This window comes from Candidatus Symbiopectobacterium sp. NZEC135 (genome assembly GCF_025962695.1).
On sequence record NZ_JAGFPF010000035.1, the window covers coordinates 1 to 45,401 of the forward strand.

Below are 45,401 nucleotides of genomic sequence, written 5' to 3' on the forward strand. Positions count from 1 at the left end.
CACGGCAGTTGCGGCTACAGCGGCGTGCCCCGCTTGAAGCAACTGTGTTACACGCTGGAAACCGCACTGCGTAAGGGGGCGGATTTTCTTGAACTGGAGCCGGAGTGGCTGGAACTGCTCGATGAAATCGCCAATGTACGGCGGGCAGCGCAGGCGCATTTGCAGTAGTCATAACAGCCTTTCACGTTATCTATAGGACTTATCGCTGGCTAGACTTTTTTTACGCCAGTGACAAGTCCTGTAGTGTCTACCTGCGCTTTATCCTGCGGCTCTACTCTGTATATCACTTAATAATTCTATGACGCTATTTTTTAAAGGGGATTTGAGATATTCAAAGATTGGCAAGGCTTTCTGATACATTGCTTCAGCGCGCTGAAATTCACCTCTGGCCTTATACAGATTCCCCAGGTTACCGTACTGATTTGCCATCCCTTCTTTGAAGCCTTGTGACACGTTGATGGCTAAGGATTTCTGATACATCTCTTCAGCACGATCAAACTCACCTCTGGTCATGTACAGCGTCCCGAGATTACCATATTGTTTTGCCATGCCCTCTTTTCGTTCTAGAGCCTCATTGATAACCAAGGCTTTCTGATACATCTTTTCAGCATGCTCAAGTTCGCCTCTGGCCTTATACACATTTCCAAGATTGCCATAGTTGCTTGCCATACCATCGTTAAGACCTAGAGCCTCAAAAATCACCAAAGATTTCTGGAACATCTCTTCGGCAAGATCGAAATCACCTCGTCGTCGATAAAGAACACCGAGGTTACCGTATTGATTGGCCATGCCCTTTTTTCGATTCAGTGCCACATTGATAGCCAAGGATTTCCGATACATCTCTTCCGCGCGATCAAGTTCACCTCTGATCTTATAGAGGACACCCAGGTTACCATATTGACTTGCCATACCCGCTTTGTGACCTAGTGCCTCATTGATAGCTAATGATTTTTGGTACATGTCTTCCGCACGTTCAAGCTCTCCTCTCGTCTTATAGAGGACGCCAAGGTTGCCATAAACCATAGCTGTACCCTGTGAGTGTTCATCTGGTCCACTGATATCTAGCAACTTTTTCAAGACCAAAAAAGCAGAATCTAAATCACCAGTACGCTTATAAAATTCATAACCAAGCAGCAAAACACGGAGATTCATTGTTTCTACAACAAGCTGTGCAAACTTTTGCCGCGCGTATTCAATTCGCCCCTCGAGAGATAACTGCGCTGCATCTTCAGCCATTTGAAGTTGCATGGCCTCAACCTTCAGAAGGGCTTCTCTTTTTGCATCACGCGCATCCTCTGCTTCTTTCATTTTGGTGATAGCGAGATTTTTTGCCTTCTCAACCTCGTTCAATGCAGAGAGAGGGAGCACATTCATATCGCGTTGTTTATCCGATTTTGGTAACTCATCTTTTGCAAAGGCTCGAAGATGTCGATCCACTTCAGAGACAAATGATTTTTCATCGTCAAAATAGTGATAAAGCACTTGCCTTGTTTCTTCTAATTGTTTTCTAAACTCCATCACTTTTTTAAGCTGAGGGCCGGCATCTGCCTCTGATTCAGGATCTACGCGTTTAAAAAAGACAAATATTTCAGGCTTCTCTTCTTTTTTCCACCGTTCGAGAGCGCGATGAAATTCTTCCTCAGTATAAGAAGAAAAGGGTTGTGCATCAGGTGCTGGCTGCCCCCAGCGCCTATTCATTACCAAGATAAATACGTCACATCGGTCAATATCTTCGTTGATAACAGATTGATTTCTTCGGCCCGTTGAAGCCAACGTGTCTTCCCAACCCAATGCGTTAAATTCAAGATCGGCACCATCACCGAAACCGACATTAAGTTGATTAATTGCTTTTCTAAAGTACTCCCGCTCATTTGAAAGATCACCGGGCGAAGCGATGAATACAGATATTTGTCTTTTCATATTGTTGATACCGGCACCTAAACTAAATTCAGCATTGTTTTAGACACAACACTTGCTTGATCAAAGCGACTGGTTCTTGAACATAAACCAGCCACCATTTATCAAATGGATACACACAACAATATGCGGATTAATATAAGTTTTCAACAACTTATCATTGCGCGTCGCCCCCGGCACCAGCGCGGGGACGACGAAGAAAGGAGCCGCCAGAAACAGTCGGCAAAGAAAGCATTATTGGAGCGTTTGCGCCAGCTTGATGGTTGCGGCGACGTTACGTGCCGTCATGCGCACGTTGGCTGCCGCGTTGTCCAACGCTTCCTCCAAAGAACAGATGTTGTAAAGCACGCTGAATACCGCATCCAGGCCGTGTTCGTGCACCACGCCCACATCCGCTGTCAGGCTTCCCGCAATCCCGACCACCGGTTTATTGTAACGCTTCGCCACGCGCGCCACGCCAATCGGCACTTTACCGTGCACCGTCTGGCTATCGATACGCCCTTCACCCGTGATCACCAGCGACGCGTCCCGCACCAGTTCATCCAGTCCCAGCGCTTCGGTGACAATCTCAATACCCTGACGCAGTTCCGCGCCGCAGAAGGCCAATAACGCAGCACCCATACCACCGGCTGCCCCGGAGCCCGGCACCTGATCCACATCGATATCCAGGCTGTGACGGATCACCTCGGCGTACTGCTTGAGCGCATTATCTAACTGCACGATCATCGCCGGCGTCGCCCCTTTTTGCGGCCCGAACACTGCAGAGGCACCCAGCCTGCCGGTCAGCGGGTTGGTGACATCGCATGCCACTTCAAAGCGGCAGCGTTTAATACGTTGATCCAGTTCGCTGACATCAACACGTTTCAGTGCATCCAGTGCGCCGCCGCCAAAACCGATCGATTCGCCCTGCGCATCCAGCAGTTTTGCCCCTAACGCCTGCGCCATGCCCGCGCCGCCGTCATTGGTGGCGCTGCCGCCGATACCGATAATGCAGTGTTTTACCCCGTGGTCCAGCGCGCTGCGAATCAGCTCTCCCGTACCATAGCTGGTGGTCAGCAGCGGATTACGCTGCGCAGGAGGTACCCGCTCCAACCCGCTGGCCGCCGCCATTTCGATAAAAGCGGTTTTCTCATCACCCGACAGACCGAAAAAGGCGTCGATCTTGTCTCCCAACGGACCGGTAACCTGAACCTCGACAATTCGCCCTTGCGTTGCCGCCACCATGGCTTCAACCGTACCTTCGCCGCCATCCGCCACGGGCAGCTTGACGTAGCTGGCATCAGGAAAAATTTCCCGAAAACCGGCTTCAATCTGTGTAGCAACTTCCTGTGCTGACAAGCTTTCTTTATAAGAATCCGGTGCGATAACTATTTTCATAAACGATCCGATTTCATAAACGATCCACCAGTATCAACGGGCGCGGAGTCGTTACGGGTCAGTATGTCAGGTCGGTATCGAATCGTCGTCGTACCGACCTGTTGCCTTAGCGCGTCACTTCAACTTTGGCCAGCTTTTCGTAGTACCGTGCTAATGCACAGTGATCGGCCGTTCCCAGCTCGTCCGCTTTCAGCGCCTGCATCATTTCCATCACCGCCGCTGTTAACGGCAACTGCGCACCAACGCCGTGTGAGGTATCCAACGCGTTCGCCAGATCCTTGATGTGCAGATCGATACGGAAGCCCGGTTTGAAATTGCGATCCATCACCATCGGCGCTTTGGCATCCAGCACCGTGCTGCCCGCAAGCCCACCGCGAATGGCCTGATAGACCAGATCCGGGTTTACGCCCGCTTTGGTCGCCAGCACCAGCGCTTCAGACATGGCGGCGATATTCAACGCCACGATCACCTGGTTAGCCAGTTTGGTCACGTTGCCCGCACCGATGTCGCCGGTGTGCACCACCGAACCCGCCATCGCTTTCATCACGTCGTAGCAGCGATCGAATATCGCCTTGTCACCACCCACCATCACGGAAAGGGTGCCGTCGATGGCTTTCGGCTCACCGCCGCTGACCGGTGCATCCAGCATCGCGATGCCTTTTTCGGCCAGTGCGGCAGCAATTTCACGGCTAGCCAGCGGCGCAATGGAGCTCATATCAATCACGATGCTGCCTTCGCGCGCACCGTCGATCACGCCGTTTTCACCCAGCACCACGTCTTTCACGTGCGGAGAATTGGGCAGCATGGTGATGATGATATCGCTCTGCTCAGCGACCGCTTTGGCGGTGTCAGCGGCGGTGGCGCCCGCGGCAACCACTTCAGCGACCACAGCGCTGTTTCTGTCGGAAACCACCAATGAGTAACCTGCTTTGATCAGGTTTTTACTCATCGGTTTACCCATAATGCCCAGTCCAATAAAACCAATTTTCATTACGTTAACCCCGTAGTCCGATCGTTAAATGCGGTAATGGCCTGACTGGCCCGGATTTATTCAAATGACTTTTTGAATTTGTCACACAGTGCCGCAGTGGCACCCCGGAACACGCCCAGATCGCTGCCGACGGCAACAAAGCTGGCACCCCACTCCAGGTAACGGCGCGCATCTGCTTCAACCGGTGCCAAAATGCCGCTCGGTTTGCCGTGCGCTGCTGCACGCTCAAAAATATGGCGGATGACTTTCTGCACTTCCGGGTGATTTGGCTGCCCCAGATAGCCCAGTGCCGCAGAGAGATCGCCCGGTCCGACGAAAATACCGTCCACACCGTCAACCGCCGCAATGGCATCCAGGTTATCGACACCTTCCTGGGTTTCGATCTGCACCAACACCGTGATGTTGTCGTTGATGGTGGCGAAATAGTTAGGTTCGGTGCCGAACGCATTGCTGCGATGACCGACAGAGACACCGCGAATACCAGCAGGGGGATAACGTGTAGACGCCACCGCGCGTACCGCTTCTTCTTCGGTTTCCACAAACGGGATCAGGAAGTTATAGAAACCGATATCCAGCAGACGTTTGATGATGACGGGTTCATTGCAGGGCGGGCGCACCACCGGCGCGCTGTGGCTGCCTTTGAGCGCCATCAGCTGAGGAATAAAGGTGCTGATGTCATTCGGCGCATGCTCTCCATCCAGCACCAACCAGTCAAACCCGGCCAGTCCCAGCACTTCGGTAGAAATGGGATTAGCCAACGCGCACCAGCAACCGATCAGGGTTTTTCCCTCAGTCAACTCCTGGCGAAACCGATTTGGCAACAATGGCGTCTTCATGTTTTATCCTTACTCTTTATCGCACCGCCCCGGATGAGGCGGCGTACAGCGTGAATTAACGAACCAGGCAGGGGCGTTTGTTATCGAACGTCCAGCCAGGAATGAGATACTGCATGCCAACCGCATCGTCACGTGCGCCTAGCCCCATGTTTTTGTACAGCTCGTGCGCTTTCATCACCTGATCCATATCAAGCTCAATGCCCAGACCCGGTTTCTTCGGCACTTCAATCATACCGCCGACAATTTTCAGCGGCTCTTTGGTGATGCGTTGGTTGCCTTCTTGCCAAATCCAGTGCGTATCGAGCGCGGCGATTTTGCCCGGTGCAGCAGCACCGACGTGGGTGAACATGGCGAGCGACACGTCAAAATGGTTATTGGAGTGTGAGCCCCAGGTCAAGCCCCACTCGTGGCACATCTGCGCGACGCGTACCGAGCCTTGCATGGTCCAGAAGTGCGGGTCCGCCAGCGGGATATCGACCGATTGCAGAGAGATGGTGTGGCCCATCTGACGCCAGTCAGTGGCGATCATGTTGGTGGCCGTCGGCAAGCCGGTCGCACGGCGGAACTCAGCCATCACTTCGCGGCCAGAGAAACCCTGCTCTGCACCGCACGGATCTTCTGCATACGCCAGCACACCGCGCAGTTGTTTACCAAGGCGAATGGCCTCTTCCAGTGACCAGGCACCGTTGGGGTCAAGCGTAATGCGCGCCTGCGGGAAACGTTTGGAGAGCGCAGTGACCGCTTCCGCCTCTTCGCTGCCTGCCAGCACGCCGCCTTTCAGTTTGAAATCGTTGAAACCGTATTTTTCATAGGCTGCTTCGGCCAAACGGACTATCGATTCCGGCGTCAGCGCTTCTTCATGACGCAGGCGGTACCAGTCGCATTTTTCATCCGGCTGGCTCTGATACGGCAGGTCCGTTTTGTTACGATCGCCGACATAGAACAGATAACCGAGCATTTCCACGGCGTCACGCTGTTGACCATCACCCAGCAGGGCGGCAACCGGCACGTTGAGGAACTGGCCCAGCAGATCCAGCATCGCGGCTTCGATCCCCGTTACTACGTGGATGGTGGTACGCAGATCGAAGGTTTGCAGTCCGCGCCCGGAAGCATCGCGATCGGCAAACTGGTTACGCACGGCATTCATGACATTCTTATATTCGCCCAGCGTTTTACCGATCACCAAAACCGATGCATCTTCCAGCGTTTGGCGAATTTTCTCGCCGCCGGGAATTTCACCCACACCGGTATGACCTGAGTTATCTTTCAGAATCACGATATTACGCGTGAAATAAGGCGCATGCGCACCGCTCAGGTTCAGCAACATGCTGTCATGTCCCGCAACGGGAATGACTTGCATGTGGGTAATAACCGGTGTGGATTGTTGTAGGGTCATGTTGTTATCCTTTTAGTCTGTCTTTCGGTAGCTGTCGTTATGAAGCGTGCTTTACTCAAGCGTTTACCTGCCCGTTGCGCAGGCCCGTTTACTAACGGCCGAAAACGGGGCGCTTACGATCAAATGTCCAGCCGGGAATAAGGTACTGCATGGCCGCAGCGTCATTACGCGCGCCGCTCGGCAGCTTTTTGTGTAACTCATGGGCTTTCATGACTTGCGCCATGTCCAGCTCAACACCCAGCCCTGGACGATCGGGTACGGCAATTTTACCGTTGACGATCTGTAGCGGCTCTTTGGTCAGATGCTGCCCTTCCTGCCAAATCCAGTGGGTATCAATCGCAGTAGGATTACCCGGTGCCGCTGCGCCAACGTGGGTAAACATGGCCAATGACACATCAAAGTGGTTATTAGAGTGGCAACCCCAGGTCAGGCCCCAGTCGTTACACAGTTGCGCGACGCGCACTGCGCCGTGCATGGTCCAGAAATGCGGATCTGCCAGCGGGATATCCACCGCTTGCAACATCACGGCGTGGTTCATTTCACGCCAGTTGGTGGCGATCATATTGGTTGCCACCGGTAGGCCAGTCGCGCGACGGAACTCAGCCATGACCTCACGGCCCGAGAAACCTTGTTCTGCCCCACAGGGATCTTCGGCATAGGTCAGAATGCCGTTCATGCCTTTGCACAAACGGATGGCCTCATCCAGTAGCCAGGCCCCGTTGGGATCGACGGTGATACGGGCATCCGGGAAACGTTTCTTCAACGCCTTCACCGACTCAATCTCTTGTTCGCCCGGCAGTACCCCACCTTTCAGTTTGAAATCTTTGAAACCGTAACGATCGGCGGAAGCCTCGGCCAACCGCACAATGGCGTCGCTGTTCATTGCAGCCTGATGGCGCAGGTGATACCACTCGTGCTTGCCGGTTTCTCCCGGCAGATAAGGCAGATCCGTTTTGGTGCGATCGCCGATGTAGAACAGGTAGCCCAACACCGTGACTTCATCACGCTGTTTGCCCGGCCCAAGCAGCTCGGCAACCGGCACGCCAAGGAACTGGCCTTGTAAATCCAGCAGCGCAGCTTCCAGCGCCGCCACGGCGTTGACCCGCAGTTCAAACGTCCAGGCCCCTTTGCCGAAGGCGTCAAAATCGGAGGATTGGTTACCGGTATGCACGTCATGCACCAGACGATTCATACGCGCAATCTGTTCACCCTTCACGCGGGGGATCGCATCGACCAGCGTGCGATAAATCACCTCACCGCCCGGCGCTTCACCCACGCCGGTGTGACCCGCACTGTCGGTCAACACCACCAGGTTGCGCGTGAAGTAGGCGCCGTGTGCGCCGCCAATGTTCAACAGCATGCTGTCATAGCCGGCAACCGGGATAACCTTCATGTCGGTAATGACCGGAGTACTCTGGGTATTATTTATCATCGTGTGTTCCAGCCGAGGTCGGTGTCAGCGCGGAAGAGACAAATTCTCACTACAGGGCAACGTATCTCCGCGCACCGTCGTTGCTCTACTGCATCAAATTATAATGACTGACATGCGCCGGCTCATTGGGCGAGTGCACAACATTTTGTCTCAGGATAATGATTAAATGGTAACTCGGCACAATGCATTGCGAAGTCATTCACGAAATTAGCGTTTATGTGAAGTGGACGTGAAAAATGGCACACAGCCAATAATTGCTGCTCGAGAAAAATAACGCTTAAGAATATTTTAATGACCGCCCTCATTATTATTTCATTTTTTATAAAACAAAAAACAGCGAAAACAGAGGGAACAAAAGAGAGGCGTAAAATAACAAGCGAAAAGCGGAAGGATACGTGATGCAGATAAGCACGCAAGCGGTGCTGATAACACGGGGAACGGGCATGGAGCCTGAAATGGCACAGGTCAGGCGTTATCCGCCTGACCTGTTGAATCGATTACCCTTTGAAAAGTTTCAATTCGATACGCTTGATATCCTGCACAATAAACAGGTAGCTGATAATAGCCACTGCCGCGTGGACACCCACATAAATCAAACCACCGTTAAAGGAGCCGGTCATGCCAATAATATAACCAATAGCAATCGGGGTAACGATACCGGAAATATTACCAAACATATTAAACAGACCGCCGCTCAACCCGCTGATCTCTTTCGGTGCCGTATCCGCCATCACCGCCCAACCCAGCGCGCCAATGCCTTTACCGAAGAACGCCAACGCCATCACGGCGATAACCACCCACTCCGTCGACACGTAGTTACAGATAACCATCGACATGGAGAGCAACATCCCCAGTACGATAGGCGTTTTGCGCGCCAGCGTCAGGTTTTGAGTACGACGCATCAGGTAGTCGGAGATCACCCCGCCCAATACCCCGCCAATAAAACCGCAAATGGCAGGCACGGAGGCAACGAAACCGGCCTTGAGAATGGACATGCCTCTGGCCTGTACCAGATACACCGGGAACCAGGTGATAAAGAAGTAGGTCAATGCGTTAATGCAGTACTGGCCGAGATAGACCCCCATCATCATACGCGAGGTCAGCAATTGTTTAATCTGGAACCACTTCTCTTTACCCGGTACTTTGGCCTTGTTGGCCGCCGCATCCATATTGATCAGTGCACCACCCGCTTCGATATAATCCAGTTCCGCCTGGTTCATGCCGGGGTGATCTTTCGGATCGTGGATCATTTTCAGCCACAGGAAGCTTATCAGAATACCGAAACCGCCCATGAACCAGAACACGTGTGCCCAGCCCACCGCGTGCACCAGCCAGCCCATAATGGGGGCGAAGATCACGGTCGCAAAGTACTGCGCAGAGTTGAAGATCGCCACGGCAGTGCCACGCTCTTGCGCCGGGAACCAAGCAGCAACGATACGACTGTTACCGGGGAAAGAGGGCGATTCGCACAGGCCAACCATAAAGCGCAGTGCAAACAAGGACACCACGATGGCCGAGCCCTGGAACAGGTCAACAAAGCCTTGCAGCAAGGTGAACAGTGACCAGGTGAAAATACTCCAAAAGTAAACGCGTTTGGAACCAAAACGGTCAAGCAGCCAACCGCCCGGAATTTGGCCGATCACATAGGCCCAAGAGAATGCAGAGAAAATATACCCCATCCCCACGGCGTCCAGGCCAATTTCCTTTGACATGGCGGAGCCAGCAATCGAGATGGTGGCGCGGTCGCCATAGTTAAATGACGTGACTATAAATAACATCACGACAATCCAGTAGCGGGCGTTTGTTCTCTTTTGTATAGCGCCAGCTGCTGAGCTTACTGTATTCATGATGAACTCCTGCTGTCGATCACGGTTAGTTCATTCATTCTCAATAACGCATTCATGGAAACAGAATGCCGTAGGGTTATCAGAATGAAAGTGTGGTAAATCACTAATTATTTAGCCTTTGAGCTTTATATTGCGAACGCTTCAGTGTTGTCACTTTGAAATAGTTAACCGAATCATTCACTCGCCAGAAGATTATAAATTCCGTCAATTGCTGGCTCACTAGCGAAAGGCACAACATTGAAAATCATTTTTTAAATATGTTGGTGCAGTTGCCCTATCGACTGGGAGGTATTTCACGAAAATCGACGATTCGCGCGGTACGTCACATTGCTGATAATCCCCTCTCGCCCCCGAAGAATCCACACGGGGCGATGTGTGATAGCACTCACCTCTTGTTGTCCTAACGCCACAGAAAAAACGGGATTAACGGCAAAAAATAGGTCACTTGCATAATGCACCCCCAGAGTCTGGGCTTTATACTCGTCCACGAGCAATGAAGAATTAGCCGACAGCGATAGTAACGAACGTTATTTTACAGACCGAGAATAAAGGCTTACATCATGTCAGAAAAAAAAGTGACAGATTCCGCACTGGAAAAACCGCTTTATATTAAAGTCCACGAATCCGATAATGTTGCTATTGTCGTCAATAATAATGGATTACGTGCTGGTACCCGTTTTTCGGACGGGCTTGAATTAATTGAACATGTCCCTCAAGGGCATAAAGTTGCGCTGAGTGACATTAATGCCACAGAGGCCATTATTCGTTACGGCGAAATTATTGGTTATGCCGTAAGGCCGATTGCACGTGGCAGTTGGATTGATGAATCTCTGGTTGAATTACCGGATGCGCCACCGCTGGAAACACTGCCGCTGGCGACAAAAGTGCCTGCACCGTTACCGCCGCTGGAAGGCTATACCTTCGAGGGCTATCGCAATCCAGATGGCAGCGTGGGCAGCAAAAACCTGCTTGGCATCACCACCAGCGTGCACTGCGTCGCTGGCGTGGTTGACTACGTGGTGAAACTGATCGAACGCGATCTGCTGCCCCGCTATCCGAATGTTGATGGCGTCGTGGCGTTGAACCATCTCTACGGCTGTGGTGTTGCCATTAACGCGCCAGCTGCCGTGGTTCCCATTCGTACCATTCACAATCTGGCGTTGAACCCCAATTTTGGCGGAGAAGTCCTGGTTGTCGGTCTGGGTTGTGAAAAACTGCAACCGGAACGTCTGCTGGAAGGCACCCCCGATGTACACGCCATTTCGCTGGATGACACCAGTATTGTGCGTTTGCAAGATGAGCACCATGTGGGGTTCCAGTCTATGGTCGATGACATTCTCACCATGGCGGATCGCCACCTGCAACGTCTTAATCTGCGCCGTCGCGAAACGTGCCCGGCTTCTGAGTTGGTGGTGGGGATGCAGTGCGGGGGCAGCGATGCCTTCTCCGGCGTGACGGCCAACCCGGCAGTGGGTTATGCCTCCGATTTGCTGGTGCGCTGCGGCGCGACCGTGATGTTCTCTGAGGTCACCGAAGTGCGCGATGCGATCCACCTTCTCACACCGCGCGCCGCGACCGAAGAAGTGGGCCGCCGTCTGCTTGAAGAGATGGCCTGGTATGACAACTACCTGGATACCGGAAAAACCGATCGCAGTGCCAACCCGTCCCCCGGCAATAAAAAGGGTGGGCTGGCGAACGTGGTAGAAAAGGCGCTTGGCTCAATTGCCAAATCAGGTCAAAGCGCCATTTCCGAAGTGCTCTCTCCAGGGCAGCGCCCAACCAAACGCGGGTTGATTTATGCGGCAACGCCTGCCAGCGATTTTGTCTGTGGCACCCAGCAGTTAGCCTCAGGCATTACCGTGCAGGTTTTCACCACAGGTCGTGGCACACCGTATGGCCTGTTGGCCGTGCCCGTGATCAAAATGGCGACCCGCACCGCATTAGCGGAAAGATGGCATGATTTGATGGACATCAATGCAGGCACAATTGCCACTGGTGATGCCACCATTGAGCAGGTAGGTTGGGAGCTGTTCCATTTTATCCTTGATATTGCCAGCGGAAGGAAGAAAACCTGGTCAGATCAATGGGGCCTACATAACGCACTGGCGGTATTCAACCCCGCGCCTGTAACTTGATAAATAAACCTTTTTTATATTTCGCCGGCCCACTTATCGTTGGCCGGCGTTTATTTTTTTATTCTATCGCTGATTAATTCTTTCTGTTTATCCTGTAACCCTTTGGAGGGATTATAAGATTTTTCCCACAAATAACGCCCCTCATTTTATTTACAAATTTGAACAAATTTGCAAACCAAAGTAACAATTAAGCGTTCTATTCATCCTGAAATTTCACATGAAATTATTATAGCTGCATGCTTTAACTCATTATATTAACTGGGTTTTATATTTAAAAAAGTGCTATTTGAAAATGAATGAATTGACAGCATCCTCAGCAACATCATAAATTTACACGTTCTGATGTTTGCGTGTTCAAATTTGAACGCGGGATTGTCGCACCCCGTGCCCACAGTGACGTGGCAAACGTCATCAGTGTGAAGTTATTACATTTTTATGATCATTAGAGCAGTGACATAAATTAATAACCTTTAATTTTGCATGCCTTTAACTGGGCATGAATTTATTAACACAGCACCATAATTGCACCAGGGGTTACAAATGAGGGTCAATACGCCTGTTACGCAACAGGAGTATCTGTTGGACGTGGACACAACATTGATGTCCACCACCGATACTCAAAGTTACATTACCTACGCCAACTCCGCTTTCATCCGCGTCAGCGGTTATGCCGAAGATGAACTTATCACACAGCCCCACAACGTGGTGCGCCACCCGGATATGCCCGTCGAAGCGTTTGGAGATATGTGGTACACCCTGCAACAAGGCGATAGCTGGACAGGGCTGGTAAAAAACCGACGTAAAAACGGCGACCATTACTGGGTTCGCGCCAACGTCACGCCGGTTTATCATAACAATCAGTTGAGTGGCTATATTTCCGTGCGCAACACGCCGAGCGCGGAAGAGATCAAATTTGTAGAACCCCTGTACGAAGCCGTACAGCAAAAGCGGGCAGGCAGTCGCGCTTTCTATAAAGGATTGGTGGTTCGCACCGGGTTATTTGCACCGCTCTCCGTGCTGCAAAAAATCTCCGTGCGTTGGCGCATCCGTTGCCCGCTGTTTATCGCTGCGCTGGCCCCCGTTCTGCTCACCTATTTCGGCCTCGATCCCATCTGGTCAGCGCTGGCAGCAGTCATCCTGTTTCTGTTGTTGGATGCCTTTTTGCAAAGCCAAATCAGTCGCCCGCTGAAAACCATGCAAAAACAAGCCCAGAGCGTGGTTTCCGGACGCAAAACGTCACACGTTCACTTTAACCGCGTGGATGAGATAGGCTTGTTAATGCGCTCCATTAACCAGTTTGGCCTCAATCTGCACTCTCTGGTGGATGACGTTGGCACTCAGGTGCAAGGCATGACCGACGTAAGCCAGCGCCTGACAGAAAACAATACGTCACTCAATGCCCGTACCGAAGAAACCTCTGCTAACCTGCAACAAACCGCCGCTGCCATCGAAGAAATTACCGTTGCGGTACAGCAAAGCGCTGAAACGGCAATACAAGCCACCAGCATGGCGGAAGCCGCCAGCCAGACGGCGCAAAAAGGTGGGGATATCATGGGGGAAACCATCGGTATGATGGAGTCCATCTCCAAGGCGAGCGATAAGATCGTCGATATTATCGGCGTGATCGACAGCATTGCGTTTCAAACCAACATTCTGGCACTTAACGCCGCGGTAGAAGCCGCCAGAGCCGGTGTGCAAGGTCGTGGTTTTGCCGTGGTAGCAGCTGAAGTTCGCAACCTGGCCCAACATTCTGCCTCTGCCGCCAAAGAGATCAAAACGCTGATCGATGCTAACGTCGCAAGCGTGGAGTCAGGCGGTAAAATGGTGGAAAATGCGGGTAAGCACATTTCTGATATCGTCAGTGAAGTGCTGCAAGTCTCTACCATGATCAAAGAGATCAGCAACGCCACGCAAGAACAGACGCAGGCATTAGGGCTGATTAACCAATCCATTGCCCAAATCGAAATCATGACCCAAAGCAATACTGAAATGGTGGTGCACTCAACCGATACGGCAGAAAGTTTAAACCGTCAGGCTCAGCGACTCACCAGCGCCATCAACGTGTATGGCAGTTGATTAACCCCCTTTACAACGCACGATACGGCTGGGAATAAGGATAATTCCCTCGCCGTGCGTCCCACGCAATGCCGATAGTCCCCTCCTGTTTTTCTCTGCACAGACACATGACACACATTGTTACATTTGCTGTAAAAAACCTGATTCTATCGTTCTGTATTCCAACAAAATCCCTGTCAAGCTAGAGGGAATAAACGTCGATACTCTATAAGCACAACCAGTGCCGTAATGACAAGGAGAAAAAATGACCAGCATCAGCGCAGTGACGTCTGCCTCTGGCAGCAGCGCGAGCTCAGGGACCAGCAATGAGCAACAAATTGCTCGTCTTAATCAGCAGATTAAAACGCTAACGCAGCAGGCCAAATCGCTCGCTACCTCTCTCGAGAAAGCCAGCACGGATGAAGAAAAGGCCAGTATTCAGGAGCAGCAGCAGTTGATTCAGGCGCAGATTCAAGCGCTTCAGGCCCAAATCGCCCGGTTGCAGAATGAGTCATCGGAGAGTAAACAGCAGCAGGCGGCATCCACGTCTACGGCTCAAGAAGAAGGCGTTAACAAGCCGACTGAAGAGAACAAAATCAACATCTACGTGTAGCCGTTGAGTCACACGTGCAGCACCGCAAGCGCGGTGCTGCTTCTAACGCGGCTTAAGCGGCGTCACCAACCCTTGCAGCCCTTCAATCTTGATGGTCAGCGTCAGTTGCATCAAATCCCCCAATCGCCCTTTGGGAAACACATCCTTGCGGGCAAACCACAGCAAATACTCCTCGGGCAAATCGATCAGAACTCGGCCCTGATACTTGCCAAACGGCATCTGCTGGGTGGCGATAGCGATCAAATCCTCTTTTTCCATCGGTTAGGCTCCGAGCAGGCGGATCATCTCAGCCTCATCAATCACCGGGATGTTCAGTTCTTGTGCTTTGGCCAGCTTGGAGCCCGCCGCTTCCCCGGCAATCACCATATCGGTTTTCTTGGACACGCTGCCGCTCACTTTCGCGCCCAGCGCCGTCAGACGATCCTTGGCTTCATCACGGGATAGCACGCTCAGCGATCCCGTCAGCACAATGGTCTTGCCAGCAAACGGGTTATCGAGCGTCGCAACATCCACCCTTTCGATTTCCGGCCAATGGATGTTGATCCCCTCAGGATTGATAAGCTCGCGAATCACTTGCTGATTGTGCGCTTCTTGCAGGAAATGGCGCACATGCTTCGCTACGATCGGCCCCACATCCGCCACCTCCAGCAGCGCGTCTTCATCCGCTGCCAGCAGGTTATCCAACGTAGCAAAATGCTGTGCCAGATTGCCTGCGGTCGCTTCACCCACATCACGGATACCCAACGCAAACAGGAAACGAGCAAAGGTGGTGGACTTGGCTTTTTCCAGCGCATTGACCAGATTCTGCGCCGATTTCGGCCCCATACGATCCAGTCCAGTCAGGATACCTGCAGTAAGCATGAACAGGTCGGCAGGCGTTTTGACGTACTCTTTTTCCACCAATTGATCGATGACCTTGTCGCCCATACCTTCAACGTCCAGCGCACGGCGGGAGACAAAGTGCTTTAACGCTTCCTTACGCTGTGCGCCGCAGATCAACCCGCCCGTACAGCGCGTCACCGCCTCACCCTCAATGCGCTCTACCTCGGAGCCGCACACCGGACATTGCTCAGGAAAATCGATAGCACGCGCATCCGCAGGGCGCTCTGCTTCCACCACCCCAACAATCTGCGGAATGACATCACCAGCGCGACGCACAATAACGCGATCGCCAATCTGTATGCCGAGACGTTCAATCTCATCGCGGTTGTGTAAGGTGGCATTGCTCACCATCACACCCGCGACAGCAACCGGCTCAAGGCGTGCCACCGGCGTAATGGCACCGGTGCGCCCAACCTGAAAATCAACGCCGTGCAGCCAGGTCAATTGCTCCTGTGCCGGGAATTTAAAGGCCACCGCCCAGCGCGGCGCACGCGCCACAAATCCTAGCCGTTCCTGCAAAGCGAGGTCATCGACTTTGACCACCACGCCATCAATATCGAAGCCGAGCGTCGCGCGCTCTTGCTCCACCTGACGATAAAACGCCAGTACGTCTGCACTGCCAGTGCACAAACGAATACGATCGCTGACCGGCAATCCCCAGGCTTTAAATTGCTTCAGGCGTGCCAGATGGCTGGTCGGCAAGGTGCCGCCTTCCAACAGACCCACGCCATAGCAGAAGAAGGTCAGGGGGCGTTTGGCCGTAATACGCGGATCGAGCTGACGCAATGACCCCGCCGCCGCATTACGCGGATTGGCAAAAATCTTGGCACCGGTACGCCGCGCTTCATCATTCATCTTTTCAAAGCCACGGTGTTTCATAAACACTTCACCGCGCACTTCCACGCGCGTGGGGATGTTATCACCGTGTAGCCGCAGCGGAATGGCACCGATGGTACGGATATTGGCGGTAATGTTTTCCCCTGTCGTACCATCGCCGCGCGTGGCGGCCTGCACCAGCAGGCCATTTTCATACAGCAGGCTTACCGCCAAACCATCGAGTTTCAGCTCACAGCAGAAGGTCAGTTCCTCACCGCTTTTCAAGCGATCCTGCACGCGTTTGTAAAACGCCAGATAGCTTTCATCATCGAATACGTTGTCCAACGACAGCATCGGCACCTCATGACGCACGGACTCGAACGCCGACAGGGGGGCCGCACCAACGCGCTGCGTGGGCGAATCTGGCGTAATCAGTTCAGGATGCTCCGCTTCGATCGCCTTGAGCGCATTCATCAGGCGGTCATATTCCACGTCAGGAATTTCCGGCGCATCTTCAACGTGATATTTATATTCGTGGTGGCGCAATTGCGCGTGCAGCTCAGCCACACGCGATGTCAGATGTTCAACTGTCACTGGATGGTTACCCGTACTCTTTTGGTTTATCGCGGCGTATTGGCTTTGATGGTATTAATAATGTTAGTGGTAGAACAGCCATCTTCAAAGTTCAGCACCTGTACGTCACCACCATTAGCCCATACTTCTTTACTGCCTGCGATATCTTCCGGCTTGTAGTCACCGCCTTTGACCAGAATATCCGGCAGGATGCCAGCAATCAGGCGCTGCGGGGTATCTTCTTCAAACGGCACCACCCAGTCCACCGCACCGAGGGCACTTAACACCGCCATACGTTGCGCCAGAGCATTGACCGGACGCGTGGGGCCTTTCAAACGGCTGGTGGAGTCATCGCTGTTCACCGCCACAATCAAACGATCGCCCAGCTTGCGCGCGTTCGCCAGATAAGAGACGTGGCCGGCATGCAGAATATCGAAAACGCCGTTAGTCATGACAATTTTTTCACCGCGCAAACGCGCCTGCGCCACGGCCGCTTTCAGTTGCGCTTCATCCATCGCACCAAAACCGCTGTCAGCACGACCGCGAATGGCATTTTCCAGCTCGATGGGCGTGACGGTAGAGGTACCCAACTTGCCCACTACCACACCGGCTGCGGCGTTCGCCAGGAAACAGGCATCTTCCAGCGAATTGCCTGCCGCCAGTGCCGCTGCCAATACGCCAATCACGGTATCGCCCGCACCGGTCACATCATAGACTTCCTGCGCCTGTGTCGGCAGATTCAGCGGTGCTTTGCCCGGCTGAAGCAGCGTCATACCCTGTTCAGAACGTGTGATCAGCAGTGCGGAAAGGTCAAAATCAGCAATCATTTTTTCGCCGCGCGCCACCAGTTCTTCTTCGGTTTTGCTGCGTCCGGCAACCGCTTCGAACTCGGACAGGTTCGGCGTCAATAAGGTGGCACCGCGATAGCGCGCAAAATCAGTCCCTTTCGGGTCGATCAGCACCGGCACACCGGCTTCATTCGCGGTTTGGATCATCGCCTGTACGTGGGCCAGCGCGCCTTTGGCGTAGTCAGACAGCACCAACGCGCCGATTTTCGGCAACGCCTGCGCAATGCGTTCCAACATCGGTTGCGGGTCCACACCGTCAAAACCTTCTTCGAAATCCAGACGAATCAACTGCTGGTTGCGCGACAGCACGCGCAGTTTGGTGATAGTGGGGTGCGTCGGGACGGAAACAAAATCGCACTTGACGTTCACATCGCTCAGTTTGGCACTCAGCGCGCGGGCCGCGTCATCGATGCCCGTCAGCCCGACCAGGCGAGAATTGGCACCCAATGCCGCAATGTTCATGGCCACGTTAGCGGCACCGCCGGGACGTTCTTCAATGGTATCGACTTTGACGACCGGTACAGGCGCTTCTGGCGAAATACGGCTGGTAGGGCCGTACCAGTAGCGATCCAGCATCACATCCCCTACCACCAGCACGCCAGCCTGACGAAAATCAGGTAATGAAACTTTCATGCACCTACTCCAAGATGTTTTTTGTCATACAGTTGGCCGCGATAATAACACAGCCCCCGCAGCCCTTCGAAACAACATTCGTTGCCTACCGCGCTCCGGCACCCAGCCATTTTTCCCAGCTGGTTTTCACCTGTTGGCGCTCGGTCATAAAGCTTTCTGCGCCCACACGCGCTGACTGTTCCTGCAACGCCAAATGGTGCAACGCATCGCGCAGCGTGATGTAAGCGAGCGTCAACGCCCGCGCTTCTTCCTCGTCCATCACGCCGCACTGGGCCATCAGCTCCAGAATGCGCACGTTATCCGACCAGCGCGTCAGGCGCGGTTGCTGTGCCGCATAACGCAACACCAGATACTGCACGATAAATTCGATATCGGTGATACCGCCCTCATCGGTTTTCAGATCAAACAGCGCGGGGTCTTTATTGGCCAGATGCTGACGCATCTTCTCGCGCATTTCGCGTACTTCCGCACGCAGTGTCTCCGGCTCGCGTTCCTGGCATAGAATCTGACGCCGTATCGCCTCAAACTGCGCCTGTACACCCTGCTCACCGTAGACCATGCGCGCGCGCACCAGCGCCTGATGTTCCCAAGTCCAGGCTTCATGCTGTTGGTAATCACCAAAAGCACCGACGGTGCTGACCAGCATCCCCGCCGCCCCAGACGGGCGCAGGCGGGCATCGACCTCGTACAGAATGCCCGATGAGGTCCGCGTGCTGAACAGGTGCATCACGCGCTGCGCCAGACGCAGGTAGAACTGGCGACCATCGATACTGCGCTCACCGTCGGTTACCACCTCATCCGGGCAGTCCAACAGGAACACCAAATCGAGGTCGGAGCTGTAGCCCAGTTCCCATCCGCCCAGCTTGCCATAGCCAATCACCGCAAAACCGCGCCCTTCGCGCTGTTGCAGGTGCGTCGGTTGCCCATAGCGTGCCACCATTTGTGTCCAGGCTTGCTGCACCACGGCGGCAATAATGGCTTCAGCCAGATAGGTTAAGTGATCGCTCACTTTCATGACCGGCAGCACGCCCGCGATGTCGCCTGCGGCAATGCGCAACTGCTGCGCCTGTTTGAACTGCCGCACCGCCTCCAGTTGCTGCTCTTCATCTTCCTCGGGCACGCGCATCAGGTATTGGCGCAGCTCATCGTGATAGGCTTCCGGTGCCAGCGGGTGGTAAAGGGTCGCCGGATCGAGCAGTTCATCCAGCAGCAGCGGATAACGCGCCAACTGGCTTGCCACCATCGGAGAGGCAGCGCACAGGCGAACCAATTGAATCAACGCAGGGCGCGATTCCAGCAGCAGTTCCAGATAGGTGGTGCGCGTCACGATGCCGAGCAACAACGGTGTCAGGCGCGGCAAAATCAGCTCTGCCTGCTGGTGAGCACACACTTCGGCCAACAGCAGCGGCATAAGGTGATCGAGCACATCACGCCCGCGAGGGCCAATGGTGCGTTTGACCAAGTCATGACGAAAATCGGTGATGGCGTGCAGCAACGCATTACGGGCCTCTTCGCTGAGGTGAGGCATCAACGCACCCATATCCACCTCATCGGGCGCGTCCAACCATACGCTGTTGTAACCACTGCATTCTGGCGCATCCTGCCCGTCCTGCGCATCATCGCCGATCAGGTCGTTAAACACCCGGCGCACCGCCAGCATATGGTGTTGTAAGGCCTCATTTAACGCCTCCCAGCTGTCAAACCTCATGCCCCACGCCAGACGTTGCTGATTCAACGCTTCTTGTGGCAAGGTCTGTGTCTGCTCATCGGCAATCGCTTGCAACAGGTTTTCCAGCCGCCGTAAAAACAGATAGGCATTGCTCAGTTCATCCACCTGCTGCGACGAGAGCAGGCCCAGACTGCCGGTGTGCTGCAACGTCGGCAGCAGTTCCCGGCCTTGCAACCCCGGTTCACGTCCCCCGCGAATCAGTTGGAAAACCTGGGTGATAAACTCAATTTCGCGAATACCGCCCGCGCCCAGCTTGATGTTGTTACGCAGATCCCGTCGCCGTACTTCGCGGGCAATCATGCTTTTCATGTTACGCAGCGATTGGATCACGCTGAAATCGATATAGCGGCGGAACACAAACGGGCGCAGCAGCGCGCGCAGTTCCTGGCTGTAGGCATCTTCCATGCCGCCCATCAGGCGCGCTTTCACCATCGCATAGCGCTCCCAATCGCGCCCCTGCTCCTGATAATACTCTTCCATCGCAGCGAAACTGAGCACCAGCGGGCCACTGTCGCCAAACGGGCGTAAACGCATATCGACACGGTAAACAAAGCCGTCCACCGTCATCTGATCCAGCGCTTTGATCAGGCGCTGCCCCAGCCGGGTAAAGAATTGCGCGTTATCCAATTCGCGCCGTCCGCCGCGCGTCTGTCCGTTTTCGGGGTAGACAAAAATCAGGTCGATATCAGAGGAGAAGTTCAGCTCGCCGCCCCCCAACTTGCCCATGCCCAATATCAAAAGCGGCTGCGGCTCCCCTTGCGCATTACAGGGCGTGCCCCATTCGCGGCAGCAGGTGTCATACAGCCAACCGCGCGCCGCCACAATCAATGTCTCGGCCAATTCGCTCAGTTGACGCAGCGTTTGCGGCGTGGTGCTGGTCGCCAGTGATTGCGACCAGGCAATACGCACCAGCATCCGGCGACGAAACTCACGCAGCACGCGCATCAGCGTCGCCTCATCGCTCACGTTCTCCAACGCCTGCGCCAACCATTGCCCATACTGCTGCCACTCCTCCGGCAACGGCGGCTGCTGGTGCAATTCCTCCCACCAATCGGGGTAGCGCGCCAGCGCCTCGCTGACAAAGTCACTGGAGGCCAGCACCGCCAGATCCTCTGGCGCGATGGACGCAGGCAGCGTCACGCTCTCTTGCAGGCGGGATAACACACGCTGCGTCTGCTCCGCCAGCAGCGGCGGCAACGCAGAGGAGAATGGCGAATTCGACATGGCAACTCCCTGATAATCCCGGCGCACCGGGAAACAATAATAGGTTACACGCTGGCGCTGCTTAGCCAGTACGGCGTTTGCTCCACGGCCTGGCGGCGCGCACTTTCCAGCACGCTGTCAGCAGGAAGGTGCTTGATCGTGTGCTCTAGCGCACGCCACGGCGCAATAAAGGACTCGACGGTGGTTTCCGGATAAGCGCTGGAGAGCAGCAGGAACGCATTGATGTTGCGTTGCAAACGCGCCAGCTGTTGCTGGTAGTGATCCGCATCCAGCGGGTGACTGAATACGGAGCGCAATTCCGCCATGGCGCGATCCAGCATCACGTCACAAAAACGTTTATAAGAACCCATTAGGCGCATACGGCTTTTGTTATCCATATGTTCACGCCAGCTGCTGTTAACCAGCCATGAGGTAAGCACTAACTTACTGTTCAGATAGTTGGCGTCATAACACACCTTCTCGGCGTCAGTTTCACGTTCAACTTGTTCTTCCAGATGGGTGAGCGCCGCACGGAACAGCGTGGTCACTTTGCGCGGCACTACGCCGCCCACCAGCACCAGCATTTCACGCATCAATGCACCGGCTTCCAACAGTTGCAAACGCGCCTTGCGTTCACCGCGTGCCCACAGCTCTTCGTGGTATTGCCAGTGGGCCAGCGCATGCTCCAGCGCAGCGCCAATCGCCTGATCGATGGTGCTTTTGGCAGGCAGCGTCAGCATACGTAGTGCCCGGCATTCGCGTGGCACCGCGCCGCTGGCAAGATGATAACCGCGAGCCGCTTTGCTCAGGCTGCCTTGGCGCATTCCGCCCCACTCCGCCAGCTCTTGCGACAGTGCCAGCAAATCATCGGTTTGCCCGGCTTTCAGTTCCATCTCCAATTCCAAAATGGGCTCACTCAATTCACCAGCAGTGACATCCCCCTGATCGAAGGCGATTTCAATCAAACTTTGGTGATAAGCGATAACCCACTGCTCACGCTGGAAATGGGTGCTAAACAGCGGATGCAGCGCCTGCGCCAGCGCGTCAACATCGCACTCTGGCGGCCAGACGTCTGCGGGCAGCAACCGGATATCCAGAGTGGCATTCGCCAGCGGCACATTGTATTCAGGATGCTGGTGCAACCCGCCAATCACCGTGCCGGCGGTTTTCAGCGTCATTTCATGCTGGCCATTTTCACCGCGCACACGCAGCCCCATGCCAAGCTGGCGCAACGTGTTATCCGCCGTTTCATAATAGGTGTTACTCAGCAGTCGCCCTTCCAGATGCTCGCTGTGGCTGTAATCAGTTTGCCAGGCCGTCAGTTTGCGCGGCAGCGTAGCGGCCATGTCCGGGTGCACAATAAACTTCAGTTCGATCTCTTCACTCATCATCATTTCAATCTAAAAAGCATGACCCTGCGGGTCGGATGCTGACAGCCCTTCATCAGCGACGGAAAATACGGATACTTGCTATATTACACCACCTTACCCCTGGCAGAAAAAACCTACCGAGCGGCGATGTCAGGCAACGCTACATGGGTAATAGGAGTCTTCTCATTTCGGTTTACCCATTGCCTCGTCAGACTTATGCCTCTACTATCACCCAACCATTCGCGCAACATGATGAAATTATGAAGAAATTAGGCCTCGTTTGTTTCACCTTTGTCAGCCTCACACTGAGTTGGGCGAGTCACGCAGAAGATAAACGCTACATCTCCGATGAGCTGTCGACCTACATTCATACCGGCCCCGGCACCCAGTACCGCATCATCGGCACGCTCAATGCTGGTGAAGAAGTCACCGTACTCAGCGTGAATGAAAATGCCGGCTATGCCCAAATTCGCGATAGCAAAGATCGCACCAGTTGGTTGCCGCTCAACCAGTTGAGCCAAACCCCCAGCCTGCGCCTGCGCGTGCCGGAGCTGGAAAAGCAGGTTTCCGACCTCACCGCGCGGTTAGGCAATATCGATCAGGAATGGAACCAGCGTACTGCCGATATGCAGCAAAAAGTGTCTGCCAGCGACAATATCATCACCGCACTGCGTAACGAAAATCAGGATTTAAAAAATCAGCTGATTGTCGCGCAAAAGAAAGTCGATGCGGCCAATGTGCAACTGGATGACAAGCAACGGGAAATCATTTTGCAATGGTTCCTGTACGGTGGCGGTGTGGCGGGCATCGGCTTATTGCTCGGTTTGCTGTTACCGCACCTGATCCCCAGCAGAAAGAAAAACGATCGCTGGATGCGCTGAGGCGTAAGTCACATCACACCTCACATTGGCCTGCGGCATAGATTGCGGCAGGCCGGTGGGTATGTAACTATTAACCTTATGTTAACGTAGTGCTCCCGTCATCCTCGGCGAAAGCCGGGGATCTTTTGCAGAAGGAAGGCGTTTGGCCTGTAAGAGATCCCCGCCTGCGCGGGAATGACGGGATGAGTAAAGCCAGGAGTGTGTATTGAAGAGTTATCTGGTTGGCGGCGCAGTGCGGGACACCTTACTCGATCTCCCGGTGTCAGAACGTGACTGGGTGGTGGTGGGTGCCACGCCGGGACAGATGTTAGCGCTTGGCTACCAACAGGTCGGGCGGGATTTTCCCGTCTTTTTGCACCCGGAAAGCAAAGAAGAGTATGCGCTGGCACGCACTGAACGCAAATCTGGTAACGGCTATACCGGCTTTATTTGTCATGCGGCACCCGACGTTACGCTGGAAGCGGATCTGCTGCGGCGCGATCTGACCATCAACGCCATCGCCCAAACCGCAGAGGGTGAACTTGTCGATCCCTATCACGGTCGGTACGATCTGCAACAGCGTCTGCTGCGCCATGTTTCTCCAGCCTTTCAGGAAGATCCGCTGCGCGTACTGCGCGTGGCACGCTTTGCTGCGCGTTTTGCCCATCTCGGTTTTCACATCGCGGAGGAAACGCTGGCGCTGATGCAGTTTATGACGCATGAGGGCGAGTTGGCTTTTCTGACGCCGGAACGGGTATGGAAAGAGACGGAAAAGGCGCTGGCAACCCGCTCGCCGCACGTCTATTTTCAGGTGCTGCGCGACTGCGGTGCGCTGGCGGTGCTGTTTCCTGAAATCGACAATCTGTACGGCGTACCAGCCCCGGCGCAATGGCACCCGGAAATCGACAGCGGCGTTCATACGCTGATGACACTGATGATTGCCGCTCGCCTCACGCCCGAGATCGATGTGCGTTTTGCCACGCTGTGCCACGATGTGGGCAAAGCGCTGACGCCGCCCGCGCTCTGGCCGCGCCACCACGGACACGGCCCGGCGGGCGTGAAACTGGTGGAGCAACTGTGCCAGCGCTTGCGCGTACCTAATGCACTGCGCGACCTGGCTAAACTGGTGGCGGAATATCATGACCTGGCGCATACCGTAACGGTATTGCAGCCCAAAACGCTGATGAAGCTGTTTGATGCGCTGGACGTGTGGCGCAAACCGGAGCGGCTGGAGAAGTTGGTGCTCACCAGTGAAGCGGATGCCCGTGGCCGCACCAGTTTTGAAGAATCCCCCTATCCGCAAGGCAACTACCTGCGCGAGGCCTTCACCATTGCCAGCGCGGTCACCAGTGGTGAAGTCGTGGCCGACGGTTTTCAGGGCATTGGCGTGCGCGATGAGTTGCATCGGCGACGTATTGCTGCGCTTACCGCATGGAAAGCGCAGAAAATTCCCGCCTCAACCCCGTAGGTGGCTTATTTGGTGCTACAAACCGCAATGTAGTTAAGCTGGTGCCGGTAGCGGCGGAGGGTGCGAAACAGCCGAAGGAAGGTGGCGCGGTTTTCCGCCTTCAACGCATTGCGCACAATCTTTATCGCACCGCCCCAGCCTTCATCGTAAATCATGCCAGACGGCGTCATCAGCGTCATCACGCCCTGTGCGTTCTCAACCTGGCTGAAACCACTGTCAAGAAACAGGCTGCGCCACCCCGCCTGCGTTAACGGCTGAACGTTGACATTGATTGTCGCGCGCATCTGCGCCGTAACATCACCCGAGGCCTGCGGCAGCAGCATGATGTCATGGGTCAGCAACCGCCCTCCGGGTTTTAGCACACGTAAATATTCCTGAATCAGCGGACGCTTGGCTTTGTCGGCATACATGGTGAGCATCGCTTCGTTAATTACCACGTCAAAGTGGTTATCGGGGAACGGCAATGCCAAGGCGTTCGCTTCCATCACCGTCACACGCCCTTCGACACCCGCGGCCAGAATGTTGCGCCGTGCTTGTTGTAATGCCGCCCTGTCCATATCCACCCCGACGATAGCGCAACCGTAGCGTTGCGCTATCTCAATGGCGGTGGTGCCCATATTGCACGCCACTTCCAGAACACGCGTCGATGGCGTCAACGCGCCCTGCTGCATCAACCACTCGGTGGCCGCACGTCCGCCGGGGCGCAGGCGCTTTTTACCTAACTTCGCCAGAAATTTATGTCCCGCCAGTTTCTCTGACATGCTTACGTCCTCCTCGCGATTACCGTGCTCTGGTGCTTGCTGAAAACAAGCAAATGATTATTATTTCTGTTTAATTACCCGACACTGTAGAACTCCGTAAGTGAGACGCCAATGACGTTTGTCAAAATACCCCTACCGATAGAGGAACATTGCGAGGTGCTGTTTTCCCATCAGTGGCTGCGTAACGAGCCGGTGGATGTGGTGCTCGCCTTACAGCGCGCATGCTGTCGTATCCATTTTCAGACAGGGGAAACGCTGTTTCGCGAAGGGGATAAGATGCGCTACTGCCCGCTAGTGGAACAGGGTGAACTACAGGCGTTTCGTCATACCTATCAGGGAGATGACAAGGTATTCGGGCAGTTTGTACGCGGTGAATGGGTGGCACTCGCCGCCGTGTTTATGGAGCACGGTCGCTTCCCGATGAACATTCGGGCACTCAGTGCAGGACAGGCAATATTGATTCCGCGAGAGACGCTGCATCAATTTTGTCTGCAACGCCCGACGCTGGCGATGCAACTGCTGGGCAACCTCAGCCAGAAGCTTTACGCCACCATCAACCAGATCGACTGGCTCACCTCCAGTTCGGCGGGGGAACGGCTGGCAGATTACCTGCTGCGTCTGCATCGCACCCAGCAAGACACGCAGCCAAACGCGCAGGTTCGGCTACCGCTCAATCGCGGACAGTTGGCAACACAGTTGGGGATTCGACCAGAAACCTTGAGCCGTCTGATGGCGGAATGGCAGCGGCAGGGTTACATCACCTGCCGTGCCAGTTACATCACGTTATGCAATCTGGACTACCTGCACGCGTTGGCCGCGCAGGCACAGCGCCCCTTCTGAATCAAAAGAACACCAGATAGACAACGCCCGCCACGAAGAAGCGGTAAATCGCGAACGGGACAAACGAGATACGTTTGATCAGTTTCAGGAAGGTTTTGATAGCGACCAGTGCAACCAGAAACGCGGTGATAAAGCCCACGGCGAACATCGGCACATCGGCCAGTGACAGGAAATGCCAGCTTTTGTACAGATCCAGCACCGTCGCCCCCATCATCATTGGCACCGCCAAAATAAAGGAGAACTCAGAGGCGGCGTAACGGCTGACACCTACCAGCATCCCGCCGGAAATGGTCGCACCCGAACGGGAGAACCCCGGCCACAGCGCCAGACATTGGAAACAGCCAATCATAAATGCCTGACGATAGGTAATATCATCCAGCCCGCTGGCACGCGGCGTCTTCGGCTTCAGCCATTCCGCCGCCAGCAGCAGGAAACCGCCAACAATCAGGGCATACATCACGTTCTGCGGGGTAAACAGTGATTTGATGGTGCTGTGAAACACCAGCCCCAACACCACAGCCGGGATCATCGCCAGCAGAATGTGCCCCAGCTTCAGACGATCTTTACCGCGTCCTTCATGGGGTACGGCACCAAAGTGGATACCGATCAGCCCAAACAGACGACGCCAAAACATCACGACGACCGCCAGAATAGAGCCCAATTGGATAATGACTTCAAAGGTTTTCGCCTTCTCATCATCAAACCCTAACCAACTGCCAACAATAATCATGTGCCCGGTCGATGACACGGGCAAAAACTCCGTTAACCCTTCAACAACCCCAAGAATAAATGCCACCACCAGCGTGTGGAGATCTGCCATACTCGCGCCCTGCCTTTCCGAACCGAAATAAAAGAAGCACCCATAAAAAAAGTGGCTACGCTGCCCGCGTGTGCCACTTTAAACACCATCACAGTAGACTAAAAAACGGGATGTTAGTTTCACTGACAAAAAAGATTCATAAAAAAAACCATCTGTGCAAACCCGTGCGCCTTTATCGTGTGCCGCGCTCAATCACTACGCCCACCTGGCGCGCCTGCGCGACGGCACCCGGCTTGCTCACTTTGATACGCAGCCAGGGAATGGCAAAGCGCTGCATCAGCAATTGCGCCACTTCTTCCGCCACCCGCTCGACCAGCGCAAACGGCTGACTGGAGACATGGGCAATCACCGCGTCACTGACATCGGCATAGCTGAGGCAGTCGTTGACATCGTCGCTTGCAGCAGCCTTACGGTTATCCCAGCCCATTTCGATATCGAGCACCAGCTTTTGCGAAATGGTTTGTTCCCAATCGTAAACGCCGATAGTGGCAATCACGGTAAGTTCTTCTATAAATACAATATCCATCACGTCATTCTCTGTTTTTGGCGCTGTTTGGTATCACTTCCGCCGGAATATGCGTATTATCCACGGATGGCAACTGTAAAACGACCTTTATTCAACGGAACCGCGTTATGAGTGCTACCGCGCTTGGCATGATAATTTTCGCGTATCTGTGCGGCTCCATCTCCAGTGCGATTCTGGTGTGCCGCATCGCGGGTCTGCCCGATCCACGCCAGCATGGTTCAGGAAATCCCGGCGCGACGAATGTATTACGTATCGGTGGCAAAGCCGCCGCCGCTACCGTATTGGTGTTTGACGTGCTGAAAGGCATGTTACCGGTCTGGGGCGCTTATGCGCTTGGCGTTACTCCGCTTTATCTTGGTATTACCGCGATTGCCGCCTGTTTGGGCCATATCTATCCGGTATTTTTCCGTTTTCGCGGCGGGAAAGGCGTGGCAACGGCGTTTGGCGCCATCGCGCCTGTCGGCTGGGATCTGACCGGTGTGATGACCGTCACCTGGCTGCTTACCGTACTGCTTAGCGGCTATTCTTCCCTTGGTGCCATCGTGAGTGCGCTGATCGCGCCCTTTTATGTGTGGTGGTTTAAACCCCAGTTCACCTTTCCGGTAGCCATGCTCTCTTGCCTGATCCTGATGCGGCATCACGACAATATTCAACGTCTGTGGCGCGGGCAGGAAAGCAAGATTTGGAAGCGCCGTAGCAAAGAAGAAACCCCGCCACACGATGACGCTGACTAAACGCCACTGAGATTGAAAAACCGCAGCACTTTACCAATGGGTTGGCTATAATGTCCGCCACTCCATTTCTGACGTTAGAAAAAAGGAAACAGACATGAGTTTGATCAACGTCCCGGCGGGCAAATCACTGCCGGATGATATCTATGTAGTCATTGAGATCCCGGCCAACGCTGACCCCATCAAATACGAAGTCGATAAAGAAACCGGTGCCCTGTTTGTAGACCGTTTCATGGCAACTGCCATGTTCTATCCGTGCAACTACGGTTACATCAACAACACCCTGTCTCTGGACGGTGACCCGGTTGACGTGCTGGTGCCGACTCCGTATCCGCTGCAACCCGGCTCAGTGATCCGCTGCCGTCCGGTTGGCGTGCTGAAAATGACCGACGAATCCGGTGAAGATGCCAAAGTGGTTGCCGTGCCGCACACCAAACTGAGCAAAGAATACGATCACATCAACGATGTGAACGACCTGCCGGAACTGCTGCGCGGCCAAATCGCCCACTTCTTCGAGCAATACAAAGCGCTGGAAAAAGGCAAATGGGTGAAAGTAGAAGGTTGGGAAAACGTAGACGCGGCCAAAGCCGAGATCGTTGCCTCCTTCGAACGCGCGAAAAAATAAGCGTAGCGCACGGCGCAACGTATCTAACGGCGGGGATCTCCTCGCCGTTTTCTTTTCAGCAATCCTCATGCATCGCGCTGCCGTTCGCGGCTCCAGTAGGCCATAAACGTGATGATATCGCGTGGCACCTGACGTTCACCGGATAAGTAACGCCGCAGGTTTTTCACCACCGAAGACTCCGCCGCCACCCAGCCAAAGAACTGACCGTGCGTCTGACTGGCCGACTCCCACAGCAACTCACCTTCTGCCACTTCATGCAATTCGGTCGTCTCTGCTTCCGCGCGTATATCCGGCAAACGCACATGCGTTCGCACGCTGTGCAGCAGTCGTTCACCGTAAGAGGCACCCTGCGGCTTACGCGGCAGCCAGTGTACCTCGGCAAAGGTAAAGGCACTCATATCCACACAGTCGGCCTCCAGCGGCACTTCGATAAACGCCTGCACCTGCACGGGATGCGACTGCTGCGCCAACTGTTCCAGAATGCCCTTGATAGCAGGCAATGCCGTTTCATCGCCAATTAACAAGGCATGGGCCATTTCCGCGGGTGGCAACCACTCATAGCCGCCGCTATCGCCCTCATACTCCCCGACGCACGGTGCAACAATGCGCAATGCATCCCCCGGTTGCGCCTGTATTGCCCAGGCAGACGCTGGCCCTTCGGTGCCATGAACCACAAACTCTACCGCCATTTCACCGTTAGCCGCATCTACCTCGCGCAGAGTATAAGTGCGCATCACCGGCCGCTGCGCCTTGGGCAGCGCCAGCCACTGACGATACCACTCATCACTGTCCGGCAAATCGGGGTAAACGCCCTCGGCAGGTGGGAGCAACAGCTTGATGCGTTGATCCGGCGCATCCATTTTCATCTGACGTACCGATTCGCCGGAGAACACGCAGCGCATCAGGGAAGGGGTCAGGTAAGTCTTATACGCCAGAACAACGTTAAAAATGCGGTACTTCTGTTTATCTGCCATGACCTTTCTCATCGTATCCCGCAGGGGCAGCCAGAATGGCCCTTCGTCGTCCTCAGAGGACGGGTTACCTTAGCATTCGACATTGATAATGAGAAGCATTATTGCCTTAATGGATATTTATCGACGGTTCACCACGATAAAATCGTTTTATCAGGAACGAGTCGAAATGACAGACGTGAAATATCAATCTCATTCAATCGATTAATATCACTAGCATGTCAATGATATGCTGCATTTTAAATACATTAATTTAAGAACAACTATTTATTTACACATGATTATAAAAGAAACCATTAAAGCCAAAAACATTAGCCACATTGACAATTAGTGTGACTCAGATGCAAAAAATAACAAATACCCGACATTGATTTAAAAAAAACATCATTTATTAACTTCCAGCGCTACCCTTTTAAAATGGATGGCAAAAAATGGACTTAGTATCGAAAGCCTGATCATTATCATCGTATGAGTGCATTAAAAAACCTAGGCCCATCACTAAATTATTAGAGGAAATTATTTATGCATTACAACACCCCCCCCGTAAAAGGCACATTATACCTTGAGTTAAAAACTATCCCTAACAAAGGAAATATTGTTAGTATAAGCATAGCATTTTCGCCCAATATATTACCATTCACAGCAAAAACAGAGGGTAATTTTTCACATTTTAACCCAGAGTTTAATGTTGGTGATATTTATACTGGCGCTGTAAACGTGCTTGCTAATTTTGATTTTTCAGAACATTTACCTACAAGTTGCACAGCCACAATTATCGAAGGATCTTTACAAATTCGATATTACTCTTTCCCGGAATCAACAGAACTAATTGGTTATTTAAACTCAATATCCGATTTCATGAAAACGGCTCCCTCTAACGTTTGCTTGCCAAACGTTATCAGCAACCGCATGGATATTATATGGTTAGAAAATAATGTACTCCCTTAGAAAATAAGGGCATTAAATTATGCACAAACACCACTGAAACAGAGCATTCTTTAATAAACATATTTTTTCAAAACGAAATAATATCATAAAATAATGAGGAATCCAAAATGTCAATAATAAATTACATTTCAGGAAATGCATTACTAAAAGTAGACACTACTATTGAAAATCAACATACAGTTTTCCTGAGCATTGACTTTAGCAACCAACTGGGTGTTATATATCAATTAAATTCCACAAACGCACAAATAACACCGCCGCCAATATCGCCCTCCAACCACATATATACCAGTACAGAAGCAGTGCTATACCCTAATGACATTAATATAACACCAAGATTTGCAGAAGCTATCATTAGAAATGGCTCAATGCAAATGCAATTATTCGAAACAGCAACATCCACTGGAATAATCAGTGTAATTGCATCTACTGTTCCATTTTCCTGGGGGAGCATTCCAATGCCAGAGAGCATTGTTATTCCACGAACCAATCTTATTTAAAAAATAACAGATATGCCAAAAGGAATTTGATAAAAATATTAATCGTCAAATTCCTTTTTCATCCTATTAATTATAGATAATGATAGAACATTATGTCTCTCACATTATATTCTGTGTTTGTAAGCATAAATCAGCCGTATTTCTTTCTGATAACTCATTCTCGTCCAATGAATCCAACGTCATAGTTTTATCTATTTATTGAGCGTCTAAATGCAGGGTAAACGCCTTCGGCGGGAGGAAGAAGCAGCTTGATACGTTGATCCGGCGCATCCATTTTCATCTGACGTACCGATTCGCCGGAGAACACGCAGCGTATCAGGGAAGGGGTCAGGTAAGTCTTACGCGCCAACACCAATCGAAAATACGGTATTTCTGTTTTTCTACCTTGGCCTTTCTCTTCTCATCCAGCTGGGGCGGACAGCATGGCCTCATGTCAGGCCCAAAGTAGGGTTGCCTTAGCATTCAGAGTTGATAATGAGAAACACTATTGTTAATGAATGAAGAAATGAAGAAACACAGTGTGAGATAAAAGAAGTAAACCGTAACCGACCTCACGTCGGTTACGGTTTGATTTACAGATGACGCTGTACTTATAGCTCGCGCGTCAACCAATCGCCATTGTCGATACGCGGCAACCCGGTTACCGAGTGTTGATACAGATAGATCCACGCACTGCCGAGCGGGGTGTTGATCAACTCGCGCTTATAGTCGTGACCATCACGCTTTAGTGCATCGAGTTCCGTCAGAATGGATGAGCTTATGCGATAAACTTCGCAAAAAATTTCCCCCTCCCCGACTACCACCGCCGGATAATGGCCAAGGTCATACATCTCGTAACCACCGAGCTGACAATCCCCTAGCCACTGTGCGTTCGTCATCCAGTGACTGTTTCCCTGTTTGCGTCGTAAACTGCCATAAACAATAATTCGCATCGCTAAAACTCGAACTGATAGAGCACATTCAGTGCCTGATCGAGACCAGACACCGCTTCCAAATAGAGTCTTGGCATTAACCGATAACGCAACGTCAACGTTGCTAAAGAGTCAAATATGCCAATGCCGTATCTGACCTGAAGGCCGGGTAGGACGTAACCGCTGACCACAACCTGAGAGTCGTCGCCAGCGCCCTGTGTATCCAGAGCTAAATCACTTACACCAAAGGCCTCGCCGATTTTACCCACAACTTGACCACTTTGCGCAACCCCTAACCCTACTAAGGCCGAGGTCATCATATTACTGTCTGATCCGGTGCTGTCCAGTCCTTGTCCACGCAACAGGTAAGATAATGCTTCTTGTTGCGATAATGAGGGGGTCGAAAATACTTCAATGTGCGGCGCACTGGCTGCACCGGTGATACGCACACCCGCCGTCACACCATCCGCCGTATTATCAGGATTGCGCACCGCCTCGATGTTCAAATTCGGTTCGGCGGGCGGTCCGGAGAACACCAAAATGCCCTTCTGCACGATCAAATCCTGCCCGTAGGCCTTAAAACGCCCGGTAGGAATATTGATTTGCCCGTTCAACCCCAAACCGCGCTCGTCCTGCACCATTTTCAGATCGCCCTGCAAACTGGCGCGCAGGCCAAAGGCATCAAGGCGTACATCATCACCCACGCGAATGGTCAGGTTGCTGTTGATGGGGATTGCAGCGCTGGTGCGGGCGATCGGTTGGCGTTGTTCATCCAACAGCACTTCATCCGAGGAGACATCCACCGCATTTTCCGGCATCTGTTGTACGGTAATACGCGCCCACGGCACCCTGACTGAACCATTGAGCGTAAAGAGTTGCGGCGTGGCTTCAAACTCAATATCTGGGGAAACATCAAGCCGCACCGTCGGCGGCAACGTCACCCTTACCCTGTCGCCCTTCGCCGCAATGCGTGCCCGCCATGCTTCCGGCTGATGCCAATCCGCATCACCATTAAGATTAAGCTGCCCCTGCGTGGTTTTCAGAAAACCCTGTAGCGTAGAGCTCATGCCATTGAAGTTCACCGCCAAACGGCCATCGGTCAGATCAACCGGCATCCAGTGACCGTCGATGTCCAACCCTTCGAGCGCCAGTTGTCCGTTTAACTGCGGCTGGCGCACATTACCGCCAACGCGCAACGCGCCGTTCAGCATGCCCGCCGCTTTTTCCCCCCGGCTTAACGCCGGATTCAGCAGCGCAAGGGAGATGTTATCGATGCCGATATCGCCCCCCAGTTGGCGTTTCCCCTGCGGGTCTGTCACCTGAATATCACCGCGGAACTGGCCGTTATTGTGGATGGCGATGCGCCATCCCAGCGTCGCACGACCGCGATCGACGCCCGCATTCAGCGTAAAAGTATCAAAATCGACAGGCAATGTGTTGCCGTTCATCTTCTGGCGCAGTGCAATCTTGTTCCCGGTGAGTGCGATTTTTGCCTGCGGCAATCCACCTCCCGGCTGCCAGGCCACGTCAGCACGGCCGGTAAATACGCCGCTCAGCGCAGTGTCTGCCCCCAAAAACGGTTCCAGCATCTTCAAATCAAAACGGTTTAACACCACGCTGGCTTGTCCGCTGGGGCCAATATCGACGGCTCGCGGCACGCACAGCTCCACATTCGAGTTTTGCCAACAGTGTGCACCGAGCGTGATGCGCGCCAGCGCTTGCTGATAATCCAGCGACAGTGAGGGCGACAAACGCCATTCCCCCACAGGCGTAGTGAACTGAGTTTGATCCAGCGTACCGCGCCAGCGCTGCTGTGCTCTGTCAAAGTGCCCAGTTAGCGTCAACTGCCCGGCGACCGGTTCACCTTCCACGCTCAATCGCAGCTGATGCTGCTGCTCGTTGCCCTGCGCATTCAGTGTCAGCAGAGAAACCTTCAGCCCTTCCTGTTGCAATTGCTCTACGCGCAACGCCATTCGGCCATTGATTTGTGCATCCGAGCGCACATCGCTTTCCAGCGTCAGGCGATTGATCGATAAGCCCTGCCAGCGCAGTCCCGTGGCGTTGAGATCCGCCAACAGTTGCGGTGCAGTGTGGTTACCGCGCAGCCGCACCGTACCAGCAACACGACCCGCCAGCCCCGGCAACGCGCCGTTTAGCGCAGGGGCATCAATGACGCCGTCCAGTTGCCATTGCTGACCTAAATCGCCTTTAACATCAAGCTGGTTACGCCCCAACGCCAGATTGATGCCGGGAATGTGCCACTGGCCAGCGGCATTGCCGTTCAACGCGCCTTGCGCCGTCAGTTTGTTTTGCTTGATATTGCCGTTCAGGCGCAGTTCTGTCACCGCCACCTGCCAGTTACCGCCGTAGAAACTGCCGCGCGTACTGATCTTGCCGTCAATGCGCGCAGGCCATTCCGGCCATTGCTTCGCCGTGTTAATGCCATCCAGCACCAGTTCGCTGCGCCAACTGATGGCCTTGCTCCAGTCCACCAGTGCGCGCAATTCAGTGGTGCCTTGCAACGCAGAGAGGCGTAGCGGGCTTATATCAAACTGCTGCACATTGCCCGTGCCTTCCAGCGCCAGCGTAGCGGGCGGCACGGCGCTACCGCGAATATCACCGTTGATCTTCAAGGCATAATCCGTGGCCTTCCCGGTGAGACTTAACGCCAGATTATTCACCTGATACTCCGCCTCTCCCGTTAACGGCCAGGCAAGGCGCTCGGATTGCACAGTCAGCGCCAAGGGCAGTTCTGGCTGGGCCAACTGCGCTTTCAGGGTGAGCAGCGCACGCTGCGGCCCGGACAGATTAAGCGTGGTGTTCAGCCAGTCATACAGGCTGCCCTCCACCGTCAGTTTGATCTTCTCGCCTTTCAACGGCGCGGTATTCACCACCCCGTTCAGAACAAAAGACAGCGACCAGTTATCGCTGAGCGTGGCTTCGCCCGCCGCGTGCAGGGCACCTTGCGGCGACTGAATTGCCAGCTTCTCCAATTGGATATGCTGCTGTTGAGTGGCGACTTTCAGTTGCAACGTGGTGATGGTGATCTCCTGGTCACCCGTCAGCCGGAGTTGTTCCCCGCGCAAATCGCTGATGTCGATATCAAGCGGCAGCGTGAATTCGGGCAGCGCTGGCAACAGCGGCTTGGCAAACAGCGCCTGTAGCTGCTCGCCCAAGGCGGGGGGTATCGCCACTTTTTCCGGTGCGGATGGCGCTGCTTCAGGTTGCGGCGCGACGGCAGCCTGCGCCGTGGCGGAGGCGATAGCACCCACTTCCGATGCGGTGACTTTGCCATCTTCGGTAGCTGCCAACGTACTTTCCGCGACTGTCGCTGCCGGTTTGGTTTTCGGCAATGCTATCAACAGCGCATTGATTTGCGTTGGCAGCAAGCTCAACGCACGTCCTTCCCAGTGCATACCGGTGTGCAGTTCGCCCAGCGAGACCGCCGTATCATCCAGCGTGACGCGGATATTATTGAGCGTCAGTTGGCTAAGACGTATCGGGAACGGTGCCGTCAGTTCGCCCATCGGATCGCTAGGGGCTGGCGTCTGCGCAGGCGGCGGCATCGCGCTGCTGTCGATGACGACATCAACATCGCGTAGAGCAATATTATTGATGCAAATCTGACTGCGCGTCAGGCAGCCCAGTTCCAGTGCGAGGTGCAGTTCACCGGCGTTGAGTGTGATACCCGGCGTTTGGTAACCGACACCGCGCAGTGTCAAATCGCGCCAACCGCCTTGCACCTCGGCGATCTCCAACCCCGGTACCCAGCGCGCCGCGCCATTAAGCAGCAGGTGCAACCCCGGCGTAGTAAACAGTAATCCCGCCAGTGTAATGAGCAACAGCAGCAGAAATGCGATGGCCCCAATGGCTATTTTCTTTATCAGGCTCATAGCTCAGGCCCCAAACCAATGTAGAACTGGAGATCGTTACGTTTCTCGGAATCATTAACCGGAACGGCAAAATCGAATTTGACCGGCCCCACTGGCGAGGCCCAGCGGATCCCGACCCCAGCACCGGTTTTCAGGTCGTTGATCTTGAGATCGTTTACCGCATCACCGGTATCGACAAACACGGCTCCCCACCAGCGTCCGGTAAAGTTGTACTGGTATTCCAGAGAACCGGTCAGCAATTTTGACGCACCGGTCAGTTTGCCTTCGTCATCGCGCGGTGAGATGGAGCGGAACTTATAGCCGCGAATACTGCGATCGCCTCCGGCGAAGAAACGCAGCGACGGCGGCACGCGGGAAAAACTGTTGGTTTCAATCCAGCCGACGTTGCCACGCGCCACAAAGCGGTGTTTATCCTCCAGCGTGCGGATCCAGACGTTCTGCGCCTGTATCACGGCAAAATCGATATCCGAGCCCCAAGTGGTATCAGAGATATCCAGCGAATAACGTTGAGAATCACCCCAGGTAGGCATGGTCCCGCCGCGCTGCCGCGTGCGGTTCAGCGTCAGGCCGGGATAGAGCAGCATGGTGGTATCGGTGACACTGCCCTGAGTAAAGTGATCGAGACTCCAGCGCAGGTTGATAGAGCGCTGCCAACCGCGATTAAGCGTCCAGAAGCGCGCCACGTTGAGCATGGTGCCGTCTGATTGGGTGTCATTCAGGTCTTCGCGTTTAAAACCGGCTTGCAACAAGTAGAACTGCTCCAGCGGGCTTCTCAGCAAGGGGATTTTGTAACTGAAATCCAGCGACTGCTCCGGTGCTGAAACGCTCAGACTGCTTTCCAGACTGTGTCCGCGATCGTTGATCCACGGCCTGCGCCACGTGGTCTGAAAGCGCGGCCCCACGTCTGTGGAGAAACCGACCCCGGTTTCCAGCAAATTGCGCGCACGCGGTGTGACAACCGCATCCAGCGGCAACATTTTATCAGTTTTCCCCGCCGCGAAATTGGGCGAGACCACCGCCGACGTGAACCATCCGGTAGCGGACAAACGTCGGTTAAATTCACCCAGATCTTCACTGGTATACTCATCGCCACGCTTAAACGGGATCAAATTGCGCAGATAAGCTTCATCGATTTGGCTGCCCTGAAAGTGCACGTCGCCGAAACGGTAACGGGTGCCGCCGTCATAATCGATATCCCAGAACGCTTCCCGCGTTTCGCGGATCACACCCAACTGGCTTTTATCGTAGTGCGCATCAAAATAGCCTTTACGCAGCGCAAGGTTATTTAATGAACGTTTGAAATCATCATAGTCGCCGTGGTTCAGCACGCTGCCGATCGCAGGCAGGCTGCGGCGGCGCAGTTGGAGGAAATCGCTGTCACTGCTGGCATCGCCCCGCAGCAGAACGTCGGTGCCCGCGATTTTTACCGGTTCGCCGGGCGTCACCGTCACCAACAGCAGTGGGCGTCCACCGTTTTCTGCCGGGCGGTATTCAAAATTGATTTGTGGATCGTAATACCCCAGCGCCCGCAATCCGCGCCGAATCGCATCATCAACCCGGGCACGAAAGCGCCCGTCGGCACTCACTTCATCAGGGCCGATGGTCGATAACCGCGCACGCACGTTGCGCTGCAAATCCCCTTCCAATCCAAGCACTTGCAAACGCACGTTCGCTGCATAGGACGATGCAGTTGCCAGTAAGCACACCAAAAACAAAGTACGGTATCGTGACACGCCAACTCCCCACGTTCGTTTATATTGTTCTACACAGGCGTGTGTTCAAAATCAGGTAAAAACAATCCCACTTAACATCCTCATCTACACCTACTCTAAAGTGTAATGAGTAATTTCAAAAATGCAGGTTACGCAACACCTTAACCTTAAACGGGCTTGAACCATAAAGACAGCGTGAACTTTCTTAGTTATTCTGTTACCTATGAATAACATGGATTATCGTGGGAGTAACAACGTGGTACAGCACAGTGATAAAAACCAACGTATCCGTCAATCAGAAGCGCTGCCAGGGCGAGGCACGCCGATGCCGCTGGCACGCCTGAACGTTGTCAGCCAACACTCCATGACGCATGTACCTGATAATATGGACGTTGCGCTGTTCGCCATGGGCTGTTTTTGGGGCGTAGAACGTTTGTTCTGGCAGCAGGCGGGCGTATACAGCACCGCAGCAGGCTACACAGGAGGCTTTACGCCCAATCCCACCTACCGTGAAGTCTGTAGCGGGCTAACCGACCACGCCGAAGTGGTGCGCATCGTCTACGATCCGGCCGTCATCAGCTACGATCGTCTGTTACAACTGTTTTGGGAAAATCACGATCCGGCGCAGGGCATGCGTCAGGGTAACGATCTCGGCACGCAGTATCGCTCAGCCATCTACACGCTCACCGCAGAACAGATGGCGTTGGCGAAGGCCAGTCTGGCGCGTTTTCAACACGCCATGCACACCAGCGGTGATGCACGCACCATCAGCACAGAAATCGTTCCGGCGGGCACGTTTTATTACGCTGAAGATGAACACCAGCAATACCTGCACAAGAACCCCGGCGGCTATTGCGGATTGGCGGGCATCGGCCTGTGTTTACCCCCCAACGCCTGATATATTGTTCATATTTTACGCCATGCTTGCCAAATGGCCCATCAACACCGTTATAATGCTTACGCCGCCTGACATCCGTATGGCGGCGTTATTCATTCTGTCATCTATACCCGTCATACTTCGAGTTGCAGGTGTGTTGGCTGCGCTCAGTCACCCGAATCACTTACTTGAGTAAGTTCATCGGGATTCCTTCACTTGCCGCCTTCCTGCAACTCGAATTATTTAGGATATAATGCGGCTATGACTATTCATGCATTCATGACCTTCCTGAGGATCTGGCCACGACGGCCGGAAAACATATGTTAAACAGTTTATTACTGATAGTTCTTCTGATCGCGCTCAGTGCGTTTTTCTCGTTGTCCGAAATATCACTGGCCGCTTCACGCAAAATCAAACTTAAACAGATGGCCGATGAGGGCAATCTCAACGCCGCTATGGTGCTAAAGCTCCAGGAAACGCCCGGTATCTTTTTTACCGTTATCCAAATCGGTATTAACGCCGTGGCTATTCTGGCCGGTATCATCGGCGATCAAGCGTTCTCCCCCTATTTCACCGTATTTTTCCAACGCTTTATGACGCCAGAAATGGCCGATTCCGTCAGTTTTGCCTGTTCCTTTGTGCTGGTCACCAGCCTGTTTATTCTGCTAGGCGATTTAACGCCGAAACGCATTGGCATGACGACACCGGAAGCCGTTGCTATCCGGATTATCAATCCTATGCGCTTCTGCCTGTTCTTTTTCCGTCCGTTGGTGTGGTTTTTTAACGGCCTGTCGAACGTGATCTTCCGTTTGCTCAAACTGCCAATGGTACGCAACGACGACATCACCTCCGATGACATTTACGCGGTGGTAGAAGCCGGGGCGCTGGCAGGCGTGCTGCGTAAGCAAGAGCATGAGTTGATTGAAAACGTCTTTGAGCTGGAATCACGCACGGTGCCCTCATCGATGACATCGCGGGAAAGCGTGGTGTTTTTCGATCTGCACGAAGACGAAGCGCAAATCAAAGAGAAGATTGCCCAGCAGCCGCACTCCAAGTTTCTGGTGTGCAACGGCAACATCGATCAGATCGTCGGTTATGTTGACTCCAAAGATCTGCTTAATCGCGTGTTGGGCAACCAGAGTCTGGCGCTTAACGGCGGCATTCAAATCCGCACCGCACTGATCGTGCCCGATACGCTGACACTCTCGGAAGCGCTGGAAAGCTTTAAAGCAGCGGGCGAAGATTTCGCGGTGATCCTCAACGAATATGCGCTGGTGGTCGGCATTATCACTCTGAACGATGTAATGACCACGCTGATGGGCGATCTGGTGGGTCAGGGCATGGAAGAACAGATTGTGGCGCGTGATGAAAATTCGTGGCTGATTGATGGCGGCACGCCGATTGAGGACGTGATGCGTGCGCTGGATATTGACGATTTTCCCCATTCGGACAATTACGAAACCATCGGCGGCTTTATGATGTATACGTTGCGCAAGATTCCGAAACGCACCGATTATGTCCGCTTTGCAGGCTATAAATTTGAAGTGGTGGATATCGACAGCTACAAGATTGACCAGTTACTGGTCACCCGTCTTGAAGAGAAGAACACGACGTCAACGGCCATCGCCGATACAGAACCCGCGGCAGAACCCAAAAATTAGCCCTGGACCGGTGCCAGTCTGAACCGCTGGCCCATTGCTGCTGCCCATCACTGGCGGCAGCAGCGTTCCGTTTGAACCGTTAGCCCATGTCGGCTTGCAGCCGCAGCACCTGACGGTTCACCTCAGACATCACCAGCAAATGCTGTTTGTCTTGGGTTTTCGGCAATAATATTTTGCCGTAATCAAACTCGAAAGCACCGATGCCTCTGATATACAACCGGCCACGAAACAGCGTTTTCACGTACTTCGCAACTTTTAACGGGTTGTAACGTTCGAAGATCCGCATTGTATCTCTCCTCCCGTTTTCATTTTTCTCTCGGCCCCACGCTGGGGTATAAAGTAACGCGTTAATAGAACGCCTAACTATTAGTGTCGCCAGATGGCATTTAGTTCAACACAAAAAAACAGCATAATTCACGGGGTTTTCAGACTGTTATAAGATAATTCCGTTATCGATCAGCATAGTTTTATTTTTTACCTTTGCGTAACAAAAATTGTGAACCTTGGTCACATTTTAGACAGGACAGACCAGATATCCTCCTCTACGCTTAAGCAACGGTTTCGCGTAACCTTCGCTGCTCTCAACCAGAGGACACATTATGACTGCCTGCCACACCTCGACGCTGCGTCTGCGAATAGCCCTGTTTAGCCTGTGTACCCTGCTGGCTCTGCCCTGTATGGCGCACAACCTCACGCTCAACAGTACCTTGCCCCCCACCGGCGTTGCCGATAAAGGGGAGCTGATGTATCAAAACCAACAGTTTAGTTACCAGAACTGGAACAGCGCACAGCTCGTGGGAAAGGTGCGCGTCATCCAGCATATTGCAGGTAGAACATCAGCTAAAGAAATGAACGATCCGCTGATCAGTGCCATCAAAGCCGCTAATCTAGCGCGGGAATATTACCAAACGACGACAATCGTCAATACCGACGACGCCATCATCGGTACTGGCCCGTTTGTTCGCAGCAGTCTTGAAGAGAGTAAAAAAACCTTTCCCTGGTCGCAGTTTATCGTCGACAGCAATGGCAACGTGCGCAAAGCCTGGCAGCTAGAGCAGAAAAGTTCAGCGATCGTGGTGCTCGATAAGCGCGGGCAGGTACGCTATGTCAAAGACGGGGCGCTGAGTGCGCAAGACGTGCAGCAAGTGATGAACCTGCTGCCACAATTGTTGAAAGAATAACGCTCGACAGAGAGAACAGGCGAGGACGATCGCCTTACCACGCCTGTCTCGCTTACCTCGCTGCGCACATCAAAACAACGACACGCGAAACCCAGGGTTGAGGAAGGATTCACGCGGCACATAATTGAGGGTTTTGCCCTGCCAGTCATGCACCTGTGCACCCGCAGCCGCAGCGACAGCGTGCCCGGCGGCAGTGTCCCACACGTTGGTCGGCCCGAAACGCGGATACAGTTGGGCCTTGCCTTCCGCCACCAGACAAAATTTGAGTGAAGATCCAATCGCTACCGTCTGGTGTTCACCAAGCTGAAGCAAATAGTCTTTTAACTCTGCGTCCAGATGAGAACGGCTCACCACCACCAGCGGCGGATGCGCATGGTTAACACGGATCAAACGGCGCACGCCGTCCACCTCTTTCCACGCTTTCCCTCCCGATGCCGCGTACATGACACCGGTAACCGGCACATACACCACGCCTAGCACCGGCGCGCCATTTTCAATCAGCGCGATATTCACGGTGAACTCGCCGTTACGGTTAAGAAACTCTTTGGTGCCATCCAGCGGGTCTACCAACCAGTAGCGCTGCCAGTGCTGACGGACTTCCCAGGCTGGCGGATCTTCTTCCGACAGCAAGGGAATATCGGCAAACATCTGCGCCAATCCCTGCTTGATGATGTGATGCGCCGCCAAATCCGCGGCGGTCACCGGAGACGCATCTTTCTTATGCGCGACATCGACGGGGCGTTCGCCATCATACACCTGCATGATGGCGGCACCGGCGTCGCGCGCCAACTGGCAAATTTGTTCCAACATAATGAACCTCGTCTTTCTGGCCCCACTGTGTATACCCTAAATAATTCGAGTTACATGAAGGCGGCAAGAGAATGAATCCCGATGAGCTTACTCAAGTAAGTGATTCGGGTGAATGAGCGTAGCCAACGCACAGGTAGCTTGAAGTATGACGGGTATGCCCTATTCTTTGTCAAAAGAGTGAGATGCGCCACTGACCTGTCATGATTCTATGCCAATTTACTCCCTTTGGTAGGATACTTTACGAGTATCAAATCCAAGTGCAACGCCAACATGAAGGAGTCAGGCAATATGAAGCACGCGCTCGCGCCAGGTTTAGTGGCCCTGTTTGTTACCACCACACTGCACGCCGCCACCGTCGATCTGCGCATTTTGGAAACTACCGATCTGCACAGCAATATGATGGATTTTGATTATTACAAAGATACCCCCACCGATAAATTCGGTCTGGTACGCACCGCCAGCTTGATTCATGGCGCGCGTCAGGAGGCCACCAACAGCGTTCTGGTGGATAACGGCGACCTGATCCAGGGCAGCCCGTTGGGCGATTACATGGCTGCCAAGGGGCTGCAACAGGGAGAGGTGCACCCGGTTTATCTCGCCATGAACCGGCTCGACTATGCAGTCGGCAACATCGGTAACCATGAGTTCAACTACGGTCTGGATTATCTGCACAAAGCGCTGTCCGGTGCCGCTTTCCCGTACGTAAACGCCAACGTGCTCGATGCGAAAACCGGCAAACCACTGTTCACGCCTTATCTGATCAAGGACACGCCGGTAAAAGATCGCGATGGCAAAACCCATACGTTGCGCATCGGCTATATCGGTTTTGTACCACCGCAAATCATGGTGTGGGATAAAGCCAACCTGAGCGGCAAAGTGACCGTGGCCGACATAACCGAAACCGCGAAGAAGTGGGTGCCCGAAATGCGCCAGAAAGGTGCGGATATTGTGGTTGCCATCCCCCACTCCGGCCTTTCTGGCGAGCCGTACAAGGCCATGGCAGAGAACTCGGTGTACTACCTGAGCCAGATACCGGGCATCAATGCCATTCTGTTCGGTCATGCTCACGCCGTGTTCCCCAGCAAAGATTTTGCCGCTATTCCCAGCAGTGATATCGCACAGGGCACCTTGAACGGTGTTCCTGCCGTGATGCCCGGCCAATGGGGCGATCATCTCGGCATTGTCGATCTCGTGGTCAACAATGACAGCGGCCAATGGCAGGTGACGCAGGGGAAAGCCCAAGCGCGCCCTATTTTCGACAAAGCCCAAAAGCAATCGCGCGCCGACGCAGATAAAGAGTTAGTGAACGTGCTGTCCGACGCGCATCAGCAAACGCGCACCTTTGTCGGTAAACCCATCGGTAAAGCCGCTGACAACATGTACAGCTATTTGTCACTGGTGCAGGATGACCCCACCGTACAGATCGTCAATAACGCGCAGCGCGCCTATGTGCAGCACTTTATTCAGGGCGACCCCGATCTGGCAGATATCCCGGTGCTTTCCGCCGCCGCACCGTTTAAAGCGGGCGGCAGAAAGAACGACCCTAACAGCTATGTGGAAGTGGAAAAGGGTGAGCTGACGTTCCGTAACGCCGCCGATCTCTATCTCTACCCCAACACGCTGGTGGTGGTGAAAGTGAACGGGCAGCAGGTGAAAGAGTGGCTGGAGTGCTCTGCGGGCCAGTTCAATCAAATCGATGTACACAACAAGGCACCGCAATCCCTGATTAACTGGGACGGTTTCCGCACCTATAACTTTGATGTGATTGACGGTGTCAGCTACCAGATCGATGTGACGCAACCCGCCCGTTATGACGGGGAATGCGCGCCGCGTAACCCCAACGCCGAGCGCATCGTTAATTTGACCTATCAGGGCAAACCTATCGATCCTAAGATGACGTTCCTGATCGCCACCAACAACTATCGCGCCTACGGTGAAAAATTTGCCGGAACCGGAGAAAAGTATGTGGCCTTTGCCTCACCTGATGAAAACCGTTCTGTGCTGGCCGCCTATATCAGCGCAGAAACGCAAAAACAGGGTGAGGTGAAACCTCAAGCGGACAACAATTGGCGTTTGGCGCCGATCAAGAGCGACACACCGCTAGATATCCGCGTAGAAACGGCACCTTCTGCGAAGGCCGCGGCGTTTATCAAAGAGAAAGCGCAATATCCGATGACATCTCTCGGCCATGATGACGTGGGCTTTGCGTTATACCGACTCGATCTGCAAAAACAGTAATCGTCTACAGAGCGCCGCTTGATGCGGCGTTCTCTTTTTCCAAACCCCTCCTACTCCTTTCTGGTTATAGCCAACCTTAAAAGATGCATTTAATATACATCTTATCATTTGCACCGTTCAGGGGTCATCTCATGTCTTATCGCGATCGTACTCTCGGGGAACTGGCTATCGCCATTCCTCGCGCTACTGTTCTCTTCCGTGAATACAATCTTGATTTTTGCTGCGGCGGCAAGCAAACGCTGCTACGTGCGGCTAACAAGCTGGAGCTGGATATCGAGGCACTGGAAGCACGCCTGAGCGCTCTGGCGGAGCAGCCTTCAACGGAAACCCACTGGCCCTCAGCACCGCTGGGCGACATCATTCCCCACATCATCCAGCGTTATCACGATCGTCACCGTGAGCAGTTGCCGGAATT

At 53.6% G+C, this 45,401-nt stretch carries 37 protein-coding genes and 1 pseudogene; 16 read left to right on the plus strand and 22 right to left on the minus strand.

Features of this window, described 5'->3' with window-relative positions; translation table 11 throughout:
* Positions 1 to 168, plus strand: a 168-nt coding sequence (locus J5224_RS16190; protein WP_264626381.1) for an Hpt domain-containing protein, incomplete at its 5' end; no start/stop codon positions are given.
* A gap of 90 nt (positions 169 to 258) precedes the next feature.
* On the opposite strand, the gene J5224_RS16195 is transcribed toward J5224_RS16190, so the two are convergent.
* The 7 genes from J5224_RS16195 to J5224_RS16225 form a co-directional block, all read right to left on the minus strand.
* Positions 259 to 1,920, minus strand: coding sequence for a tetratricopeptide repeat protein (locus J5224_RS16195; protein ID WP_264626352.1), 1,662 nt, complete (start codon positions 1,918 to 1,920; stop codon positions 259 to 261).
* A gap of 231 nt (positions 1,921 to 2,151) precedes the next feature.
* Positions 2,152 to 3,294, minus strand: a complete 1,143-nt coding sequence (locus J5224_RS16200) for a glycerate kinase (protein ID WP_264626353.1) — start codon at positions 3,292 to 3,294, stop codon at positions 2,152 to 2,154.
* Positions 3,295 to 3,400: 106 nt separating this feature from the next.
* Entirely contained in the window at positions 3,401 to 4,285 is an 885-nt protein-coding gene (gene garR / locus J5224_RS16205; protein WP_264626354.1) for a 2-hydroxy-3-oxopropionate reductase, read from the minus strand.
* Positions 4,286 to 4,341: 56 nt separating this feature from the next.
* Positions 4,342 to 5,121 carry a 2-dehydro-3-deoxyglucarate aldolase gene (gene garL / locus J5224_RS16210; RefSeq protein WP_195312217.1) on the minus strand — a complete coding sequence of 260 codons (780 nt, stop codon included), beginning with the start codon at positions 5,119 to 5,121 and terminating at the stop codon, positions 4,342 to 4,344.
* A gap of 55 nt (positions 5,122 to 5,176) precedes the next feature.
* A complete protein-coding gene (gene gudD, locus J5224_RS16215; protein WP_264626355.1) occupies positions 5,177 to 6,517 on the minus strand; it encodes a glucarate dehydratase in 1,341 nt (446 codons plus the stop codon).
* 91 nt (positions 6,518 to 6,608) lie between these two features.
* Positions 6,609 to 7,949, minus strand: coding sequence for an enolase C-terminal domain-like protein (locus J5224_RS16220; RefSeq protein ID WP_413544686.1), 1,341 nt, complete (start codon positions 7,947 to 7,949; stop codon positions 6,609 to 6,611).
* A 497-nt stretch (positions 7,950 to 8,446) separates the two neighbouring features.
* A complete protein-coding gene (locus tag J5224_RS16225; RefSeq protein WP_264626356.1) occupies positions 8,447 to 9,796 on the minus strand; it encodes an MFS transporter in 1,350 nt (449 codons plus the stop codon).
* 560 nt (positions 9,797 to 10,356) lie between these two features.
* On the opposite strand from J5224_RS16225, the gene garD reads away from it, so the two are divergent.
* The 3 genes from garD (at position 10,357) to J5224_RS16240 (ending at position 14,599) form a co-directional block, all read left to right on the plus strand.
* Positions 10,357 to 11,931 (plus strand): galactarate dehydratase, encoded by a 1,575-nt coding sequence (garD, locus tag J5224_RS16230; protein WP_264626357.1) that lies wholly within the window; start codon positions 10,357 to 10,359, stop codon positions 11,929 to 11,931.
* Positions 11,932 to 12,471: 540 nt separating this feature from the next.
* Positions 12,472 to 14,007 carry a methyl-accepting chemotaxis protein gene (locus tag J5224_RS16235; RefSeq protein WP_264626358.1) on the plus strand — a complete coding sequence of 512 codons (1,536 nt, stop codon included), beginning with the start codon at positions 12,472 to 12,474 and terminating at the stop codon, positions 14,005 to 14,007.
* A gap of 244 nt (positions 14,008 to 14,251) precedes the next feature.
* Positions 14,252 to 14,599: a FlxA-like family protein gene (locus tag J5224_RS16240; RefSeq protein ID WP_264626359.1), complete on the plus strand. Its 348-nt coding sequence runs from the start codon at positions 14,252 to 14,254 to the stop codon at positions 14,597 to 14,599.
* 42 nt (positions 14,600 to 14,641) lie between these two features.
* On the opposite strand, the gene J5224_RS16245 is transcribed toward J5224_RS16240, so the two are convergent.
* The 5 genes from J5224_RS16245 to J5224_RS16265 all read right to left on the minus strand — a co-directional run bounded on the left by J5224_RS16245 (position 14,642) and on the right by J5224_RS16265 (position 22,671).
* A complete protein-coding gene (locus tag J5224_RS16245; RefSeq protein ID WP_264626360.1) occupies positions 14,642 to 14,857 on the minus strand; it encodes a DUF3820 family protein in 216 nt (71 codons plus the stop codon).
* A gap of 3 nt (positions 14,858 to 14,860) precedes the next feature.
* Positions 14,861 to 16,891 (minus strand): NAD-dependent DNA ligase LigA, encoded by a 2,031-nt coding sequence (gene ligA / locus J5224_RS16250; RefSeq protein WP_264626361.1) that lies wholly within the window; start codon positions 16,889 to 16,891, stop codon positions 14,861 to 14,863.
* Between the two features lie 26 nt (positions 16,892 to 16,917).
* Positions 16,918 to 18,351, minus strand: a complete 1,434-nt coding sequence (gene hldE / locus J5224_RS16255) for a bifunctional D-glycero-beta-D-manno-heptose-7-phosphate kinase/D-glycero-beta-D-manno-heptose 1-phosphate adenylyltransferase HldE (protein WP_264626362.1) — start codon at positions 18,349 to 18,351, stop codon at positions 16,918 to 16,920.
* Positions 18,352 to 18,436: 85 nt separating this feature from the next.
* Positions 18,437 to 21,304, minus strand: coding sequence for a bifunctional [glutamate--ammonia ligase]-adenylyl-L-tyrosine phosphorylase/[glutamate--ammonia-ligase] adenylyltransferase (gene glnE, locus J5224_RS16260; RefSeq protein ID WP_264626363.1), 2,868 nt, complete (start codon positions 21,302 to 21,304; stop codon positions 18,437 to 18,439).
* Between the two features lie 44 nt (positions 21,305 to 21,348).
* A complete protein-coding gene (locus J5224_RS16265; RefSeq protein WP_264626383.1) occupies positions 21,349 to 22,671 on the minus strand; it encodes an inorganic triphosphatase in 1,323 nt (440 codons plus the stop codon).
* A gap of 242 nt (positions 22,672 to 22,913) precedes the next feature.
* On the opposite strand from J5224_RS16265, the gene J5224_RS16270 reads away from it, so the two are divergent.
* Both J5224_RS16270 and J5224_RS16275 read left to right on the plus strand, forming a co-directional pair.
* Positions 22,914 to 23,534 (plus strand): TIGR04211 family SH3 domain-containing protein, encoded by a 621-nt coding sequence (locus tag J5224_RS16270; RefSeq protein ID WP_264626364.1) that lies wholly within the window; start codon positions 22,914 to 22,916, stop codon positions 23,532 to 23,534.
* Positions 23,535 to 23,739: 205 nt separating this feature from the next.
* The gene (locus tag J5224_RS16275; RefSeq protein WP_264626365.1) at positions 23,740 to 24,981 is read left to right on the plus strand and encodes a multifunctional CCA addition/repair protein; all 1,242 of its coding nucleotides are present in this window, start codon (positions 23,740 to 23,742) and stop codon (positions 24,979 to 24,981) included.
* 5 nt (positions 24,982 to 24,986) lie between these two features.
* Here J5224_RS16275 and J5224_RS16280 read toward each other — a convergent pair whose 3' ends face one another.
* The gene (locus J5224_RS16280) at positions 24,987 to 25,742 is read right to left on the minus strand and encodes an SAM-dependent methyltransferase (RefSeq protein WP_264626366.1); all 756 of its coding nucleotides are present in this window, start codon (positions 25,740 to 25,742) and stop codon (positions 24,987 to 24,989) included.
* A gap of 156 nt (positions 25,743 to 25,898) precedes the next feature.
* Between J5224_RS16280 and J5224_RS16285 the strand changes: the two genes are divergently transcribed.
* Positions 25,899 to 26,582, plus strand: a complete 684-nt coding sequence (locus tag J5224_RS16285; protein ID WP_264626367.1) for a Crp/Fnr family transcriptional regulator — start codon at positions 25,899 to 25,901, stop codon at positions 26,580 to 26,582.
* 1 nt (position 26,583) lies between these two features.
* Here the strand turns inward: J5224_RS16285 and bacA are convergent, their stop codons facing one another.
* Positions 26,584 to 27,402, minus strand: coding sequence for an undecaprenyl-diphosphate phosphatase (bacA, locus tag J5224_RS16290; protein ID WP_264626368.1), 819 nt, complete (start codon positions 27,400 to 27,402; stop codon positions 26,584 to 26,586).
* A 172-nt stretch (positions 27,403 to 27,574) separates the two neighbouring features.
* Positions 27,575 to 27,928, minus strand: coding sequence for a bifunctional dihydroneopterin aldolase/7,8-dihydroneopterin epimerase (gene folB / locus J5224_RS16295; RefSeq protein ID WP_252320476.1), 354 nt, complete (start codon positions 27,926 to 27,928; stop codon positions 27,575 to 27,577).
* Between the two features lie 107 nt (positions 27,929 to 28,035).
* Between folB and plsY the strand changes: the two genes are divergently transcribed.
* Together plsY and ppa are read left to right on the plus strand one after the other, a co-directional pair.
* On the plus strand, positions 28,036 to 28,662 hold the full coding sequence (plsY, locus tag J5224_RS16300) for a glycerol-3-phosphate 1-O-acyltransferase PlsY (RefSeq protein WP_264626369.1): 627 nt from the start codon (positions 28,036 to 28,038) through the stop codon (positions 28,660 to 28,662).
* A 94-nt stretch (positions 28,663 to 28,756) separates the two neighbouring features.
* Positions 28,757 to 29,284, plus strand: coding sequence for an inorganic diphosphatase (gene ppa, locus J5224_RS16305; RefSeq protein ID WP_195312202.1), 528 nt, complete (start codon positions 28,757 to 28,759; stop codon positions 29,282 to 29,284).
* 65 nt (positions 29,285 to 29,349) lie between these two features.
* Here ppa and J5224_RS16310 read toward each other — a convergent pair whose 3' ends face one another.
* Entirely contained in the window at positions 29,350 to 30,258 is a 909-nt protein-coding gene (locus J5224_RS16310; RefSeq protein WP_264626370.1) for a siderophore-interacting protein, read from the minus strand.
* 519 nt (positions 30,259 to 30,777) lie between these two features.
* Between J5224_RS16310 and J5224_RS16315 the strand changes: the two genes are divergently transcribed.
* Both J5224_RS16315 and J5224_RS16320 read left to right on the plus strand, forming a co-directional pair.
* Positions 30,778 to 31,203 carry a hypothetical protein gene (locus J5224_RS16315; protein WP_264626371.1) on the plus strand — a complete coding sequence of 142 codons (426 nt, stop codon included), beginning with the start codon at positions 30,778 to 30,780 and terminating at the stop codon, positions 31,201 to 31,203.
* A 107-nt stretch (positions 31,204 to 31,310) separates the two neighbouring features.
* A complete protein-coding gene (locus tag J5224_RS16320; protein WP_264626372.1) occupies positions 31,311 to 31,703 on the plus strand; it encodes a hypothetical protein in 393 nt (130 codons plus the stop codon).
* 223 nt (positions 31,704 to 31,926) lie between these two features.
* Here J5224_RS16320 and J5224_RS16325 read toward each other — a convergent pair.
* The 4 genes and pseudogenes from J5224_RS16325 to tamA all read right to left on the minus strand — a co-directional run.
* Positions 31,927 to 32,073 (minus strand): annotated as a pseudogene (locus J5224_RS16325) (siderophore-interacting protein); the annotation flags it as partial.
* Between the two features lie 220 nt (positions 32,074 to 32,293).
* Positions 32,294 to 32,635, minus strand: coding sequence for a gamma-glutamylcyclotransferase (locus J5224_RS16330; RefSeq protein WP_264626373.1), 342 nt, complete (start codon positions 32,633 to 32,635; stop codon positions 32,294 to 32,296).
* Between the two features lie 2 nt (positions 32,636 to 32,637).
* Positions 32,638 to 36,507, minus strand: coding sequence for an autotransporter assembly complex protein TamB (gene tamB / locus J5224_RS16335; RefSeq protein ID WP_264626374.1), 3,870 nt, complete (start codon positions 36,505 to 36,507; stop codon positions 32,638 to 32,640).
* Entirely contained in the window at positions 36,504 to 38,240 is a 1,737-nt protein-coding gene (gene tamA, locus J5224_RS16340) for an autotransporter assembly complex protein TamA (protein WP_264626375.1), read from the minus strand. Before tamA ends, tamB begins: the two co-directional genes overlap by 4 nt.
* A 211-nt stretch (positions 38,241 to 38,451) precedes the next feature.
* Here tamA and msrA point away from each other — a divergent pair, with 211 nt between their 5' ends.
* Both msrA and J5224_RS16350 read left to right on the plus strand, forming a co-directional pair.
* Positions 38,452 to 39,117 carry a peptide-methionine (S)-S-oxide reductase MsrA gene (msrA, locus tag J5224_RS16345; protein ID WP_264626376.1) on the plus strand — a complete coding sequence of 222 codons (666 nt, stop codon included), beginning with the start codon at positions 38,452 to 38,454 and terminating at the stop codon, positions 39,115 to 39,117.
* A gap of 299 nt (positions 39,118 to 39,416) precedes the next feature.
* Positions 39,417 to 40,757, plus strand: coding sequence for a hemolysin family protein (locus tag J5224_RS16350; RefSeq protein ID WP_264626377.1), 1,341 nt, complete (start codon positions 39,417 to 39,419; stop codon positions 40,755 to 40,757).
* A 79-nt stretch (positions 40,758 to 40,836) separates the two neighbouring features.
* Here J5224_RS16350 and J5224_RS16355 read toward each other — a convergent pair whose 3' ends face one another.
* Complete coding sequence (locus tag J5224_RS16355; RefSeq protein ID WP_222158063.1) at positions 40,837 to 41,043, minus strand: DUF1107 domain-containing protein; 207 nt, start codon at positions 41,041 to 41,043, stop codon at positions 40,837 to 40,839.
* Positions 41,044 to 41,356: 313 nt separating this feature from the next.
* Between J5224_RS16355 and J5224_RS16360 the strand changes: the two genes are divergently transcribed.
* The gene (locus J5224_RS16360; RefSeq protein ID WP_264626378.1) at positions 41,357 to 41,938 is read left to right on the plus strand and encodes a YtfJ family protein; all 582 of its coding nucleotides are present in this window, start codon (positions 41,357 to 41,359) and stop codon (positions 41,936 to 41,938) included.
* Between the two features lie 69 nt (positions 41,939 to 42,007).
* Here the strand turns inward: J5224_RS16360 and cysQ are convergent, their stop codons facing one another.
* Positions 42,008 to 42,748, minus strand: coding sequence for a 3'(2'),5'-bisphosphate nucleotidase CysQ (cysQ, locus tag J5224_RS16365; RefSeq protein ID WP_222158065.1), 741 nt, complete (start codon positions 42,746 to 42,748; stop codon positions 42,008 to 42,010).
* Between the two features lie 288 nt (positions 42,749 to 43,036).
* Here cysQ and J5224_RS16370 point away from each other — a divergent pair, with 288 nt between their 5' ends.
* Both J5224_RS16370 and J5224_RS16375 read left to right on the plus strand, forming a co-directional pair.
* Entirely contained in the window at positions 43,037 to 44,986 is a 1,950-nt protein-coding gene (locus J5224_RS16370) for a bifunctional 2',3'-cyclic-nucleotide 2'-phosphodiesterase/3'-nucleotidase (protein WP_264626379.1), read from the plus strand.
* 131 nt (positions 44,987 to 45,117) lie between these two features.
* Positions 45,118 to 45,401 (plus strand): DUF542 domain-containing protein (locus J5224_RS16375; protein WP_264626380.1); only part of this gene is annotated, 284 nt, incomplete at its 3' end.

Bases quoted from the DNA above. Each gene is read 5' to 3' on its own strand.
- glnE (WP_264626363.1), bottom strand. From the start codon at position 21,304: ATGTCGAATTCGCCATTCTCCTCTGCGTTGCCGCCGCTGCTGGCGGAG.
- J5224_RS16280 (WP_264626366.1), bottom strand. From the start codon at position 25,742: ATGTCAGAGAAACTGGCGGGACATAAATTTCTGGCGAAGTTAGGTAAA.
- J5224_RS16195 (WP_264626352.1), bottom strand. From the start codon at position 1,920: ATGAAAAGACAAATATCTGTATTCATCGCTTCGCCCGGTGATCTTTCA.
- J5224_RS16370 (WP_264626379.1), top strand. From the start codon at position 43,037: ATGAAGCACGCGCTCGCGCCAGGTTTAGTGGCCCTGTTTGTTACCACC.
- gudD (WP_264626355.1), bottom strand. From the start codon at position 6,517: ATGACCCTACAACAATCCACACCGGTTATTACCCACATGCAAGTCATT.
- J5224_RS16225 (WP_264626356.1), bottom strand. From the start codon at position 9,796: ATGAATACAGTAAGCTCAGCAGCTGGCGCTATACAAAAGAGAACAAAC.
- folB (WP_252320476.1), bottom strand. From the start codon at position 27,928: ATGGATATTGTATTTATAGAAGAACTTACCGTGATTGCCACTATCGGC.
- J5224_RS16310 (WP_264626370.1), bottom strand. From the start codon at position 30,258: ATGGCAGATAAACAGAAGTACCGCATTTTTAACGTTGTTCTGGCGTAT.
- J5224_RS16265 (WP_264626383.1), bottom strand. From the start codon at position 22,671: ATGAGTGAAGAGATCGAACTGAAGTTTATTGTGCACCCGGACATGGCC.
- J5224_RS16270 (WP_264626364.1), top strand. From the start codon at position 22,914: ATGAAGAAATTAGGCCTCGTTTGTTTCACCTTTGTCAGCCTCACACTG.
- hldE (WP_264626362.1), bottom strand. From the start codon at position 18,351: ATGAAAGTTTCATTACCTGATTTTCGTCAGGCTGGCGTGCTGGTGGTA.
- J5224_RS16360 (WP_264626378.1), top strand. From the start codon at position 41,357: ATGACTGCCTGCCACACCTCGACGCTGCGTCTGCGAATAGCCCTGTTT.
- J5224_RS16235 (WP_264626358.1), top strand. From the start codon at position 12,472: ATGAGGGTCAATACGCCTGTTACGCAACAGGAGTATCTGTTGGACGTG.
- garD (WP_264626357.1), top strand. From the start codon at position 10,357: ATGTCAGAAAAAAAAGTGACAGATTCCGCACTGGAAAAACCGCTTTAT.
- J5224_RS16350 (WP_264626377.1), top strand. From the start codon at position 39,417: ATGTTAAACAGTTTATTACTGATAGTTCTTCTGATCGCGCTCAGTGCG.
- J5224_RS16355 (WP_222158063.1), bottom strand. From the start codon at position 41,043: ATGCGGATCTTCGAACGTTACAACCCGTTAAAAGTTGCGAAGTACGTG.
- J5224_RS16220 (WP_413544686.1), bottom strand. From the start codon at position 7,949: ATGATAAATAATACCCAGAGTACTCCGGTCATTACCGACATGAAGGTT.
- garL (WP_195312217.1), bottom strand. From the start codon at position 5,121: ATGAAGACGCCATTGTTGCCAAATCGGTTTCGCCAGGAGTTGACTGAG.
- msrA (WP_264626376.1), top strand. From the start codon at position 38,452: ATGGATTATCGTGGGAGTAACAACGTGGTACAGCACAGTGATAAAAAC.
- cysQ (WP_222158065.1), bottom strand. From the start codon at position 42,748: ATGTTGGAACAAATTTGCCAGTTGGCGCGCGACGCCGGTGCCGCCATC.
- J5224_RS16240 (WP_264626359.1), top strand. From the start codon at position 14,252: ATGACCAGCATCAGCGCAGTGACGTCTGCCTCTGGCAGCAGCGCGAGC.
- plsY (WP_264626369.1), top strand. From the start codon at position 28,036: ATGAGTGCTACCGCGCTTGGCATGATAATTTTCGCGTATCTGTGCGGC.
- garR (WP_264626354.1), bottom strand. From the start codon at position 4,285: ATGAAAATTGGTTTTATTGGACTGGGCATTATGGGTAAACCGATGAGT.
- bacA (WP_264626368.1), bottom strand. From the start codon at position 27,402: ATGGCAGATCTCCACACGCTGGTGGTGGCATTTATTCTTGGGGTTGTT.
- J5224_RS16330 (WP_264626373.1), bottom strand. From the start codon at position 32,635: ATGCGAATTATTGTTTATGGCAGTTTACGACGCAAACAGGGAAACAGT.
- J5224_RS16315 (WP_264626371.1), top strand. From the start codon at position 30,778: ATGCATTACAACACCCCCCCCGTAAAAGGCACATTATACCTTGAGTTA.
- ppa (WP_195312202.1), top strand. From the start codon at position 28,757: ATGAGTTTGATCAACGTCCCGGCGGGCAAATCACTGCCGGATGATATC.
- tamB (WP_264626374.1), bottom strand. From the start codon at position 36,507: ATGAGCCTGATAAAGAAAATAGCCATTGGGGCCATCGCATTTCTGCTG.
- J5224_RS16320 (WP_264626372.1), top strand. From the start codon at position 31,311: ATGTCAATAATAAATTACATTTCAGGAAATGCATTACTAAAAGTAGAC.
- J5224_RS16245 (WP_264626360.1), bottom strand. From the start codon at position 14,857: ATGGAAAAAGAGGATTTGATCGCTATCGCCACCCAGCAGATGCCGTTT.
- J5224_RS16200 (WP_264626353.1), bottom strand. From the start codon at position 3,294: ATGAAAATAGTTATCGCACCGGATTCTTATAAAGAAAGCTTGTCAGCA.